Source organism: Streptomyces sp. NPDC048352, from assembly GCF_040651895.1.
Classification (GTDB): Bacteria; Actinomycetota; Actinomycetes; order Streptomycetales; family Streptomycetaceae; genus Streptomyces.
In genome coordinates this window covers 1-54,937 of the sequence record NZ_JBEZKZ010000039.1, presented here as the reverse complement: position 1 = coordinate 54,937, position 54,937 = coordinate 1, and the positions used below count along the sequence as shown (strand labels likewise).

Annotated in this window: 58 protein-coding genes and 1 tRNA gene (1 of these 59 cut by a window edge); 36 read left to right on the top strand and 23 right to left on the bottom strand. The window is 73.9% G+C overall.

The window, feature by feature from the left end; all coding sequences use genetic code 11:
• The 3 genes from AB0D45_RS20890 to AB0D45_RS20880 all read right to left on the bottom strand — a co-directional run.
• A protein-coding gene (locus tag AB0D45_RS20890) for an FG-GAP-like repeat-containing protein (RefSeq protein ID WP_362461137.1) crosses the window boundary here: on the bottom strand, positions 1-287 show its start. 1,249 nt of this gene lie to the left of the window's left edge; only the first 287 of its 1,536 coding nucleotides appear in the window; the start codon lies at positions 285-287; its stop codon lies beyond the left edge, outside the window.
• Positions 288-407: 120 nt separating this feature from the next.
• Positions 408-578: a hypothetical protein gene (locus AB0D45_RS20885; protein ID WP_362461134.1), complete on the bottom strand. Its 171-nt coding sequence runs from the start codon at positions 576-578 to the stop codon at positions 408-410.
• A gap of 744 nt (positions 579-1,322) precedes the next feature.
• Positions 1,323-1,727, bottom strand: a complete 405-nt coding sequence (locus AB0D45_RS20880; RefSeq protein ID WP_362461131.1) for a VOC family protein — start codon at positions 1,725-1,727, stop codon at positions 1,323-1,325.
• Positions 1,728-1,931: 204 nt separating this feature from the next.
• On the opposite strand from AB0D45_RS20880, the gene AB0D45_RS20875 reads away from it, so the two are divergent.
• On the top strand, positions 1,932-3,770 hold the full coding sequence (locus AB0D45_RS20875; protein WP_362461129.1) for an ABC transporter ATP-binding protein: 1,839 nt from the start codon (positions 1,932-1,934) through the stop codon (positions 3,768-3,770).
• A 287-nt stretch (positions 3,771-4,057) separates the two neighbouring features.
• Entirely contained in the window at positions 4,058-6,121 is a 2,064-nt protein-coding gene (locus AB0D45_RS20870) for a SpoIIE family protein phosphatase (protein ID WP_362461128.1), read from the top strand.
• Positions 6,122-6,145: 24 nt separating this feature from the next.
• Here the strand turns inward: AB0D45_RS20870 and AB0D45_RS20865 are convergent, their stop codons facing one another.
• The 4 genes from AB0D45_RS20865 to AB0D45_RS20850 all read right to left on the bottom strand — a co-directional run bounded on the left by AB0D45_RS20865 (position 6,146) and on the right by AB0D45_RS20850 (position 9,316).
• Positions 6,146-6,808, bottom strand: coding sequence for a DUF305 domain-containing protein (locus AB0D45_RS20865; protein WP_362461125.1), 663 nt, complete (start codon positions 6,806-6,808; stop codon positions 6,146-6,148).
• 68 nt (positions 6,809-6,876) lie between these two features.
• On the bottom strand, positions 6,877-7,302 hold the full coding sequence (locus AB0D45_RS20860; protein ID WP_362461122.1) for a DUF6153 family protein: 426 nt from the start codon (positions 7,300-7,302) through the stop codon (positions 6,877-6,879).
• A gap of 184 nt (positions 7,303-7,486) precedes the next feature.
• Complete coding sequence (locus AB0D45_RS20855; RefSeq protein ID WP_362461119.1) at positions 7,487-8,533, bottom strand: NUDIX hydrolase; 1,047 nt, start codon at positions 8,531-8,533, stop codon at positions 7,487-7,489.
• Between the two features lie 159 nt (positions 8,534-8,692).
• Positions 8,693-9,316, bottom strand: a complete 624-nt coding sequence (locus AB0D45_RS20850) for a LysE/ArgO family amino acid transporter (RefSeq protein WP_362461116.1) — start codon at positions 9,314-9,316, stop codon at positions 8,693-8,695.
• A gap of 69 nt (positions 9,317-9,385) precedes the next feature.
• Between AB0D45_RS20850 and AB0D45_RS20845 the strand changes: the two genes are divergently transcribed.
• The 5 genes from AB0D45_RS20845 (at position 9,386) to AB0D45_RS20825 (ending at position 14,758) form a co-directional block, all read left to right on the top strand.
• Positions 9,386-10,291, top strand: a complete 906-nt coding sequence (locus tag AB0D45_RS20845) for a LysR family transcriptional regulator ArgP (RefSeq protein WP_362461113.1) — start codon at positions 9,386-9,388, stop codon at positions 10,289-10,291.
• A gap of 110 nt (positions 10,292-10,401) precedes the next feature.
• Positions 10,402-12,150, top strand: coding sequence for a serine/threonine-protein kinase (locus AB0D45_RS20840; RefSeq protein WP_362461110.1), 1,749 nt, complete (start codon positions 10,402-10,404; stop codon positions 12,148-12,150).
• A gap of 32 nt (positions 12,151-12,182) precedes the next feature.
• Positions 12,183-12,578 carry a TOBE domain-containing protein gene (locus AB0D45_RS20835; protein WP_362461107.1) on the top strand — a complete coding sequence of 132 codons (396 nt, stop codon included), beginning with the start codon at positions 12,183-12,185 and terminating at the stop codon, positions 12,576-12,578.
• A gap of 97 nt (positions 12,579-12,675) precedes the next feature.
• On the top strand, positions 12,676-13,758 hold the full coding sequence (gene corA / locus AB0D45_RS20830) for a magnesium/cobalt transporter CorA (protein WP_361611290.1): 1,083 nt from the start codon (positions 12,676-12,678) through the stop codon (positions 13,756-13,758).
• A gap of 172 nt (positions 13,759-13,930) precedes the next feature.
• Complete coding sequence (locus AB0D45_RS20825; protein ID WP_362461105.1) at positions 13,931-14,758, top strand: chitosanase; 828 nt, start codon at positions 13,931-13,933, stop codon at positions 14,756-14,758.
• On the opposite strand, the gene AB0D45_RS20820 is transcribed toward AB0D45_RS20825, so the two are convergent.
• A complete protein-coding gene (locus AB0D45_RS20820; protein ID WP_362461102.1) occupies positions 14,743-16,107 on the bottom strand; it encodes a glycosyltransferase family 87 protein in 1,365 nt (454 codons plus the stop codon). The genes AB0D45_RS20825 and AB0D45_RS20820 overlap by 16 nt on opposite strands.
• Before the next feature lie 113 nt (positions 16,108-16,220).
• Here AB0D45_RS20820 and AB0D45_RS20815 point away from each other — a divergent pair, with 113 nt between their 5' ends.
• The 3 genes from AB0D45_RS20815 to AB0D45_RS20805 all read left to right on the top strand — a co-directional run bounded on the left by AB0D45_RS20815 (position 16,221) and on the right by AB0D45_RS20805 (position 18,479).
• A complete protein-coding gene (locus tag AB0D45_RS20815) occupies positions 16,221-17,459 on the top strand; it encodes a molybdopterin-dependent oxidoreductase (RefSeq protein ID WP_362461099.1) in 1,239 nt (412 codons plus the stop codon).
• The gene (locus AB0D45_RS20810) at positions 17,456-17,875 is read left to right on the top strand and encodes a hypothetical protein (RefSeq protein WP_362461096.1); all 420 of its coding nucleotides are present in this window, start codon (positions 17,456-17,458) and stop codon (positions 17,873-17,875) included. The genes AB0D45_RS20815 and AB0D45_RS20810 overlap by 4 nt, the downstream gene beginning before the upstream one ends.
• Positions 17,876-17,969: 94 nt before the next feature.
• A complete protein-coding gene (locus AB0D45_RS20805) occupies positions 17,970-18,479 on the top strand; it encodes a RidA family protein (protein ID WP_361610076.1) in 510 nt (169 codons plus the stop codon).
• Between the two features lie 98 nt (positions 18,480-18,577).
• On the opposite strand, the gene AB0D45_RS20800 is transcribed toward AB0D45_RS20805, so the two are convergent.
• From AB0D45_RS20800 to AB0D45_RS20790, 3 genes are read right to left on the bottom strand one after another with little or no spacing between them, the layout of a single operon-like run.
• A complete protein-coding gene (locus AB0D45_RS20800) occupies positions 18,578-19,228 on the bottom strand; it encodes a methyltransferase domain-containing protein (protein ID WP_362461093.1) in 651 nt (216 codons plus the stop codon).
• A complete protein-coding gene (locus tag AB0D45_RS20795) occupies positions 19,225-19,842 on the bottom strand; it encodes a DUF2064 domain-containing protein (protein WP_362461090.1) in 618 nt (205 codons plus the stop codon). The genes AB0D45_RS20800 and AB0D45_RS20795 overlap by 4 nt, the downstream gene beginning before the upstream one ends.
• Positions 19,839-20,540 (bottom strand): glycosyltransferase family 2 protein, encoded by a 702-nt coding sequence (locus AB0D45_RS20790; protein WP_362461088.1) that lies wholly within the window; start codon positions 20,538-20,540, stop codon positions 19,839-19,841. The genes AB0D45_RS20795 and AB0D45_RS20790 overlap by 4 nt, the downstream gene beginning before the upstream one ends.
• Before the next feature lie 124 nt (positions 20,541-20,664).
• Here AB0D45_RS20790 and AB0D45_RS20785 point away from each other — a divergent pair, with 124 nt between their 5' ends.
• Both AB0D45_RS20785 and AB0D45_RS20780 read left to right on the top strand, forming a co-directional pair.
• Positions 20,665-21,387, top strand: a complete 723-nt coding sequence (locus AB0D45_RS20785) for a response regulator transcription factor (protein ID WP_362461085.1) — start codon at positions 20,665-20,667, stop codon at positions 21,385-21,387.
• Positions 21,384-22,499, top strand: a complete 1,116-nt coding sequence (locus AB0D45_RS20780) for a HAMP domain-containing sensor histidine kinase (RefSeq protein ID WP_362461082.1) — start codon at positions 21,384-21,386, stop codon at positions 22,497-22,499. Before AB0D45_RS20785 ends, AB0D45_RS20780 begins: the two co-directional genes overlap by 4 nt.
• A gap of 30 nt (positions 22,500-22,529) precedes the next feature.
• Here AB0D45_RS20780 and AB0D45_RS20775 read toward each other — a convergent pair whose 3' ends face one another.
• A complete protein-coding gene (locus AB0D45_RS20775) occupies positions 22,530-23,582 on the bottom strand; it encodes an NAD-dependent epimerase/dehydratase family protein (RefSeq protein WP_362461079.1) in 1,053 nt (350 codons plus the stop codon).
• Positions 23,583-23,841: 259 nt separating this feature from the next.
• Here AB0D45_RS20775 and AB0D45_RS20770 point away from each other — a divergent pair, with 259 nt between their 5' ends.
• Positions 23,842-24,195, top strand: coding sequence for a DUF805 domain-containing protein (locus tag AB0D45_RS20770; protein WP_361610528.1), 354 nt, complete (start codon positions 23,842-23,844; stop codon positions 24,193-24,195).
• A gap of 184 nt (positions 24,196-24,379) precedes the next feature.
• Positions 24,380-26,599, top strand: coding sequence for an NADP-dependent isocitrate dehydrogenase (locus AB0D45_RS20765; RefSeq protein ID WP_362461076.1), 2,220 nt, complete (start codon positions 24,380-24,382; stop codon positions 26,597-26,599).
• 100 nt (positions 26,600-26,699) lie between these two features.
• Here the strand turns inward: AB0D45_RS20765 and AB0D45_RS20760 are convergent, their stop codons facing one another.
• Entirely contained in the window at positions 26,700-27,059 is a 360-nt protein-coding gene (locus AB0D45_RS20760; RefSeq protein WP_362461073.1) for a hypothetical protein, read from the bottom strand.
• Positions 27,060-27,209: 150 nt separating this feature from the next.
• Between AB0D45_RS20760 and AB0D45_RS20755 the strand changes: the two genes are divergently transcribed.
• Positions 27,210-28,895 (top strand): endo-1,3-alpha-glucanase family glycosylhydrolase, encoded by a 1,686-nt coding sequence (locus tag AB0D45_RS20755; RefSeq protein WP_362461070.1) that lies wholly within the window; start codon positions 27,210-27,212, stop codon positions 28,893-28,895.
• 256 nt (positions 28,896-29,151) lie between these two features.
• Positions 29,152-30,309 (top strand): aminotransferase class V-fold PLP-dependent enzyme, encoded by a 1,158-nt coding sequence (locus tag AB0D45_RS20750; RefSeq protein ID WP_362461067.1) that lies wholly within the window; start codon positions 29,152-29,154, stop codon positions 30,307-30,309.
• Here the strand turns inward: AB0D45_RS20750 and cobF are convergent.
• A complete protein-coding gene (gene cobF, locus AB0D45_RS20745; RefSeq protein ID WP_361606366.1) occupies positions 30,296-31,048 on the bottom strand; it encodes a precorrin-6A synthase (deacetylating) in 753 nt (250 codons plus the stop codon). The two genes, AB0D45_RS20750 and cobF, sit on opposite strands and share 14 nt — an antisense overlap.
• 18 nt (positions 31,049-31,066) lie before the next feature.
• Between cobF and AB0D45_RS20740 the strand changes: the two genes are divergently transcribed.
• The 4 genes from AB0D45_RS20740 to AB0D45_RS20725 are packed head-to-tail and all read left to right on the top strand — an operon-like array spanning position 31,067 to position 34,314.
• Positions 31,067-31,822, top strand: a complete 756-nt coding sequence (locus AB0D45_RS20740; protein ID WP_362461064.1) for a (Fe-S)-binding protein — start codon at positions 31,067-31,069, stop codon at positions 31,820-31,822.
• Positions 31,819-33,297, top strand: coding sequence for a lactate utilization protein B (locus tag AB0D45_RS20735; RefSeq protein WP_362461061.1), 1,479 nt, complete (start codon positions 31,819-31,821; stop codon positions 33,295-33,297). Before AB0D45_RS20740 ends, AB0D45_RS20735 begins: the two co-directional genes overlap by 4 nt.
• Complete coding sequence (locus AB0D45_RS20730) at positions 33,294-33,920, top strand: LUD domain-containing protein (RefSeq protein WP_362461058.1); 627 nt, start codon at positions 33,294-33,296, stop codon at positions 33,918-33,920. Before AB0D45_RS20735 ends, AB0D45_RS20730 begins: the two co-directional genes overlap by 4 nt.
• Before the next feature lie 4 nt (positions 33,921-33,924).
• Entirely contained in the window at positions 33,925-34,314 is a 390-nt protein-coding gene (locus AB0D45_RS20725; protein ID WP_361606354.1) for a VOC family protein, read from the top strand.
• On the opposite strand, the gene AB0D45_RS20720 is transcribed toward AB0D45_RS20725, so the two are convergent.
• Entirely contained in the window at positions 34,311-34,799 is a 489-nt protein-coding gene (locus AB0D45_RS20720) for a DUF309 domain-containing protein (RefSeq protein WP_362461055.1), read from the bottom strand. The genes AB0D45_RS20725 and AB0D45_RS20720 overlap by 4 nt on opposite strands.
• Before the next feature lie 120 nt (positions 34,800-34,919).
• Between AB0D45_RS20720 and AB0D45_RS20715 the strand changes: the two genes are divergently transcribed.
• A tRNA-Pro gene (locus AB0D45_RS20715) sits at positions 34,920-34,996 on the top strand.
• Between the two features lie 313 nt (positions 34,997-35,309).
• On the opposite strand, the gene AB0D45_RS20710 is transcribed toward AB0D45_RS20715, so the two are convergent.
• On the bottom strand, positions 35,310-36,575 hold the full coding sequence (locus tag AB0D45_RS20710; RefSeq protein WP_362461052.1) for a hypothetical protein: 1,266 nt from the start codon (positions 36,573-36,575) through the stop codon (positions 35,310-35,312).
• Positions 36,576-36,793: 218 nt separating this feature from the next.
• On the bottom strand, positions 36,794-37,702 hold the full coding sequence (locus AB0D45_RS20705) for a LysR family transcriptional regulator (protein WP_362461049.1): 909 nt from the start codon (positions 37,700-37,702) through the stop codon (positions 36,794-36,796).
• Positions 37,703-37,964: 262 nt separating this feature from the next.
• Here AB0D45_RS20705 and AB0D45_RS20700 point away from each other — a divergent pair, with 262 nt between their 5' ends.
• The 5 genes from AB0D45_RS20700 to aspA all read left to right on the top strand — a co-directional run bounded on the left by AB0D45_RS20700 (position 37,965) and on the right by aspA (position 43,526).
• Positions 37,965-38,759, top strand: coding sequence for a gamma-glutamyl-gamma-aminobutyrate hydrolase family protein (locus AB0D45_RS20700; protein WP_362461046.1), 795 nt, complete (start codon positions 37,965-37,967; stop codon positions 38,757-38,759).
• A 31-nt stretch (positions 38,760-38,790) separates the two neighbouring features.
• Entirely contained in the window at positions 38,791-39,522 is a 732-nt protein-coding gene (locus AB0D45_RS20695) for a FadR/GntR family transcriptional regulator (protein ID WP_362461043.1), read from the top strand.
• Entirely contained in the window at positions 39,519-40,958 is a 1,440-nt protein-coding gene (locus AB0D45_RS20690) for an amino acid permease (RefSeq protein WP_361606336.1), read from the top strand. The genes AB0D45_RS20695 and AB0D45_RS20690 overlap by 4 nt, the downstream gene beginning before the upstream one ends.
• Positions 40,959-41,043: 85 nt before the next feature.
• The gene (locus AB0D45_RS20685; protein ID WP_361606333.1) at positions 41,044-42,060 is read left to right on the top strand and encodes an asparaginase; all 1,017 of its coding nucleotides are present in this window, start codon (positions 41,044-41,046) and stop codon (positions 42,058-42,060) included.
• Positions 42,061-42,116: 56 nt separating this feature from the next.
• Positions 42,117-43,526 (top strand): aspartate ammonia-lyase, encoded by a 1,410-nt coding sequence (aspA, locus tag AB0D45_RS20680; protein ID WP_361606330.1) that lies wholly within the window; start codon positions 42,117-42,119, stop codon positions 43,524-43,526.
• 186 nt (positions 43,527-43,712) lie between these two features.
• Here the strand turns inward: aspA and AB0D45_RS20675 are convergent, their stop codons facing one another.
• Positions 43,713-43,874, bottom strand: coding sequence for a hypothetical protein (locus tag AB0D45_RS20675; RefSeq protein ID WP_362461039.1), 162 nt, complete (start codon positions 43,872-43,874; stop codon positions 43,713-43,715).
• A gap of 132 nt (positions 43,875-44,006) precedes the next feature.
• Between AB0D45_RS20675 and AB0D45_RS20670 the strand changes: the two genes are divergently transcribed.
• Positions 44,007-44,162, top strand: coding sequence for a hydrophobic protein (locus AB0D45_RS20670; RefSeq protein ID WP_362461036.1), 156 nt, complete (start codon positions 44,007-44,009; stop codon positions 44,160-44,162).
• A gap of 91 nt (positions 44,163-44,253) precedes the next feature.
• Here AB0D45_RS20670 and AB0D45_RS20665 read toward each other — a convergent pair whose 3' ends face one another.
• Positions 44,254-44,805, bottom strand: coding sequence for a type 1 glutamine amidotransferase domain-containing protein (locus tag AB0D45_RS20665; protein ID WP_362461033.1), 552 nt, complete (start codon positions 44,803-44,805; stop codon positions 44,254-44,256).
• A 142-nt stretch (positions 44,806-44,947) separates the two neighbouring features.
• Between AB0D45_RS20665 and AB0D45_RS20660 the strand changes: the two genes are divergently transcribed.
• Entirely contained in the window at positions 44,948-45,469 is a 522-nt protein-coding gene (locus tag AB0D45_RS20660; RefSeq protein WP_362461031.1) for a flavin reductase family protein, read from the top strand.
• A 102-nt stretch (positions 45,470-45,571) separates the two neighbouring features.
• On the top strand, positions 45,572-46,075 hold the full coding sequence (locus AB0D45_RS20655; RefSeq protein WP_361611345.1) for a hemerythrin domain-containing protein: 504 nt from the start codon (positions 45,572-45,574) through the stop codon (positions 46,073-46,075).
• Positions 46,076-46,115: 40 nt separating this feature from the next.
• Here the strand turns inward: AB0D45_RS20655 and AB0D45_RS20650 are convergent, their stop codons facing one another.
• Positions 46,116-47,114, bottom strand: coding sequence for a glutathione S-transferase C-terminal domain-containing protein (locus AB0D45_RS20650; protein WP_362461028.1), 999 nt, complete (start codon positions 47,112-47,114; stop codon positions 46,116-46,118).
• 170 nt (positions 47,115-47,284) lie between these two features.
• On the opposite strand from AB0D45_RS20650, the gene AB0D45_RS20645 reads away from it, so the two are divergent.
• Entirely contained in the window at positions 47,285-47,803 is a 519-nt protein-coding gene (locus AB0D45_RS20645) for a histidine phosphatase family protein (protein ID WP_362461025.1), read from the top strand.
• 48 nt (positions 47,804-47,851) lie between these two features.
• Here the strand turns inward: AB0D45_RS20645 and AB0D45_RS20640 are convergent, their stop codons facing one another.
• The 3 genes from AB0D45_RS20640 to AB0D45_RS20630 are packed head-to-tail and all read right to left on the bottom strand — an operon-like array spanning position 47,852 to position 49,556.
• A complete protein-coding gene (locus AB0D45_RS20640; protein WP_362461022.1) occupies positions 47,852-48,646 on the bottom strand; it encodes a metallophosphoesterase in 795 nt (264 codons plus the stop codon).
• Positions 48,643-48,894 (bottom strand): hypothetical protein, encoded by a 252-nt coding sequence (locus AB0D45_RS20635; RefSeq protein ID WP_362461019.1) that lies wholly within the window; start codon positions 48,892-48,894, stop codon positions 48,643-48,645. The genes AB0D45_RS20640 and AB0D45_RS20635 overlap by 4 nt, the downstream gene beginning before the upstream one ends.
• Positions 48,894-49,556 (bottom strand): nucleotidyltransferase family protein, encoded by a 663-nt coding sequence (locus tag AB0D45_RS20630; RefSeq protein ID WP_362461016.1) that lies wholly within the window; start codon positions 49,554-49,556, stop codon positions 48,894-48,896. Before AB0D45_RS20630 ends, AB0D45_RS20635 begins: the two co-directional genes overlap by 1 nt.
• 128 nt (positions 49,557-49,684) lie before the next feature.
• Here AB0D45_RS20630 and AB0D45_RS20625 point away from each other — a divergent pair, with 128 nt between their 5' ends.
• The 6 genes from AB0D45_RS20625 (at position 49,685) to AB0D45_RS20600 (ending at position 54,895) form a co-directional block, all read left to right on the top strand.
• Complete coding sequence (locus tag AB0D45_RS20625) at positions 49,685-50,974, top strand: cytochrome P450 (protein WP_362461013.1); 1,290 nt, start codon at positions 49,685-49,687, stop codon at positions 50,972-50,974.
• A complete protein-coding gene (locus AB0D45_RS20620) occupies positions 50,946-51,269 on the top strand; it encodes a plasmid stabilization protein (protein WP_361610051.1) in 324 nt (107 codons plus the stop codon). The genes AB0D45_RS20625 and AB0D45_RS20620 overlap by 29 nt, the downstream gene beginning before the upstream one ends.
• A 46-nt stretch (positions 51,270-51,315) precedes the next feature.
• Positions 51,316-51,990 (top strand): HAD family hydrolase, encoded by a 675-nt coding sequence (locus AB0D45_RS20615; RefSeq protein ID WP_362461010.1) that lies wholly within the window; start codon positions 51,316-51,318, stop codon positions 51,988-51,990.
• Entirely contained in the window at positions 51,987-53,021 is a 1,035-nt protein-coding gene (locus tag AB0D45_RS20610) for an NAD-dependent epimerase/dehydratase family protein (protein WP_362461007.1), read from the top strand. The genes AB0D45_RS20615 and AB0D45_RS20610 overlap by 4 nt, the downstream gene beginning before the upstream one ends.
• Before the next feature lie 154 nt (positions 53,022-53,175).
• A complete protein-coding gene (locus tag AB0D45_RS20605; protein WP_362461004.1) occupies positions 53,176-53,712 on the top strand; it encodes an isochorismatase family cysteine hydrolase in 537 nt (178 codons plus the stop codon).
• Between the two features lie 70 nt (positions 53,713-53,782).
• Positions 53,783-54,895 (top strand): glutamate--cysteine ligase, encoded by a 1,113-nt coding sequence (locus AB0D45_RS20600; RefSeq protein WP_361610055.1) that lies wholly within the window; start codon positions 53,783-53,785, stop codon positions 54,893-54,895.
• Positions 54,896-54,937: the final 42 nt, after the last annotated feature.

Genomic DNA, 54,937 nt, shown 5'->3' with positions numbered 1-54,937 from the left:
CAACCGCTGTGGCCCTCGTTGTCGGGGTCGGCGACGGCGCCGGCGGAGCTGCTGCCGACGAAGTCGGGGAGGTACCGGGACTGCGCCGCCATGAGGTTCCACAGGGGCAGCCGGTACCCGGCGCCGCCGGAGCTGTTGACGCCCGAGGTTATGGAGTCGCCGAGAGGCATGATGCGTACGAGGGGCGGGGAAGGCTGCGGGGCCGCGGAGGACGGGGTGATGCCGAGAGCGAGGAGGGCGGTGCTTGCGAGCAGGGAAAGACTGAGGTGCGCGGTGCGCTTGATCACGAATCTGGGACCTTCGGTGCGGAGGGACTGCGAGCACACGGGGCGTCTACGCATGGCAGGGCTGAGCACACGGCCGGAAAGCCAGAGGATCTGGAGGAACCGGACGGCCGTGCGAAAGGATCAGCCGGTTACGCGGAGCTCGACGACGACCCGGCCCGTGGAGGCCAACGGGTCTCCGGCCACGCGCGCGTAGCTGTTCTTGTCGACCTCGAGGGTCGTGGTGTCGCTGCCCGAGGTGAGCTTGGCGCTCACGGAGTGCTTGCCTGCGTCGAGGGCGAAGACCCGGTCCAACTCGAAGGTGATCCGTCCGGTCTGCCCGCCCGTACTGAAGCAGTAGATGGGCTTCCGCTTTACTGCGGCATCCTCGTATGTGTAGACGCGGACTTGGGAGGTGCTGCTTCCGCATTCCGCGAGGGTGATGCCGCCGTCTCCGCGGATGAGTTTGATGCCGTCCTTCGCCAGGATCGCCGCCGAATTCGGGTACGGGGACTCGCTGGTCGAGACGGGCGCCGAAGGCGATGGCGAGGCCGATGCGGAGGGCGACGCGGGCGTTGATGCTGCACTCGACGGAGACGTCAGAGGGCTCGGGGGCGCCGCCGGATCAGCCACCGGTGAAGTGCGCGGCCCGTCGTCAGCGGCCGCATATGCACCGGCGGCACAGAGTGAGGTGACCGCTATGGCGGCGATGACAGGTTGACGCACACGGGAGAACACCGAGAGGGGTCCTTTCAGGGGTGGAGGATCGACAGTCAAAATATCCGAATACAGATCTTGAGACGTTAACCCATCCGGTCGATCAGCCGCTGAAATAAGCCTCCTGATGCCCCACCAGGTCTGGGTGAAGGTGTGGAATGCCGATCCTTCCTGCAGCGAACTCCGACGGCGCCCCTGCCGGTGAGGTGGCTGCCCGCCGTGAAGGGGGACGGTGATCGGCAGGTCAGATCGCCGGACGGGCGCCTACGAGTCGCCGGGAGGGGGCCGGGTCCCAGCCGGTCGGGCGGACGGCTTGCGCAGGTCGGGCGCTGCGCGGGGGGTCTACGTCTGGCGTGCCACCGCTTCGAGGACGAACGCGTGGCCCGCCGGGTCGGCGTAGCGGCGCACGGTGGTGCGGCTGCCGGGGGCGGCGCCGTCGTCCTCGGCGGCCACCGGGCGGGCCCCGAGGGAGACCGCCTCGCGCTCGGCCGCGTCGAGGCTCTCCGGGTCGACCAGGATGCTCAGGTGGGCCTGGTGCGAGCCTTCCGGGAGCGGCCAGCTGGGGGGCGCGTGGTGCGGGTCCCGGCGGACGCCGAGCACCACGCCCGCGGAGCCGGTGACGAGGATGAGGTCCCCGTCTCCCGGCGCCGGACCTGCGGTGGCGCCGAGGAGATCGGCGTAGAAGTGTGCGAGCAGCTCGGGCTCGGCGCTGTCGAGGACGAGGACGGTCGTCTTGGGTACGGTCATGCATCCCGTGTGCCCTCTGTCGGCACCCGTACGCGGAGAGTTGCCGGTCGGTGCGAGGACGCGCAGGCGGTCAGGAGCCTCATGCGCCGGGGCCGTCCGGCTTCCGACGATCGACGGAAATGGGCGGAAAACGCTTGGACGGCGTCAGCGACCCTGCGGGACACTGCCGTTCCTGTCCTGCCGCTCCAACAGCACAGGGTTGGTATGGGATCTCCTGAAGCACACCGAAATCCGCCGGGCAAGGGTCCGGTACTCCTCGCACTGCGCCACTACGGACGGGAGCTGGTCCGGCTCCGCCGGCTGGCCGTGCCCGCCATGCTGCTCCCGGCGCTGGGCAACATCGGCATCAACTACGTCGCGCCGCTGGTCGTCGCCAAGCTCGTCGGCCGGATCGCCGACGGCGGGAGCGCCGCCACGGGCATCGGCCAAACGCTGCCCTACGTCATCGCGTTCGCCGGCGTCCTGCTGCTGTCCGAGGCGCTGTGGCGCCTCGGGCTGCACTGCCTCAACCGCCTCGACGCCCACGGCGTCGAGCAGCTGTACGTCATCGGCATGGACGAGCTGTTCGCCAAGGACGCGGCGTTCTTCCACGACAACTTCGCCGGATCACTGACCAAACGCGTCCTGAGCTTCGCCTCCCGCTTCGAGGAGTTCGTGGACACCTTGACCTTCCAGGTCATGGGCAAGCTCGTCCCCCTGGTGTTCGGCTCGGTGGTGCTGTGGCACTACGAACCGCTCCTCGTCGTCGGGCTCCTGACGATGATCGTGCTGACGGGGCTGTGCGCGGCCCCGTTGATCCGCCGCCGCCAGGCGCTCGTGGACCAGCGCGAGGAGGCCCTCGCCCGGGTCTCCGGCCACGTCGCCGACAGCCTGATGAACATGGACACGGTCCGCGCGTTCGCGGCCGAGGAACGCGAGGCCGCCGAACACCGCTCGCGGGTCGCGGAATCACGGCGGCTCATGCTGCGCTCGTGGGACTACGGCAACCTGCGCATCGACACGCTCGTCGCGCCGATGTCCGTACTGACCAACGCGCTCGGCATGTTCGTCGCCGTCGGGCTCGCCGGGGGCGGGCACAGCGTGGAGACGGTCGTCGTCGCCTTCACCTACTACAGCAACGCCACCCGGATCATGTTCGAGTTCAACCAGATCTACCGCCGCCTGGAAAGCTCGATGACGGAGGCCGCGCAGTTCACCTCCCTGCTGCTGACCCCGCCGACCGTCCTCGACCCGAAGGTCCCGGAACCGCTGCGGTCCGGGGGCGCCGACATGCGCTTCGAAGGGGTGACCTTCGCCCACGGGGGTGCCGAGCCGCTCTTCGAGGGCCTCGACCTGGCCGTGCCCGCCGGGACGAAACTCGGACTCGTCGGCCGGTCCGGCGGGGGCAAGACCACCCTCACCCGGCTGCTGCTGCGGATGACCGACGTGGACGGCGGACGGATCACGGTCGGCGGCCAGGACATCAGCCGGCTGGCCCAGTCCGACCTGCGCGGTCTGATGGCGTACGTGCCCCAGGACCCGGCGATGTTCCATCGCACGCTGCGGGAGAACATCGCCTTCGCCCGGCCCGGAGCCACCGAAGCCCAGATCCGCCGGGCGGCCGAGGCGGCGCACGTCACGGAATTCGCCGACGCGCTGCCGGACGGCTTCGACACCATGGTGGGCGAGCGCGGAGTGAAGCTGTCCGGCGGACAGCGCCAGCGCGTCGCCCTCGCCCGGGCGATCCTGCGCGACGCGCCGATCCTGCTGCTGGACGAGGCCACCAGCGCCCTCGACTCCGAGAGCGAGATCCTCGTCCAGGACGCGCTCTGGCGGCTGATGGAGGGGCGGACGGCGCTCGTGGTGGCGCACCGGCTCAGCACGGTCGCCGGCATGGACCGGCTCGTCGTCCTCGACCGCGGGCGGATCGTGGAGCAGGGCAGCCACCAGGAGCTGCTCGCCGCGGAGGGCGCCTACGCGAAGCTGTGGCAGCACCAGTCGGGCGGCTTCCTCGACGACGTCCCCACCGGGACCGGCACGCGGACGGGGGCCGACCTGCCCTAGAGGTGTCCGCACAGTCCCGCCTGCCCTGCGGGCGGGACCGTGCGGAGACCCCCGCCCCAGTGGGCGGGAAGCGGGGGAGGGGGATCCCTGGATCCAGGGCCCTCCCATGGTCACCGCCCCCGACGGTCGTGTCGAACGGGCGGCCGGGTCGTGCGGCGGTCACGGCCCGTGCTCCGGCTCCGGGAGGCGGCGGTCCGCCGGTCGGCAGACGATGGAGGCGTGCAGGTGTCCGAGGAGTGAGCCCCGTGAACGAACCGTGATGAACGAGCCGCGATGAACGAGCCTTGATGAACGAGCACATCCCGGTCGACGAGCTGATCAGCAACGCCGCACAGGCCGCCGGCGGCTGGCTGGGCGCGCTGCCCGTCGCGCTCGTGGCCACCGGCGGCGACGGGACGATCGTGCGCTGGAACCAGGTCGCGCAGGAGCTGCTCGGCTACACCCCGCCCCAGATGCTCGGCCGCAACATCGCCGACCTGCTGCACCCGGGCTCCGACCGCAGCCTCGGCCGCTCCCTGTGGGAGGCGGCCGCCTCCGGCCGGGGCGTCATGGGCACCGTCACGGCCTGGCACCGCGACGGGCATCCCATCGAGGTGGAGATCTGGGCCTCCCCCGTGTCCGACCGGCAGCACGGCTCTACGGTGCTGGTCTTCGCGGCCGACGCCCACGCGGCCCGCCGCATCCGCGGGTCGTCGGCGGTCTGGGACGGCCTCTTCGCCCGCTCGCCCGTCGGCATCGCCATCCTCGACACGCAGCTGCGGTTCTTGCAGGTCAACGCGGCTCTCGAGGCCATGAACGGGCTCCCGGAGTCGGCGCACGTGGGGCGCCGCCTGGCCGAGCTCCTCCCCGAGGTGAACGCGCTGGAGATGGAGGAGGCCATGCGGCAGGTCCTGGAGACGGGGAAACCGCTCCTCGACCGCCGCCGCGTCGGACGGACGCCCTCGGAGCCGGACCACGACCGCGTGTGGTCGTGCTCCTACGTCCGGGTGGAGGACCCCGCCCACATGCCGATCGGGGTGATCGCCTCCCTCGTCGACATCACCGATCAGCAGCGCGACCACGTCGAAGCCGAAGCCGGCCGGCGCCGGCTGGCCCTGCTCAGCGAGGCCAGCATGCGCGTCGGCTCCAGCCTGGACCTGGAGCGCACCGCGCAGGAACTCGCGGACCTCGCCGTCCCGCGCCTCGCCGACGCCGTCACCGTCGACGTCCTCGACGCGCTGGCCCGCGGCGACGAACCCGGCATGGGGCTCACCGGCGGCGTCGACCTGCGCAGGCTCGGCCGGGCGCCGCTGTCCGGATCCCGGCTGACCGACATCCTCGCGCCCCTCGGCCGCACGCTGACCTTCCCCCCGAACGCCCCCTACACCCAGGCCCTCGCCGCCCGGCAGCCCTTCCTGATCGCCCGCCTGGACGAACAGACCGTGGCCCCCGCCGCCCGGCACACCACCAAACCCGCGCAGCTGCTCACGGTGGGAGTGCACTCCTTCGTGATGGCCCCCCTCGTGGCCCGGGAATCCGTACTCGGCCTCGCCACCTTCTACCGCACCCGCCCGGTGGGGCCCTTCACCGCCGAGGACGTCACCCTCGCCGGCGAACTCGCCGCCCGCGCCGCCCTCAGCATCGACAACGCCCGGCTGTACCACCGTGAGCACGAGACCGCCGTCATCCTCCAGCGCAGCATGCTCCCGCAGCACATCACCCCGCCGCCGGGCATCGAGGTCAGCCACCGCTACCTGCCCGCGAGCGACGTCAACGAGGTCGGCGGCGACTGGTACGACGTCCTCGCCCTGTCCGGCGGCAAGGCGGCCCTGCTGATCGGCGACGTGATGGGCCACGGCATCGCCGCCGCCGCGGTCATGGGCCGGCTCTCCGCCTCCGTACGGTCCCTCTCTCGGCTGGACCTCTCGCCCGTACAGCTGCTGCACCAGCTGGAGGCCGCGCTCGCCGACCTCGCCGAACCGATGCTCGCCACCTTCCTCTACGTCGTCTGCGACCCGGCCGCGGGACGCTGCACCGTCACACGCGCCGGGCACCCGCCGCCCGCCCTCGCGCTCCCCGACGGCACCGTCCGGCTCCTGGACACCCCGCCCGGGGTCCCGCTGGGCGTCGGCGGCATCGCGTTCACCCCCGTCGAGGTCGAGGTGCCGCCGGGCAGCCTCCTCGTGCTCTACACCGACGGACTCATCGAGGCCCGGGGCAGCGACCTCGACGAGCGGCTGGCCGAGCTGATGCAGCTGCTCGCGGACCCGCAGCGCCAGCTCGACCACCTGTGCGACTCGCTGATCACCCACCTCGTCCCGGCGGCGGCGGACGACGACATCGCCCTGATGGTCGCGCGGGTCGGCGGCTGACGTCGGCCCGCGCGGCCGACCGGGTCAGTTCCTGCCGAGGAGCCCGTTCATCCGGGTGATCTCGGCGCTCTGGGAGCCGACGATGGCGGCGGCCATGTCCTTGGCGGGCTGGTACCTGCCGTCGGACTGCTCCGTCCTGGCCATGGCCACGGCACCCTCGTGGTGCTTGACCATCAGCTCGAGGAACGCGGTGTCGAAGGCCTTCCCGGAGGCCTTCGCCAGCTGCTCCATCTCCTCGCCGGTCATCATCCCGGACATCGGGTGGCCGCTGTGCCCGCCGTGCCCGGAGTCCGCGGCGGGAACCTGCTCGCCCCAGGAGGACAGCCAGCCGGACAGGGTCGTGATCTCCGGGTCCTGGGCCTTCCTGATCTCCTCGGCCAGTGCCTTGACCTCGGCCGATGCGGCGCGGGTCGCGGCGAGGGCGGCCATCTCGACCGCCTGCCGGTGGTGCGGGACCATCCCCTGGGCGAAGGCGGTGTCGGCGGCGTTGTGCGCGGCCCGGGAGGTGTCGCCGGAAGGCCCGGCCGACGCGGAGGCGGGGGCGGACGCCGTGCTGCCGGCGCCGTGGCCGTCGTGCGCCGTGTCGTCGGCGCCGTCCTTCGCGCCGCAGGCGGCGAGGACGAGGGCGGCGGTGGCGGTGGCGGCCACGGCGGTGGTGCGGCGGATCAGGGAACGCTTGACGGTCATGAGGGTGCTTCTCCTGTGCTGGGGGCGTAGGGGTGGGCTCGCCGGCGGGAGCGCCGGCCGAAGCCGCCCTATACGCGCAGGAGTTGCAGTTCGCTGAGGGAGGGAGGCGCACGCCCGCACGCCGCGGCCCCGGGAACGATGCCGTGCGGGGCCCCGTCCGCGGCGGGGACCGGGCCGGGCGCGGCCGCCGGCGCGTGCAGGACCGGGGCACCGCTGGTGCCGGATGCCGCACAGGTGGGGTCGGCGTGCTGGGCGTGCCCCCCGCCGGGCGCGTCGGGTACCGGGGCGCCGGCATGGGCGCAGTCGCAGGGGTCGGCCGCCGGGTGCCCGGCTGCGGCGGCGTGGGCCGCCGCGTGCGCGGCGGCCGGCGGGACGGCTCCCGGGCCGAGTCCGTGCATGGCCACGAGTCCCGCGAGCACGGCCAGGACGAGGAGCAGCCGTGCGGGCGGCCCGGCGGGCCTCCCCGCGCGTCCGGCCCGCGTACTCGTCCTCATGGCGGCATCGTAGGCGACCCCGGACCGGTACTCCAAAGGGGTAGGGGGTATGCGCCGGGCCGGTCCACTCGGACGGGCCCGTGGCCCACGGTCCTGAGAGCCGCCCGCGATACCCACGTGCCGCCCGGGCCGCCCCGGCGATCCCGCACGGCCCTCGACCACCCCGAGGTGCCGCGGGCGGCTCTCAGGACGGGCCGACCGGGCGGCCGGAGTGGAGTTCCAGCGGGCCGGTGCCCTCCGCCAGGGCGGTCAGGCAGGCCTTGATCTGCCGGCGCAGCTTCGGTTTGACCAGCCCGCGCAGCTCGTCCCGGCGTGCCGTACGCCACTCCAGCAGCTCGGCGGGCGGCAGCCGGATCGCGGCGAGTTCGGCCGGGCCGAGGACCCCGCCGTCGTACAGGAACCGGATCCGCGCCGGGTAGCCGGGCCGGTGGGTCCAGTCGACGGCGAGGAGGCGGCCCGGATCCCGGTCCAGGCCCGTCTCCTCGCGGACCTCGCGCGCCGCCGCGTCCCGCGGGGTCTCGCCGAGGTCGCTGTCGACGCCGCCGCCGGGGAGCAGCCAGCGGCCCGGCTCGCCGTAGCCGGGACGGACGAGCAGGACCCCGCCGCCCCCGTCGGTGAACAGCACGTTCGCGGCGGTGAGCGCCTTGGGCCGGGCCGCGCGGTGCCCGGCGGAGTCGTAGCGGCCCGCGTGTTCCAGGGCCGCGCGGTCCGCCGGGTCCAGTCCGGCCGGGGAGCCGGGCTGCGGCACGCCGCCGACCAGGTGTGCCACCGAGCCGGAGTGCAGCGCGGCCAGCCCGGCGCGCAGCCGGGGCGCCAGCCGGTCGGACAGCTGCTCCGCGGCCTCCTCGGGGGTGAGCCAGCGGGCTTCGGTGACCTCGCCGTCGGCGAAGGCGATCCCCTCGGCCCCCGCACCGGTCAGCGGGCCCACGAGGTACACGTGGACCACGATCGAGCGGCCGAGCGCGCCCGGCGGGCAAGAGTCCACGGCCAGCAGCCGGCCGACCGGAACGGACAGGTCCAGCTCCTCCTTCAGCTCCCGGGCCAGGCCTTCTTCCGGGGTCTCGGTGTCCTCCACCGTGCCGCCGGGCAGTTCGAGGCCGTCCTTGTACGAGGGGGTGAGGACGAGGACCCGGCCCCGCGCGTCCAGGACGATCCCGGTCGCGGCGACGAGCGGGGCCGCCTGGGCGGCGTAGTAGGCGCGCACGGCCTCGGGCGACGGGCGGTCGGGCACGGCGGCGGCTCCGGGAGGGGGGGGCTCGGGCGTCACGGCATCGGTGACCGGGCGGGGCCCCGGGGGCGGGGCGTACGGGAATCAGTACCACGTCCGGGCCGGCCGGACGCCCCGGCCGGGCCCTGCGGGACGGCCCGGTTGCGGCACCGGTCGCGCAGGTCAGGCCCGTACGAGGAGCAGCCCGCCCATCGTGACCATCGTCGCGGCGACCAGCCCGTCCAGCACCCGCCAGGCGGCGGGCCGCGCCAGCAGGCCGCTGAGCAGCCGGGCCCCGTAGCCGAGGGTGCTGAACCAGATCAGGCTGGCCAGTCCGGCCCCCGCCCCGAACGCCCAGCGCAGATCGCCCCGGTCGGCGGCGAGCGAGCCCACCAGCAGGACGGTGTCCAGGTAGACGTGCGGGTTGAGCCACGTCATGGCCAGGCAGGTGAGCACTGCCGCGCGGACGGACCCGGCGGTGGCGCCGCCGGCGTTGAGGGCCGCGCCGGGTGCGGGACGCAGCACGCGCCGGGCGGCGAGGATCCCGTAGCAGATCAGGAAGCCGCCGCCGGCGACCGCGACGGCCGTCAGGGCGGCCGGCCAGGCGGTGACGAAGGCGCCGACGCCGGCCACGCCGAGGCCGATGAGGACCGCGTCGGACACGGCGCAGATGGCGACCACCGCGAGGACGGCGTGCCGGCGGGCGCCCTGGCGCAGCACGAAGGCGTTCTGCGCGCCGATGGCCACGATGAGGGACAGGCCGGTGCCGAAACCCGCCAGGAGTGCTGTGGTGATGCCGTTCGTCATGGCTCCGACCGTAGGGAGCGCGCGGCGCCGCGTACAGCTAAAGATTTTTACGTATCATTAGCCGTCGTGATGGACGAGCTTCCCCTGGACCAGGTCCGGACCCTGCTCGCGGTCGTGGACGGGGGCACCTTCGACGCCGCCGCCGCGGCGCTGCACGTGACGCCGTCCGCCGTCAGCCAACGGGTCAAGGCGCTGGAACAGCGCACCGGCCGGGTGCTGCTGATGCGGACCAAGCCGGTGCGGGCGACCGAATCCGGCGAGGTGGTCATCCGCTTCGCCCGGCAGCTGTCCAGGCTGGAGCGGGACGCACGCGCCGAGCTGGGCATGGGGATGGCCGACGGGCTGGGCCCGGTCCGGCTGCCCATCGCGGTCAACGCGGACTCGCTGGCCACCTGGTTCCTGCCCGCGCTGACCCGGGTGCCGCAGGATCCGCCGATCTGCTTCGAGCTGCACCGCGAGGACGAGTCCCACACCACCGCGCTGCTGCGGGAGGGGCAGGTCATGGCCGCCGTCACCTCCTCGCCCGACCCCGTGGCCGGGTGCACGGTGCGGGCCCTGGGGCTGGCCCGCTACCTGCCGGCGGCGAGCCCGGCCTTCGCCGCCCGGTACCTGACGGGGGATCCGCGGCGGGACCTGGCGGAGGCCCCGCTGATCGTCTTCGACCGGCGCGACGTCCTCCAGGACGACTTCGTCCGCGCCCTCACCGGCGGCGCCTCGCCGGCCTCGGCCGCGCGCCACCTCGTACCGACCTCCGAGGGGTACCGCGACGCCGTGGCCGCCGGTCTCGGTTGGGGGCTCGTACCCGAACCGCAGGCCGAGCCGCTGCTGGAGACCGGCGCGCTGGTGCCGCTGGCGCCGGGGCGGTGGCTGGACGTACCGCTGTACTGGCAGCAGTGGAAGCTGGACTCGCCCGCGCTGGCGCTGGTCGCCCGCGTGGTCGCCGAAACGGCCATGGAAGCGCTGCGCCCGGCTTAGGTCGTGGGCCCGCGGGCGGCGGCCGCGCGGACCACCCGCCGGACGTGCATCTACGCTTGTGCCCCGTCAGATGGTCGAGACGAACGACCGGTCGTGGAACGGAGCATGTGGTGCCAGCGGGCCAAACGGGGGAAGCGAACGACGGGGACCTGATCGGCAAGGTGCTGGGGGGCCGCTACCGGGTGACCTCCGTGGTCGGCCGCGGCGGCATGGGCGTGGTCGCGCGGGCCGTCGACGAACTGCTCGCCCGCGAGGTCGCCGTCAAGGTCGTACGGGCGTACACCGACGCGGGCGACGCCGAACTGGCCGATCTGCGCACCCGGATGGAGCGCGAGGCACGGGCCGCCGCCCGCATCCGGCATCCCGGCGTGGTCACCGTGCACGACGTCACGCAGGAGCAGGGGCTCCCCGTCATCGTCATGGAACTCGTCGACGGGCCCTCCCTCGACGACTCGGTGACCCGGTACGGCGCCCTGGACGCGCACGAGGCCGCCGCGATCGGCGCCAAGCTGATGGACGCCCTCGACGCCGCGCACCGGGCGGGCGTCCTGCACCGCGACGTGAAGCCGGGCAACGTGCTGCTGGAGCGCGGAGGCCGGGTCGTGCTCACCGACTTCGGCATCGCCACCATGGACGCCTCCGGTGACGAGGCCATGGCGAAGCTGACCCGCAGCGGTGAACTGGTCGGCTCGCTCGACTACCTGCCGCCGGAGCGCGCGCAGGGCAAGGAACCCGGTCCGGCCTCGGACATCTGGTCGCTCGGGATGACCCTGTACGCGGCGGTGGAGGGCGTCTCGCCGTTCCGCCGCACCTCGGTGTGGTCCACGCTGGCCGCGATCATCGGTGATCCGCTGCCCGAGCCCCGGCGCGCGGGGCCGCTCGCCCCGGTGCTGCGGGCGCTGATGGCGAAGGAGCCGGAGCACCGGCCCACCGCCGACCAGGCCCGCGCGATGCTGCGGCGGGTGGCGGAGGGCGGCGGGGCGCACCCCGCTCCGGCTCCCGCCTGGGCTCCGGCACCCGCCCCGGCACCCGCCCCGGGTCCCGCTCCCGCCGCGGGACCGGGCCCGGATCCGCGGGGCCCCGTGGCGGCGGCCGCCGCCGTTCCGCCGGCCGCGGGCACGCCGTCCGGCGCGGCGACCGCCCCGGTTCCGGGCTTCGGGCCTCCGCCCCCGCTCGGTGCCGGAACGTTTCCTCCCCAGCCGTACGCCCCCGGCCCGCAGCCCGGCGGATTCCCGCCGCAGGGGCCCCCGCCCGGACAGCCGCTCCCGGCCACGCGGGCCGCGGACCCGGCGCGGCGCCGCGGCCGGGCCGCGATGGCCGTCGCGGTGGTCGCCGTACTCGCCGCCGGCGGCGTCACGTACGCCCTCACCTCGGGCGGGGACGGCACGGCGCCGACGGCAGCCCCCACACCGGCGCCCGCGGGCGGCTCACCCGTGGCCGGCGGACAGCCCGGCCCGCCCACTCCCGGCCCCTCGCCCTCGGTCTCCGGGCCCTCCGCGAAGCCCTCCGCCACCCCCTCGAAGAAGCCCGGCACCCCCTCGCCCTCCGGGACGGGGCCCACGCCCGCGCCGGGGAAGCCGAGCCCCGTACCGACGGGCTGCGCCGGCTGGACCCACAAGGATCCGAAGCCGGGCACCTACGGCTACATATCCGGCGACCACCACCTGCTGGCCGCCCCGTACCAGCAGTGCGCCCAGGGCGCGCTGGTCAAGAACGGCACGAAGCTCTGGTACCACTGCTACATCGTCAACTCCTACGGCAACCAGTGGACGTTCGTGCGCGTGGAGGGGACCAACACCACCGGGTGGCTGTACAACCGCGACCTCACCCGCCAGAAGGGCTCGTCCCCGCCGTGTTAGCCCCGCGCCGCCGGCCGCCCTACGCTGCGGGCATGGAGTCCTACAGCATCGGTCAGGCGGCCCGGCTGCTCGGCGTGAGCGCGGACACGGCCCGGCGGTGGGCCGACGCCGGCCGCTTCCCCACCCGCCGCGAGGGATCGCGGCGCACGGTCGACGGGCCGGACCTTGCGGCGTTCTGCGTAGAGGCCGCGCAGGAGGGTAGCGGAGAGGGGGAGGAAGCCCCGTACACCTCGGCCCGCAACGCCTTCCCCGGCATCGTCACCGGTGTGAGACTCGGCACCGTCGACGCCCAGGTCGAGATCCAGGCCGGCCCGCACCGCATCGTGTCCCTGCTCACGCGCGAGGCGGTCGAGGAGCTGGGCCTGGAGGTGGGCGCGCGGGCCACCGCGCGGGTGAAGTCCACCAGCGTCCTGGTCGACCGGGGCTGACCCCGGCCGGCGCCGGGAGCACGAGGGCGTGGCGGAGCCGTCGGCGGGCGGTGGCAGACTGGCCGCTGATCCGCCGAAGGGGAGTACGTCCGTGTCCATGTTCAGCAACCTGCGCCGCGCCGTGCGCCGCGGCTACCGGCGGGCCGTCGACCTCAGCCACCCTGCCCGTTCCCCGCTCGGCAGCGCCGTCGTCAACTGCGTGGTCTACGTCGACGGGGTCCGCCAGGACGGTTGCGGCGAGGTGGAGGAGGCCCTGCGCCGGGTCCGCAAGACGGGCGCGGGCTTCGTCTGGATCGGCCTGCACGAACCCTCGCAGGAGGAGATCGCCGGGCTCGCCGAGCTCTTCGGCCTGCACCCCCTCGCCGTCGACGACGCCGTCAACGCCCATCAGCGGCCCAAGGTCGAGCGGTACGACGAAACCCTCTTCGCCGTCTTCAAGACCGTCCGCTACGTCGAGCACGAGGAGCTGACCGCGACGAGCGAGGTGGTGGAGACCGGCGAGCTGATGGCCTTCATCGGCGAGGACTTCGTCATCACCATCCGGCACGGCGGCCAGGGCACTCTCGGTCCCGTCCGCGAGGCCCTGGAGTCCGAGCCCGAGCAGCTGGCCAAGGGCCCGGCGGCCGTCCTGCACGCCATGGCGGACCACGTCGTCGACGACTATGTGGCGGTCACGGACGCCGTGCAGAGCGACATGGACGCCGTGGAGACGGCCGTGTTCAGCGAGCACGGCAGCCGCGGCGACGCGGGCCGGATCTACCAGCTCAAGCGCGAACTCCTCGAACTGCGGCGGGCGGTGGCTCCGCTCGGCCGGCCGCTCCAGCACCTCGCCACGCAGCCGATACCGGTGATCCCGCCGGAGGTCCGCGCCTACTTCCGCGACGTCGCCGACCACCTGACCCGGGCCACCGAGCAGATCGGCGCCTACGACGGCCTCCTCGACTCCATCCTCCAGGCCCACCTCGCGCAGGTGACGGTCGCCCAGAACGAGGACATGCGCAAGATCACGGCCTGGGCGGCCATAGTGGCCGTGCCGACCATGGTGTGCGGGGTCTACGGCATGAACTTCGAGCACATGCCCGAACTGCACTGGACGTACGGGTACCCGCTGGTGCTCGCGGTGATGGCGGTCGCCTGCCTCGTCCTGCACCGGGGTTTCCGGCGGGCCGGCTGGCTCTGACGGCCCGCCCGGTGGAGCGTCCCGGGGCCCGAGCGCGCGGACCGGCGGCTTCCGGTCGTGTCCGGCCGGGGGGGTGTTCCCCGTCTCCGGTATCTGGTAGGAAAGTTTCCTAATGGACAGGGAAACTCAACCACCGTTCGGAGGCACTGTGTTCACCCCCCACCGAAAGACGATGACGGCCGCAGCCCTGCTCGGCGCCGCCCTCCTCGCCGTCCCGGTCGCGGCGCACGCCACCGCCGCGCCGGCGGCCGCCCCAGCCGCTCCCGCGCCGGCGGCCGCCGCGGCCGCCGCCACCGGACTCGACGACCCGGCGAAGAAGGACATCGCCATGCGGATCGTCTCCAGCGCCGAGAACTCCTCCCTCGACTGGAAGGCGCAGTACAAGTACATCGAGGACATAGGCGACGGCCGCGGCTACACCGCCGGCATCATCGGCTTCTGCTCCGGCACCGGCGACATGCTCGACCTCGTCGAGCATTACACCCGGACCGCCCCCGGCAACGTGCTCGCCCCGTACCTCCCCGCCCTGCGCAAGGTCAACGGCACCGACTCGCACGCCGGACTCGACCCGGACTTCACCCGGGACTGGGCGAAGGCGGCGCAGGACTCCGCGTTCAAGAAGGCCCAGGACCACGAGCGCGACCGCGTCTACTTCGATCCCGCCGTCCGGCAGGGCAAGGCCGACGGGACCGGCACCCTCGGCCAGTTCATTTACTACGACGCCATCGTCATGCACGGCGACGGCGGCGATCCCACCAGCTTCCGCAACATCCGCAAGCGGGCCCTGGCCAAGGCCAAGCCCCCGGCCCAGGGCGGCAACGAGACCGCCTGGCTGAACGCCTTCCTCGACGCCCGGGTCTGGGCCATGAAGCAGGAAGAGGCGCACAGCGACACGTCACGCGTCGACACCGCCCAACGGGTCTTCCTGAAGAAGGGCAACCTGAACCTGGACACCCCGCTCGACTGGAAGGTCTACGGCGACCCCTACCGCATCGGCTGAGGAACCCCCCGGGCGCGGCGGCGCACCGCCCACCCGGCGAGCACCGCCGCGCCCGCCAGCCCGTACGCGAGCTCCCCCACCGCCCCGCCCGCGAGCCCCCCGCCGACGTACACCGCGGCCCCCGCCGGCGCCACCCCCAGCCACTCGCCGCGCCCGTCCAGCGCGACCAGCGCCACCAGCAGCAGCGCGTACCAGGAATACCCCGGCGTCATCAGCAGGAAGGCCGCGCCCGTCACCAGCAGGGCGCCGCTCCACGGCCGTTCGGGATCGCCGCGCCGCCACACGTACGCCACCACCGCGAGCATCCCGAGCACCACCGCCGGCACCGCCCAGGAATCCGGCAGCACCAGCCGCAGCAGCGCGTAGCGGCCGCCCGCGCCCGGATCCCCGTACCCCTCCTCCTCGGCGTAACCCCCCAGATAGCCGAAGACCGAGGACCGCGACGCCAGTACGTACGGCAGGTACACCAGCCCCACCACCGCCGCCACCGGCACCAGCAGCGCCGCCGCGTCCCGCCCGCGCCGTACGCCGGCCAGCGCGCCCGGCAGCAGGACCGCGGGCAGCAGCTTCGCCGCGACGGCCAGCCCGAACAGCGCCCCGCCCAGCGCCCGCCGGCGCACCACCACCCCCAGCGCCGCCACCGACAGCAGCACGGCGAGCACGTCCGCGTGCGCGTTGTTCACCGCCTCCACCGCCACCGCCGGGCACCACGCCCAGTACGCCGCCGTACGCGGCAGCGCGCGCCGGCGGCGCAGCACCACCAGCAGCGCCGCGGTGACCCCGAGCGACAGCAGGGCCCCGCCGGCCTGCAGGGCCTTGTGGCGCACCCCCGCCGGCGAGAGGGCGTGCACGAGGGCGAAGTACCCCTCGGCGACGGGCGGGTAGAGGGTGTGCACGGCCGGCCGGTTGATCCGGGTGCACACCCCTGGCTCCACCGCGACACGGTCCGGGCCGGCGCAGGCCGCCGCGCCGCGCGGGAACAGCCAGTCGTCGCGCAGGTCCCGCAGCGCGGGATCCGCGGGGGCGTGGTCGTACGGCGAGACCCCGGCGGCCTGCACCCGGCCGTCCCAGGCGTAGCGGAAGGAGTCCGTACTGGTCAGCGGCGGCCCCGTCAGGCCGGCCGCGGCCACCAGCAGCGCCCCCGCCGCCACCAGCGGGACCACGTACCGGCCGGGCACCCGGCGCAGCGACCAGGCGGCCGCACCGAACAGCGCCCAGGCGGCGGCGTACCGCAGGAGCAGCCCGCCGGGGTCGGCGGCGTAGCCGTCGTAGCGGACGGCGGTGACGAGCACGGCGGCCAGGGCGGCGAGCAGCAGCAGGGTCACGGTGACCGGGATCCGGGCGTTCATGCGGGCAGCCTGGCAGCGCGGGGTGCCGCCGGGGGCGTGACCCGGCCCGGCGTCCGCGTTCCGTAAGGTGTCGGACGGCCCGCGCGACGCGGTACGGCGGTGTGATGGGGGACATGACTTCCGACCCGCCGCCGGACCCCGGGCCCCCGGCCTCCCCCCGTCCCGTGCCCCCCGCCCCGCCGCGCTCCCTGCGCTCCCGGCTCCGCGTGCCGGTCCCGGTGCTCGCGGCCGTCCGGCCGCCCGTGTTCGCCGGGCGGCTGCACGACGCCCGCACCGCCACCGCCGTCGGGCGCTGGCTGGGTGCGGCGGTCGCCGTCTGCTTCCTCACCGGGCTGATCAGCCACTACCTCCAGCACCCGCCCCCCTGGGCCGCCGACGCGCTGCCCAGCCGGCCCGTATGGGGCTACCGCCTCACCCAGGGCCTGCACGTCGCGACCGGGCTCGCCGCGATCGTGCTGCTCCTGGTCAAGCTGTGGGCGGTGTACCCCAGGCTCTTCCTGTGGCCGCCGCTGCGCGGCGTACGGCACGCGCTGGAGCGGCTGTCGGTGGCCGTGCTGGTGGCCGCCGCCGTCATGGAGGTCTTCACCGGCCTCCTGAACATCGTCCAGTGGTACCCGTGGCCGTTCGGCTTCATCCAGACCCACTTCGCCCTCGCCTGGGTCGTGGCCGGCTCGCTCCTGCTGCACGTCGCCGTCAAGGCCCCCGAGATCAGGGCGCACTGGAGCCGCAGCTCGCCCGGCACTCGGCAACTCGCCCCCGAGGACGGCCCGGACCGCCGTTCGCTGCTCCTCGGAGCCGGCGCGGCCGTCGGGGCCGTCACCGCGACCACCGTCGGACAGGCCTTCACCCCGCTGGCCGCGCTGGACCTGCTCGGGCCGCGCCACCCCGGGCACGGGCCGCAGGGCCTGCCGGTGAACCGCACGGCCGCGGCCGCGGGAGTCGGCCCCGAACGGCTGCGGGACTGGCGGCTGGAGGTCCGCGGCCCGCTCCCGTACAGCCTCACCCTCCCGCAGCTGCGCGCCCTGCCGCGGGCCGGGGCGCGGCTGCCGATCGCCTGCGTGGAGGGGTGGAGCAAGGAGGCCCGCTGGAGCGGGGTGCGCGTCCGCGACCTGCTCGCGCGGGCCGGGGCCCCGCCGGGCGCCGGCCTGCGCGTCACCTCGCTGGAGACCGGCGGCGCGTACCGGGTGACGGAGATGGGCCGCGACTACGCCGAGGACCCCCTCACCCTGCTCGCGCTGGAACTCGGCGGGCAGGAGCTGTCCCTGGACCACGGCTATCCGGCGCGGATCATCGCACCGAACCGGCCCGGGGTGCTCCAGACCAAGTGGGTCACGCTGCTGGAGGTGCTGTGACGGTCTACCGGTACGCGCTGGGGGCGCTCGGCCTGCTGCTGATCGGGATCGGCGGGCGGTTGGTGGCGGGCCTGCCCGACCCCCTCGGCGTGCTCGTCTGGCTCGGCGGCGCGCTCGTCCTGCACGACGGGGTCATCGCGCCGCTCGTGCTGGGGGCCGGGCTGCTCGTCGCGGCGGGCCCCGGCCGGGGCGTCGTACGCGGGGCACTGGTCACCGGGGGCGCGCTGGTGCTGGTCACCCTGCCGGCGCTGCTGCGTCCGGGCACGCCGGTGAACCCTTCGGCGCTGCCGCTGCCGTACGGGCGCAACCTGCTGCTGGTCCTGGCGGGGGTGGGGCTCGCCGCAGGCGCGGCCCGGCTGCTGCGCCGCCGCCCGGCCCCTCCGCCGCGCGGCGCGGACGCCCCCGCCGCCCGGTGATTCCACGGCCGCTCGATGCCCGTTCGAGGAGTCCTCGCTCGTGGAGTGACAGCGTCGGGGCTGCAGGCTCCACTGGGACGAAAGGACAAAGGGAATGACCAAGTCAGGGCGCAGGTTCGGTACCGCCGGTGTGGTGGCCGCGGTCGTGGCCGCGATGATCGCCGTCGTGGGACCGCAGGGAGCCAGCGCGCAGGAGCAGGCGCGCCGCGGCTGGGACCACTTCGGGTTCGGCGTGTCCTGGGAGGAGTCCTACGGGTACTCCCAGGCCATCAGAGCCGGAGACACGGTCTACATCTCGGGGCAGCTGTCGCACGACGCGGCCGGGAACCTGGTGGGCGTCGGCGACTTCGAGAAGCAGGTGCGCACCTCGTTCGAGAACATGGACAAGGTGCTCGCGCACTACCGGATCCCGCGCAGCCAGATCGTCAGCATGAAGATCTACACCAAGGACCTGCGCAAGAACTTCGACACCGCCGCGAAGCTGCACAAGGAGTACGTCGGCAACCACCGCACGACCGACACCATCCTCGGCGTGACGGACCTGGCGTTCCCCGACCAGCTGGTGGAGATCGAGGCCGTGGCGCTGGTGAAGCCGCGCTCCTGACCGAGCGGGCCGCGCGGCACCGCCGCGCGGCCGCTCAGTGCGTCGCCCCGCGCCCGGCCCCCTCCGGGGCGCGGCCGCGGCGGGTGGTGGGACCGGTGTCACGTCCGGCGGAGTTCCGCGAAGACCCGGTCCGACGCCGACCAGCGGCCGCTCGCGGCCCAGCCGGAGGCGCCCGCGTGGGCGGCCAGCGCGGCAGCGCCCACGCGGGCCCAGGGGAACGGTGCCCCCAGCCCCGCCCCGCCGTCGGACACGCGGACCTCGCACCGCTCGTCCAGCTCCGCGTCCACGGCCGCGCACTCCACGATCAGCCTCCCGGCGGCCGCCACCACCCCCGACATCCGCGCGAGCAGGGCCGCCGGGTCGCCGCCGATGCCGATGTTCCCGTCGATCAGCAGCGCGGTGTCCCAACGCCCCTCACCCGGAAGGGGCTCGAAGACCGACCGCCGCAGCGCCGTGCCGCCCGCGCGGGCCGTACGGGCGACCGCCTCCGGGCTGACGTCGATGCCGAGCGCCCGGTGCCCCAGGGCCGCCAGCGCCGACACCAGCCGGCCGGGGCCGCAGCCGATGTCGAGGACCGCGCCCCGGCAGCGGCGCAGCACCGTGAGGTCGGCGCCGTCGGGCGCCTCGCACCAGCGCTCCACTTCCAGCGGCAGCAGCCAGCCGTCCCCGCGCCGCAGGAACAGCGGCCCCCGGCCGCTGCGCAGGGCCAGGGTGTACGGGTCGGCCGTCCAGGCCGCCGCGGCGCTCATCCGCGTACCGCCGGAGCCAGCTGCGCCAGCCGCGCCGCGAAGGCGCTCCCGGGGGCGCGGGACGCCACCAGGCGGGCGTCCTCGGCGGTGTCCACGTCCCGCAGCCGCGGCAGCCGCCCGATCCGCAGCCCGGCCGCGCGCAGCCGCTCGTACTGCACGGCCCCCGTCTCGGGCACCGACATCGGGACCCCGCGCAACAGGGCCGGGTCCGGCTCCGCGAGGCCCAGCGCCCAGAAGCCGCCGTCGACGGCGGGCCCGAACCAGGCGTCGTACGCCTCCCAGCCGACGGTCAGCAGCTCCGGCGTCAGCTGCGGGGTGTCCATGCCGATCAGCAGTGCCGGCCCGGTGCACGCCCCGAAGGCCGCCGCGAGCCGTTCGTCCAGGCTTCCGGCCGCCTGCGGGAGCACCTCGAAGCCCGGCGGCAGCCACGGCCCGGGCCGCCCCTCCAGGACGAGGACCCGCCGCGCGGCGGGGGCCGCGGCGACCGCGGCGAGCGTGTCGGCGAGGGCGGCCTCGGCGAGCGCGGCCGCCGCGGCGGGGGTGAACGGCGGGGTGAGGCGGGTCTTGACCCGGCCCGGCACCGGCTCCTTGGCGATCACGAGCAGGGTGGTCACCGGTCACCCCCGGCGGGGGTGCGGGGCGCGGCCGCCGGCTCCGCGAGGACCCGGCGCATGTCGCGCACGGCCTGCCACGTGCCCCGCCAGGTGCCGGTCACCTTCGACTTCCCGGCCCGGGGCAGGTACGGCACGTCGACCTCCCGGACCCGCCAGCCCGCGTCGGCGGCCCGCACCACCATCTCCAGCGGGTATCCGGAGCGGCGGTCGCTCAGGCCGAGGGCCAGCAGATCGGCGCGCCGGGCCGCCCGCAGCGGGCCCAGGTCGCGCAGCGGCAGTCCGGTGCGGCGGCGCAGCATTCGGGCCAGTGCCAGGTTCCCGGCCCGGGCGTGCGCGGGCCAGGCGCCCCGGCCGCGGGGCCGGCGCCGGCCCAGGACGAGGTCGGCCTCACCGGCGGCCACCGCGGCCGCGAAGCCGGTCAGCAGCCCCGGGTCGAGCGAGGCGTCACAGTCGCAGAAGCAGACGAGCTCCGCGTCGGAGGCGAGCAGCCCGGCGTGGCAGGCGGCGCCGAAGCCGCGCCGGGACTCCCGTACCACGGTGGCGCCCAGCCCGCGGGCGATCGCGGCGGACCCGTCGGTGGACCCGTTGTCCACGACCAGGGCCCGCCAGCCGCTCGGGATGCGGGCGAGCACCCAGGGCAGGGCCTCGGCCTCGTTCAGACAGGGCAGGACGACATCGACGCTCACGGTCACGGTCACGGGTTCACGGTAGGAACCGCGGGCCGGGAAAAGGGGCCGGTACTCCTTACGAAACGCGGACGTCGCCCCGGCCGGCCCCGGTGCGCGGTCCCGGCGGCCGCCCGCGGATGGGAGGCTGGGCGGCATGAGCAGCAGCAGGGAAGCAGCGCCCGCGCGGGTCCTCGTCGTCGACGACGACCCGACCGTCTCCGAGGTCGTCGCCGGCTACCTGCGGCGCGCCGGTTTCGCCGTGGAGGAGGCGGCCGACGGGCCCGCCGCCCTCGTTGCGGCCGGGCGGGTACGGCCGGACCTGGTCGTGCTCGACCTGATGCTGCCGGGGCTGGACGGGCTGGAGGTGTGCCGGCGGCTGCGCGCGGCCGGACCCGTACCGGTGATCATGCTGACGGCGCGGGGCGACGAGGACGACCGGATCACGGGCCTGGAGGTGGGGGCGGACGACTACGTCACCAAGCCGTTCAGTCCGCGCGAGCTGGTCCTGCGGGTCACGTCCGTGCTGCGGCGCAGCCGGGCCGCGGACCGGGCCCCCGTGCCCGGGCGGCTCACCGGTGCCGGGCTCTCGCTCGATCCCGCGACCCACCGCGCCACCCGAGACGGCCGCGAACTTGCCCTGACACTGCGGGAGTTCGACCTCCTCGCGCACTTCCTGCGGCATCCGGGACGCGCCCACGGGCGGGATGAGCTGATGCGGGAGGTGTGGGGCTGGGACTTCGGGGACCTGTCGACGGTGACGGTGCACGTACGCAGGCTGCGCGCCAAGGTCGAGGAGGACCCCGGCCGGCCGAGGCTGATCCAGACGGTGTGGGGCGTGGGCTACCGCTTCGACCCGGCGGGGGAGGGGGCGGCGTGAAGGACATCGCCCTGATCGCCCTCTTCGCGCTGGGCGGCGCCGCGTGCGCGGGGCTGCTCGGGGCCCTGGTGCTGCGGCTGGTCCGGCACCGGTCGGTGGCGGTCTCCCTCACGGTGATCGCCGCCGTCACCGTCACGGCCATGCTGGCCGGGACGCTCGCCGTCGCCCAGGCGATGTTCCTGTCCCCGCACGACCTCGGGGTGGTCACCCTGGTGGTGGCGATGGCGGCGGTGGTCGCCCTGGCCACCGCGCTGCTGCTGGGCCGGTGGGTGGTGGCGCGCAGCCGCGAACTCTCCCGCGCGGCGAGGGACTTCGGCGACGGCGGCAGCTTCGCGGCGCCGCCCGGGCAGACCACCGCCGAACTGGACGCGCTGTCCCGGGAACTGGCGGCGACCAGCGCCAGACTGGCCGCCTCCCGGGAGCGGGAGCGCGCCCTGGAATCCTCCCGGCGGGAGCTGGTCGCCTGGATCTCCCACGACCTGCGGACCCCGCTCGCCGGGCTGCGGGCGATGTCGGAGGCCCTGGAGGACGGGGTGGCGGCCGACCCGGCCCGCTACCACCGGCAGATCCGGACCGAGGTGGAACGGCTCGACGCGATGGTCGGCGACCTGTTCGAGCTGTCGCGCATCCACGCCGGGGCGCTGGCGCTCAGCCCGAGCCGGATGTCGCTGTACGACCTGGTCGGGGACGCCCTGTCCGGGGTCGACCCGCTCGCGCGGGAGCACGGCGTGCGGCTGGTGGGGGAGGGGGTGGAACGGGTCCCGGTGGAGGTCGACGGCAAGGAGATGACCCGGGTCCTGGCGAACCTGCTCGTCAACGCGATCCGGCACACCCCGGCCGACGGGACCGTCGCCGTCGCGGCCGCCGCCGAGCAGCGGGCCGGGGTGGTGGTGCTGTCGGTGACGGACGGCTGCGGGGGCATTCCGGCGGAGGACCTGCCGAGGGTGTTCGACACCGGGTGGCGGGGCGCGGCCGCGCGGACGCCGCCGGCAGGGGCGGGGCTGGGGCTGGCGATCGTGCGGGGGATCGTGGAGGCGCACGCGGGCCGCACCGCCGTGCGGAACGTGCCGGGCGGCTGCCGCTTCGAGCTCACCCTCCCCCTCCCGACCTGACCCGCCCCCCCCGGCACCCGGGCCGTGGTGTCAGGACGGGCGCAGGGGGGACGTGGCGAACTCCGTCATGCCCGCCGCGAAGTCCGTACGCGGCCGCCAGCCGAGTTCCTCCCGCAGCCGCCGCGAGTCCGCCGTGATGTGGCGGACGTCGCCCAGCCGGAACTCCCCCGTGACCACCGGTTCCGGGCCGCCGTGGGCCGCGGCGAGGGCCGCGGCCATCTCCCCGATCGTGTGGGGGTCGCCGCTGCCCGTGTTGTACGGCGTGAAGGCCCCGGCCGGGCGGGCGTCCAGCGCCTCCAGGGCCACCACGTTGGCCTCCGCCACGTCCCGCACGTGGACGAAGTCCCGCCGCTGGCCCCCGTCCTCGAAGACCCGCGGTGCCTCGCCCCGCGCCAGCGCCGAGCGGAAGAAGGAGGCCACCCCCGCGTACGGGGTGTCGCGCGGCATGCCCGGCCCGTACACGTTGTGGTAGCGCAGCGACACCGCCCGGCCCTCCACGGCGCGGGCCCAGGCGGCCGCCAGGTGCTCCTGGGCCAGCTTCGTCGCGGCGTACACGTTCCGGGGGTCGGCGGGTGCCTCCTCGCCGACCAGGCCCGGGGCGAGTTCCGCCCCGCAGGAGGGGCAGCGCGGTTCGAAGCGGCCCGCCGCGAGGTCGGCCGCCGGGCGGGGCCCGGGGCGGACCACGCCGTGGCGGGGGCACTCGTACCGGCCCTCCCCGTACACCACCATCGACCCGGCCATGACGAGCCCGCGCACCCCCGCCTCGGCCATCCCGGCGAGCAGCACCGCCGTCCCCAGGTCGTTCACGCCGACGTACTGCGGCGCGTCCGCGAAGTCCTTGCCGAGTCCCACCATCGCGGCCTGGTGGCAGACGGCGTCCACCCCGTGCAGGGCCGCCCGCACGGTGTCGGCGTCCCGTACGTCCCCGCGGACCGACCCTTCCCCGGCGAGCCGGGGCGGCGCGGCCGGGTGGGCGGCGGGGAGCAGGGCGTCGAGGACGACCGGGTCGTGGCCGTGCCGGCGCAGGGCGGTGACGATGTGGGAGCCGATGAACCCGGCCCCGCCGGTGACGAGTACGCGCATGCGCCGGACGCTACGCAGTCGCGCGCCGCAGCGGGGTCGGCCGCGCGCGCCCGTAAGGCTTCCGTCATTCCCGGCGGACTCCCGCCCTCTCCCGCCCCGGCCGGCGCACCCGCCCCAGGAATGCCCAAACGGCTCTGAAACCAAGGGAGTTGGCGACATCCGAGCACCCTCCAGTGGCTTGAACGCGATGGCCGGAGGGCATAACCGGTGCCCGGCCGCTTTCAGGCCGGGCCGTCGATGCCGTCCTTAGGGGGGACTCGTGCACTACTACGTCGACGTCATCAAGCGCTACGCGGACTTCTCCGGCCGCGCGCGCCGCCGGGAGTACTGGATGTTCGTCCTGTGCAGCATCCCGATCATGGTCGCGCTGATCGCGCTCGACTTCGCGCTCGGCAGCTACCCGGTCGTCTTCTACATCTACAACCTCGCCGTCTTCCTCCCCACCTTGGGCCTCACCGTCCGCCGCCTGCACGACACCGGCAGGTCCGGCTGGTGGTACCTGATCGGCCTCATCCCCTTCGTCGGCTGGATCGGGATCGTCGTCCTCATGGCCATCGAGGGCGACGCCGGACCGAACGAGTACGGCGCCAGCCCCAAGCAGCTCACCGCCTGAAAGGCGCGCACCGCGGCGCCGCCGCCGACCCCAGCGGTCGGCGGCGGCGCCTTTCGCGTCACCGCGTGACGTGCGTCTCCCCCCTCTTGCGGCAGGGGGCTGTCCAGACCGGCCGGATCACGAGATATCTTGATGTCGAGCAATGTTGCAGACGAGAGACGCAGACTGTGGAGCGGAGCATCCGGTGACTGACTCGACCATCATCTACACGCACACTGACGAGGCCCCGGCCCTCGCGACGTATTCCTTCCTGCCTGTGATCCAGGCCTACGCGTCGACGGCCGGTGTGAATGTCGAGACCCGTGACATCTCCCTGGCCGGTCGGATCATCGCCCTCTTCCCCGAGTACCTCGAGGAGAGCCAGCGGATCGCCGACGCCCTCGCCGAGCTCGGCGAGCTGGCGAAGACCCCCGAAGCCAACATCATCAAGCTGCCCAACATCTCGGCTTCGATCCCGCAGCTGAAGGCCGCGATCGCCGAGCTCCAGGGCCAGGGCTACGCCCTTCCGGACTACCCGGACGACCCGAAGTCGGACGAGGAGCGCGAGATCCGCGCCCGCTACGACAAGGTCAAGGGCAGCGCCGTCAACCCGGTCCTGCGCGAGGGCAACTCCGACCGCCGCGCCCCCGCCTCGGTGAAGAACTACGCCAAGGCCCACCCGCACCGCATGGGCGCCTGGACCCCCGAGTCGAAGACGAACGTCGCCACCATGGGCGAGAACGACTTCCGCTCCACCGAGAAGTCCACCGTGATCGCCGAGGACGGCACGCTGCGCATCGAGCACGTCGCCGCCGACGGCACCACCACCGTCCTGCGCGAGTCCGTACCGGTCCTGGCCGGTGAGGTCGTGGACGCGTCCGTCATGCACGTCGACGCCCTGCGCACCTTCCTGAACGCCCAGATCGAGCGTGCCAAGGCCGAGGGCGTGCTGTTCTCCGTGCACCTCAAGGCCACGATGATGAAGGTCTCCGACCCGATCGTCTTCGGCCACGTGGTCCGCGCCTTCTTCCCGAAGACCTTCGCCCGCTACGGCGAGACCCTGGCCGCCGCCGGCCTGTCCCCGAACGACGGCCTCGGCACCATCCTGAACGGCCTGGGCGCGCTCGCCGAGGGCGAGGCCATCAAGGCCTCCTTCGACGCCGAGCTCGCCGAGGGCCCCGCCCTCGCGATGGTCGACTCCGACAAGGGCATCACCAACCTGCACGTGCCGTCCGACGTCATCGTCGACGCCTCGATGCCGGCCATGATCCGCACCTCCGGCCACATGTGGGGTCCGGACGGCGCCGAGGCCGACACCCTCGCCGTCCTCCCGGACAGCAGCTACGCGGGCGTCTACCAGGCCGTCCTCGACGACTGCCGCGCCCACGGCGCCTTCGACCCGTCCACCATGGGCTCGGTGCCGAACGTCGGCCTGATGGCCCAGAAGGCCGAGGAATACGGCAGCCACGACAAGACCTTCGAGATCGCCGCCGCGGGCACCGTCCGCGTCGTCGACGCCGCGGGCAACACGGTCCTGGAGCAGGAGGTCGCCGCCGGCGACATCTTCCGCGCCTGCCAGACCAAGGACCTGCCGATCCAGGACTGGGTCAAGCTCGCCGTCACCCGCGCCCGCGCCACCGGCGCCCCGGCCGTCTTCTGGCTGGACGAGACCCGCGCCCACGACGCGCAGCTGATCGCCAAGGTCAAGACGTACCTCGCGGAGCACGACACCGAGGGCCTGACCATCGAGATCCTCTCCCCGGTCGAGGCGACGAAGTTCTCCCTGGAGCGCATCCGCCGCGGCGAGGACACCATCTCGGTGACCGGCAACGTGCTGCGCGACTACCTGACCGACCTCTTCCCGATCCTGGAGCTGGGCACCAGCGCCAAGATGCTGTCGGTCGTCCCGCTGATGGCGGGCGGCGGCCTCTTCGAGACGGGCGCCGGCGGCTCCGCCCCGAAGCACGTCCAGCAGCTGGTCAAGGAGAACTACCTGCGCTGGGACTCGCTGGGCGAGTTCTTCGCGCTGGCCGCCTCCTTCGAGCACCTGGCCACCACCACGGGCAACGCCCGCGCCCAGGTCCTCGCGGACACCCTGGACCGCGCCACCGGCACCTTCCTCAACGAGGACAAGTCGCCGACCCGTCGTCTCGGCGGCATCGACAACCGCGGCAGCCACTTCTACCTGGCCCTGTACTGGGCGCAGGAGCTGTCGCGTCAGATCGCCGACCCGAAGCTGGCCGCGGCCTTCGAGCCGCTCGCCAAGACGCTGGCCGAGCAGGAGCAGACCATCGTCGGCGAGCTCGTCGCCGTCCAGGGCTCCCCGGCCGAGATCGGCGGCTACTACCAGCCCGACCCGGCCAAGGCCGCCGCGGTCATGCGCCCCTCCGAGAGCCTGAACAAGGCGCTCGCGCTGCTGGGCTGACCCCCCCCGCTGCCGCAGTACAGGCAGTACGCGTTCCGCCCCGGCCGGCCCCGTGCCCGGCCGGGGCGGAGCCGTGTCCGCGCCGGGGCCGCGGCAGCCGTCAGAGCCGGTGCACGCGGCCCTGGCCCACGGCGAGCGGGTGCCGCCCGGCCGCCAGGACGCGCAGGCCGGGAGCCGCCGCGAGCAGCGTCCGAAGCCAGGCCAGCGCCTGCGGGCCGAGCCGGTCGCTGCCGTCCAGGACCAGGAGCATGTCCCGCTCCGCCGGCCAGGAGGCCGCGTCGGCCGCCCCGTACGGCAGGAAGCGCGCGCCCGGTACGCGGCCCAGCGCGGCCACGAGGCCGCGCACCCCGCCGTCCGGGCCGACGGTGACCACCACGGCCCCGTCGCAGAAGTGGGACGAGAGCCGCCGGGCGACCTCCCGCACCAGCAGGCTCCGTGGTGCGGGGAAGCGGCCCGTCACCGTCAGCACCCGGCCCCGCCGGACGGCGGTGAGCAGCCGGGTGTGCGCACACGTGCCCCCCGGCCGCCGCGAACGGTTGTCCGCGGGGCGCTCATCCGCTCTACTGCTGAACGACCCCGGTCGCGGGGCACGCTCCCGGGAGGGGTCGAGATGACAGTGGACCGGCCGCACAGGCCCCCGTCGCACCGGCGCCCCGCCCGGTTACGCGGCCGCCCGTTCGCCCTGCTGCTCAGCGCGTTCCTCCTCGCCGGCGCCTGCGCCGCCGCCGGCCTCGCCTGGCACCCCTTCACGGCCGCCGCCGGCCAGGACCGGGCCGCACCCGCCCGCGGCCTGCCCCCCTCCGCCGCAACGGGCACCCCGCCCGGCGCCCCCTCCGCCGCGGGCCCGGCCGGAGACGACGGCCGGAGCCAGGGCGGGGTCCCGCCCTCCGCGCGCCCCCCGGGCCAGGCCGGCCCCGAGGGGGCGCGCCCCACCGGCACCCTGCCCTTCGACCTTCCCCTGCCGGCCGCGCTGCGCTCCGGCGACGCCGGCCGCAAGCTGGTGTTCGCCCACTACTTCACCCCGTACCCGCTCTCCCTCGACAACGCCCCCGCCGACGCCGACTACTACACCCGCAACTACCTCGACCCCGGCGGCGAGAACGGCAAGCACCGGCGGTACGGAGGCCTGCTCCGCGACCGCCCGCTCCCCGTCCCGCCCCGGGACGGCGACTGGGAGTACGCCAACCTCCAGCAAGAGGTGCGCACCGCCCGCGCCGCGGGCCTCGACGGCTTCACCCTCGACCTGCTCTCCCTCACCGGGAAGAACCGGGAGCGCGCCGGCCTCCTGATGCGGGCGGCCCACGCCGTCGACCCCGGCTTCAAGATCATGCTGATGCCGGACATGACCTCCCTGGACACCGACGACCCGGCCGTGATGGCCGACGCCCTGGCCGCCCTCGGCAGCCATCCGGCCGCGCACCGGCTCGACGACGGCCGGCTCGTCGTCTCCCCGTTCAAGGCCGAGCAGAAGAGCGCCGACTGGTGGCGCCGGGTCCTGGACCTCCTGCGGTCCCGGCACGGCCTGGGCACCGCCTTCGTCCCCCTCTTCCTGGACTCCGACGCGCACAGCGAGGCCTTCGCACCCATCAGCCACGGGTTCTCCGAGTGGGGCAGCCGCAGCTACGCCGGCCAGGAGGGCGCCGCCGCCGACGTCCGGCGGGCGCACGCCCGGGGCAAGATCTGGATGCAGCCCGTGTCCGTCCAGGACGCCCGCCCCAACCAGGGCGTCTACGACGAGGCCGGCAACACCGCCACCCTGCGCGCCACCTGGACCCACGCCATCGAGGACGGCGCCGACTGGGTGCAGCTGACCACCTGGAACGACTACTCCGAGGGCAGCCAGTTCGCCCCGTCCCTGCACAACGGGTACGCGTACCTCGACCTCAGCTCGTACTACCTGACCCGCTTCAAGACCGGCGGCTGGCCGCGCATCGTCCGCGACACGCTGTACCTCACCTCCCGCACCCAGTTCGCGTACGCCGGCCCGACGGGCGACCAGTCGCTGGTGATGTCCCTGCGCGGGGGAAGCGCCGCCGCCCGGGACACCGTGGAGGTGCTCAGCTTCCTGACGGAGCCCGCCGGCGTCCGCACCCGGGTGGGCTCCGCCGCGCGGGAGTACGGGGCGCCCGCCGGAGTCCACGCAGAACTGCTGCCGCTGCGGCCCGGTACCAGCTCGGCGCAGGTGGTGCGCGACGGGAAGGCGTCGGCGCGGGTGGAGCTGCCGTACCCGGTGGCCCGCGGGGTGCCCGTGCAGGACCTCCAGTACTACGCGGCCACCAGCGGCCGCCCGGCCTGACGGCACGCGGGCCTGACGGCGCGCCCGACGGCAGCACGCCGCACCGGCACCGGGCGCGGCGCGGGGCACGAACCGACCCGGCGGGGGACCGACGGCGCCGAGCGCGGCGCGGGCCACGACCCGATCCGGCGGGGCCGGGCAGGCCAATCTGGTCCAGGCGGCCCTTTCCGTCCCGGGAACGAGACCGCATGCTCACGGCGCGGGCCCACACGGGGCCCGCGCCCGCCCGACCACCACCCCCCGTCCGGAGGTAACCGTGACCGCGCCGTCCGCCCCTTCCGCCCCGCCCGCCTTCCCCGGCGGCCCCGGCCTCTTCCGGCTCGACCCCGCCGTCGCCCACCTCAACCACGGCTCGTACGGGGCCGTCCCGCTACCGGTCCTGGAAGCGCAGGAGGCGCTGCGCGCGGAGGCACACGCCGACCCCGACGCCTTCTTCCACCAGGTCCCCGCACGCCTGGCCGGAGCCCGCGCCCGGATCGCGGCCCGGCTGGGCACCGACCCGGACGGCCTCGCGTTCATCTCCAACGCCACCGAGGGCGCCAACCTCGCCTTCGCGGCCATCCCCCTGGCCGAGGGCGACGAGGTGCTGGTCACCGACCACGGCTACGGCACCGTCACCGCGGCCGCCGCCCGCCGCGCCCGCGTGACCACCGTGGCCCTGGACCCGCACCTGCCCGACGAGGACGCCGTGCGTGAGACGGTGCTGGCGGCGCTCACGCCCCGCACCAAGGTGGCCCTGCTCGACCACGTCAGCTCGCCCACCGCCCGCCTCGTCGCCGGGCCCCGGCTGCTCGCCGAACTCTCCGCCCGCGGGGTCACCACCGTCGTCGACGGCGCCCACACCCCGGGCATGCTGGCCGAGCCGGTCGCCGCCGGCGCCGACTTCTGGTTCGGGAACCTCCACAAGTGGGGGTACGCGCCCTCCGGCACCGCCCTCCTCGCCGTGTCCCCCGCCCACCGGGCCGCGGTCCGCGCCCTCTCCCCGTCCTGGCAGGACCACCACGGCTTCCCGCGCTCCGTCGAGTTCCGCGCCACCGCCGACTACACCGGCTGGCTGGCCGCCCCCGGGGGCCTCGACCTCATCGAACGGCTCGGCGCCGACGCGGTCCGGTCCCACAACGAAGCCCTCGCCGCCTACGGGGCGGAGCTGCTCGCCGAGATCCCCGGCCTGACCCCGCTCCCGTACACCCCGGGCGTCGCCATGCGCTCCCTGCTGCTGCCGCCCGGCACCGCCGAGACCCAGGAAGCCGCCGCGGCCATGCGCGAGGAACTCGCGGCGAAGCTCCGCATCCGCGTGCTGATCTGGGCCCGGCAGGGCGGCGGCGGCATCCGGGTCTGCGGGCAGATCTACAACCGGGCCGAGGAGTACGAGCGCCTCGCCGCCGCCCTGCCGGCCTACCTCAGGGACGCCTGAGCAGGTAGGTGTCCATGATCCAGCCCTTGCGGGCCCGGGCCTCGGTCCGCAGCTCCTCGATGCGGCCCGCGACGTCCGCCAGCCTGCCCTGGACCAGGATCTCGTCGGGCGTGCCGACGTAGGCACCCCAGTAGATGTAGAGGTCCCGGTCGAGGTGGGCGGTGAAGGCGTGCCGCGCGTCCAGCATCACCACCACGTCGTCCACGTCCTGCGGCCAGCCCTCGGCGAGCCGCCGGCCGGTGGTGATCTGGACCGGCCGCCCGACCCGGTTCAGATTGGTCCGGTGCCTGGCCAGCAGCGCGGACACGCTGCTGATGCCGGGCACCACCTCGTGCTCGAAGGCCACCCGCCCGCGCTCCAGCACCTCTTCGAGGATCGCGAGCGTGGAGTCGTACAGGGAGGGGTCGCCCCACACCAGGAACGCCCCCGTCTCGCCCTCCGCGAGGTCCTCGGCGATGAACCGCTCGAAGATCCCGGCCCGCGCGCTGCGCCAGCCGTCCACGGTCGGGGTGTAGTCGGCCGGGGTGCGGTCCCGGTCCGGGTCGCGGCCCTCCACCAGCCGGTGGCCGGGACGGGCGTGCGCGTCGAGCATCGCCCGGCGCAGACCGGTCAGATCCGACTTCTCCTCCCCCTTCTCCAGGATGAGGAATGCGTCCGCCGCGCCGATCGCCCTGACCGCCTGGAGGGTCAGGTGGTCAGGGTCGCCCGCGCCTATGCCGATGACTGAGAACTTCTTCACCGGGCTATTGTGCCCACCATGCGCGCCGCCCTGTTCGTCACCTGCGTCAACGACGCGCTGTACCCCCGCACGGGTATCGCCGCCGTACGGCTCCTGGAGCGGCTCGGCGTCGAGGTGGAGTTCCCCGCCGCCCAGAGCTGCTGCGGCCAGCCGCAGTACAACACCGGCTACCGCCGCGAGGCCGAACCGCTGCTGCGCCGCACCGCCGAGGCCTTCGCCGGCTTCGACCACGTGGTCACCCCCTCCGGCTCCTGCGCCGCGATGATCCGCACGCACTACCCGCGCATCGGCCGCGAAGCCGCCCGGGAAGGACGGGGCAGCCGACTGGCGGACCTCGCGGCGGACCTCGTACCGCGGGTGTACGAGCTGACCGAGTTCCTCGTGGACGTCCTCGGCGTCACCGACGTCGGCGCGTACTTCCCCCACACCGTCACCTACCACCCCTCCTGCCACGGCCTGCGCTCCCTCGGCCTGGGCGAGCGCCCCCGGCGGCTGCTCGACGCCGTCCGGGGGCTGCGCCTGGTCGAGCTGCCGGGCGCCGAGGAATGCTGCGGCTTCGGCGGCACCTTCGCCGTCAAGAACCCGGACGTGTCCACCGCGATGGGCACCGACAAGACCGCCGCCGCCCGCGCCACCGGCGCCGACGTCCTGTGCGGAGCCGACAACTCCTGCCTGGCCCACCTCGGCGGCATCCTCCACCGGGCCGGAGCCCCGATGCGCACCCTGCACCTCGCCGAGATCCTGGCCGCCACGGAGGAGGACCCCCTGCCATGACCGGGACGCACCTGGGCATGCCCGCCTTCCCGCCCTTCCCCGACGCCGCCCGCGAAGCCGTGCGGGACGGCGTCCTGCGCGCCAACCTCCGGCACGCCACCCACACCATCCGCGACAAACGGGCCCGCGCGGTCGCCGAACTCGCCGACTGGGACCGGCTGCGCGCGGCGGGCAAGGCCGTCAAGGACCACACGCTCCGCCACCTCGACCGCTACCTGCTCCAGCTGGAGGCCGCGGTCACCGCGGCCGGCGGCACCGTGCACTGGGCGGCCGACGCCGACGAGGCCAACCGGATCGTCACGGACCTGGTCCGCGCCACCGGAGAGCGGGAGGTCGTCAAGGTCAAGTCCATGGCCACCCAGGAGACCGGCCTCAACGAGGCCCTGGAAGCCGCCGGGATCGCCGCCTACGAGACCGACCTGGCGGAACTCATCGTCCAGCTCGGCCACGACCGCCCCTCGCACATCCTCGTCCCCGCCATCCACCGCAACCGGGGCGAGATCCGCGACGTCTTCCGCTCGCAGATGGGCCGCTGGGGCAGGCCGGCCCCGGACGGCCTCGGCGACGACCCGCGCGAACTCGCCGAAGCCGCCCGCCTCCACCTGCGCGAGAAGTTCCTGCGTGCCCAAGTCGCGGTCTCCGGCGCCAACTTCATGGTCGCCGAGACCGGCACGATGGTCGTCCTGGAATCCGAGGGCAACGGGCGGATGTGCCTGACCCTGCCCGACACCCTCATCTCCGTCGTCGGCATCGAGAAGGTCGTCCCCACCTTCCGCGACCTGGAGATCTTCCTCCAGACCCTGCCGCGCTCCTCCACCGCCGAACGGATGAACCCGTACACCACCATGTGGACCGGCACCCATGAGGGAGACGGCCCCTCCGCCTTCCACCTGGTCCTCCTCGACAACGGCCGCACCGACACCCTCGCCGACGAGACCGGCCGCCAGGCCCTGCGCTGCATCCGCTGCTCCGCCTGCCTGAACGTCTGCCCCGTCTACGAACGCGCCGGAGGCCACGCCTACGGCTCCGTCTACCCGGGTCCCATCGGCGCCGTCCTCAGCCCCCAACTACGCGGCACCGCCAGCGCGATCGACGCCACCCTGCCCTACGCCTCCACCCTGTGCGGGGCCTGCTACGAGGTCTGCCCCGTCGCCATCGACATCCCCGAGGTCCTCGTCCACCTGCGCGAACGCGTGGTCCAGGGCGGCCCGGTGACCCGCGAGGGGGTACGCGTACGGATCCGTCCGGCCCGCGGACACACCGCCGAACGGGCCGCCATGCGCGCCGCCCGCCTCCTCCTCGACCACCCCGGCGCACTCCGCGCCGGGGAGCGCCTGCTGGCGCGCGCCCGCCGGCTGCGCCCGCGCCGGCTGCCGGGACCGGGCCGGGCCTGGACCGACAGCCGAGAACTGCCCGACATCCCGGCGGAATCCTTCCGCGACTGGTGGGCCCGTGAACGGGGGAGCCGACGGTGAGCAGCAAGGACCGCATCCTGGCCCGCATCCGCAGGGCCGCCTCCGGCCCGGACCCCGCAGTCCCCCGGGACTACCTCCGAGTCCACGCCACCCGCACCGCGGCGGAGTCGGCCGACCTCCTCGCCGCCCACCTCACGGAGTACCGGGCGAAGGTCCACCGCACGGACGAGGACGGCATCGCGCGGCTGCTGATGCGGCTGCTGGCCCAACACGGGTCCGAGACGGTGCTCGTACCGCCGGCCCTGCCCCCGCACTGGCTGTCCGCCGCCGACGCGACCCGCGTCCACGACCGCGCGGACTCCACCCCGTACGAGCTGGACCGCGTCGACAGCGTGGTCACCGGCTGCGCCCTGGCCGTCGCCGAGACCGGCACCCTCGTCCTCGACGGCGGCCCCGACCAGGGCCGGCGCCGCATCACCCTGATCCCGGACCACCACATCTGCGTGGTCCGCGTTCCCGGCCAGGTCGTGGACTCCGTCCCGCAGGCCCTCGAACGCCTCGACCCCACCCGCCCGCTGACCAGGATCTCCGGCCCCTCGGCCACCAGCGACATCGAACTGGACCGGGTGGAAGGCGTACACGGGCCCCGCACCCTGGAGGTCGTCCTCCTCGGCGCACAATAGCGGCATGCCATCCCACATCGCCCTCACCGCCCTCCTGGTCCGCGACTACGACGAGGCCATCGACTTCTACACCCGCGCGCTCGGCTTCGACCTGGCCGAGGACACCGCCCGCCCCGACGGCTCCCGCTGGGTCGTGGTCCGCCCGCCCGGCGCCAAGGAGTCCGCCCTGCTGCTGGCCCGAGCCAAGGACGAAGCCCAGCGCGCCCGCGTCGGCGACCAGACGGGCGGCCGGGTCGGCTTCTTCCTCTACACCGCCGACTTCGCGGCCGACCACGCCCGGATGACCGCCGAGGGCGTCCGCTTCCTGGAGGAGCCGCGCCACGAGCCGTACGGCTCGGTCGCCGTCTTCGAGGACCTCTACGGCAACCGCTGGGACCTCCTCCAGCCGGCCTAAACCGGCTCCGGCGGCCCCGACAGCCGCGGAGCCTCGGCCGCCGCGTCGACCGGCTCCCCGGCCTCCACCCGGCGGGCCAGCCCCCGGGCCCACCCCGTCAGCGCGGCCAGGTCCATCCCGTACGCGTCCGCGCGCCCGGCCAGGGCGTCGGCCCCGCGCCGCAGCAGCCGCGCCCCGCCCACCGCGTTGCCCCGGGCGGCGTGCGTGAGCCCCACCGCCAGCTGCGCCAGGCCGCGCCACAGGTCGGCGTCCTGCGCGGGCCCGGACTTCCACGCGTCCTCGAACACCTCGTGCGCGTGGAAGGGCATCCCGGCGTCCAGCAGCCCCTGTGCCTGCGCGACCGTCTCGGCCGGAGTGCGCACCACCCCCTCGGGCTGCCGGGGCACGCCCTCGGCCCCGTACGGCAGCGGCCGCCCCAGCCCGTCCCGCGGACGCCCGCTGCGCGCCCGCCCCTCACCGTCCCGGTCCCGGTCCTGTTCCCTCACCCGGACATCCTCTCTCGTACGCCTTTCGCCGGTGCACACACACCCCTCGGCGTGGGGTAATGTTCTGCATGTGCCCGCCACGAGGGGGAAACCCCAGGTGGGGGGCACGAAGCAGGAAAACGGGACGTGGCGCAGCTTGGTAGCGCACTTGACTGGGGGTCAAGGGGTCGCAGGTTCAAATCCTGTCGTCCCGACCATGCTTTTAGCAGGTCGGAGGCCGTTCTCTCATCCATGGGAGGGCGGCCTTTCGTGCGTCCGGAGCCATGGTGGTCGCCATGTGGTCGCACGTCCGGGCTGCGGCCGGGAGGCCGTGACGCTCAAGGCCGGTGAGGCGGGCGACTGGAGTCGGCGGACAGCCTCGCGGAGCTGTTGGATGTGGTCGCGGGGTGGTCGCAGCCACGGTGTACGGTCCGTTTCGTGGCCGGCCTGCTCGGCTCCGGTCAAGGTGCGGTCGATGGTGTCGACGCCGTCCCGGCGGCACCAGCTCGCCCTGTCTTCGCCGCACATGCTTCAGCTTGCGGGTGTGGCCGCCGTCTGTTCGTCGGTCAGGCGGGCCCGCCAGTCGCTGACGCAGTCGTCGGGCATGGACGCCAGGCGGGCGATTTCCCCGTCGCTACGCCCATCGGACCAGGCCAGGATCCGGGTCACGGTGCGGTTCCGTGCCGCGCGGAAGTCCTTGAGCATCTTCTCGAGGCGTTCGACTTCCTCGGCCTCGCGGACGAGCTGCTGGTCGACGGCGGAGCGTTCCTCGGCGCGCAACCGGCGCAGATGGGCGTCCAGGCCCGTCAGGACCAGACCCTCCTCGTGCGCGGAGTTCTGGAACCCTTCGGCCAAGGCCGCCAGCACGCAGTCGGGGACGTCGGCGAGGGTGGCCCCGGGGGGCTTGGCCGCCTCCCAGGTGCCCCGACCCGCCTCTGTCGTCTCCAGCCAGACGCGGGCGTCTGTCGGAACACGGTCGCCGCACGCCTGCGCGCGGTAGGCGTACAGGGCGGCACGGTGGCCGTAGAAAGTGAAACCGTCCTCGATCTGCCGGTCGGCGGCGCGGCACATCCGCCCCGGTACGCCGCCGTAGCCGCTCTCGGGACTGTAGTCGGCGTAGGCATCGAGTTCCGCGTCCGTGGCCAGGCCCCAGGAGGGATCGCACAGACCGGGGTTCATGGCGAGGAACGCGCCGACCTCGACACGCCAGCCAGGGATCGGTGTCGTGCCCAGCCTGGGCCAGCGGAGATCGCCGGAAAGGTCGACGGTGTGTGTCGCGGCCTGCTCGATGTCGTCCCAGGCGGTGGCGGCCTCGGCCGACCACTCCAGTTCGTCGTCCGGTCCGATGCGGTGGATGGAGTCCACGAGCCGCTGCACGGCGGGGAGTATGCGCAGGGCGAGCGCGTGCAGCTCCTCAGCGGTGAAGAAGCGCCAGGAGCAGCCCCGCCGTTCGTCGTGGGTCAGGTGGCCGAGCAGCTGCACCATGACTCCGGGTGCCGGGATGGCCCCGTCGCCGAGCGTCCTGCGGGGGAGGCCGGGGAGCTGGCTGCCGAGGTCTTGGGACGGGGCCCGCCAGTCGATGTCGCCGAACCATACGGCGCCGTCGCGTGCGTCTACTGCCAGCCACTGGTGGTAGCCCGCACCCGGGCCGTAGCGCTGCTCCTGCTGCTCGGCGTGTTCGTCGTGCCATACGTACTCGCCCGGAGGCGGGTCCAGCTCCACGGCCAGGAAGCCGTCCTCGGGGCGGTAGCCGGTGAGGACGCGGGCCGTTCGCGGCGTACTGTCGGCGGCGGTCATGAGGGGTTTCCTCTCGCTGGAACGTCAACCGCCGCAAACGTAGGGGGCCCGTCACACAATAGTTTAACTTTCAGCCACCGCGTCCGATAGTCGGACGTCCCGAGAATCCTGGCGTCACGTGGGGTCTACGCGCGTGCGGCCGCCGCCAAGTTGGCCGTATTTCACGTGCGTTCACGATCCGTCCACCTCCGGCTGCTGACGCCGCCGCGCGGCGCACCTCACGCGAGCGCGGCCAGCGCTTGCGCGGCGAGCATCTGCTCCAGGTCCAGGACGGCGCGCGGGGCGTGCCGGGTGTCGATGCGGACGGCGTAGATGAAGCGCGTCAACTGCGGCTCGGCCAGCGGGCGTGCCACGACCCGGGTGCTGCCGCGGGGCAGCGCCAGTCGCGGCATGACGGCAACGCACAGCCCTGCGGCCACGAAGCCGAGCACGGTGTTGAAGTCGTCCCCCTCGTACTGCAGGCGGGCCTGGAAACCTGGCGTATTGGCCATTTGGGAAAGCAGTTCCAGGCGCAGTGCGGCCTCCGGAGCCGCGATCCACGTCTCGGACGCGAGGCTGGCCAGGTCGATGACCTCCCTGTCGGCCAGGCGGTGGTGTGCCGGGACCACGGCCACCACCGGATCCCGTGCGACCAGCGTCCGGCGCAGCATCCGGGGCGGCGGGACGGGGATGAAGTCGTAGTCGTAGCTGAGGGCCAGGTCCATGTCCCCCCGCTTGAGCCGGTTGTAGCAGGCCTCGGGTTCCAGTTGGCTGAGGCTGACCTGCACGTGGGGGTAGGCCGTGTGGAGTCGGGCCAGCGCTTGCGGAACGATGCTGGTGGCGGCCGAGGCGAAGGCGCCGAGGCGGATCCGTCCGGCCGTACCGGCACGCATGGCGTCGAGTTCCACCGATGCCGTCGCCAACGCGTTGCGGACGCCCTGCTCGGCGTCGAGAAGGACTTCGCCGGCCGGTGTGGCGCGCACGGGCCGGCGCTCCAGCACTCTCAGGCCCGAGCGGCGTTCGAGTTCGGCGATCTGCTGGGAGATCGCGGGCGCGCTGTAGCCGAGCTCGCGTGCGGCGGCGTTGAAGGAGCCGTGCCGCACGACGGCTTCGAGGGTGGCGAGCAGGCGGGGGTCGAGTCCGTGCACGGAGTTAAGGCTCACTTATCTGTCGCGAAGATGTGTTTTCTTGTGATTGCGGATGAACGCCAGCAGGATTCTTGCTCGCGGCAAGAAAAACGCAAGCCCGCGCTCCGGGATCGTGACCGCCCCTCCACCTTGTCGCCGGGGCGCCCTCCGCCAGTGCCCCGTCCGCCTTTTCTGCCGCAGCCCGCCGTGGCCGGGGACGTCCGGCGGGGCGGGTGTGCACCCGGTCGTCGACGACACCCCTCACGCCCTGAAAGGAAGTGGTATGCCCCAGCCACCACTCATCGGACTCACCACCTACCTGGCCGACGCCCGGTGGGGCGAGTGGGACCTGCCCGCCGCAGTGCTGCCCGCGGCCTACGCCGGCTGTCTCCAGGCCGCGGGCGGCCGGGCCGTCCTACTGCCGCCGGACGCCCCGTCGGCGGCGGCCGATGTGGTCGCACGTCTGGACGCGATCGTCCTGACGGGAGGCGAGGACCTGGATCCCGCCCTGTACGGCGCCCGGCCCCACCCGCGTACGGGGCCGCCGGTCCGCGAGCGCGATCGGTGGGAGCAGGCCGTACTGGCCGCCGGTCTCGCCCGCGACATACCCGTGCTCGGAGTGTGCCGGGGTATGCAGCTGATGAACGTACACGCCGGAGGCACCCTCATCCAGCACCTGCCCGACAGGGTGGGCCATGACGGCCACAACCCCTACCGGGGCCACTTCTGTGCCCACACCGTCACCACCGCGCCGGGGACCCGGATCGGCGCCCTCCTGCCGGGGACCCGCGAGGTCGCCACGCACCATCATCAGGCCGTGGATCGCCTTGGCTCCGGGTTCATCGTGGCAGCCCGTGCGGCGGACGGCACCGTCGAGGCGATCGAGAGCACCCGGCACCGCTTCGCCGTGGGCGTCCAGTGGCATCCGGAGATGGGTGTCGACACGCCGGTGGTGCACGCCCTGGTGGATGCCGCCGGTTCCGCCGCGGACGCCGATCGGGCGGCTTCGGCGGCAGGACGGAAAGTGCGCACGGTGCGAAACTCGCCGGGCCGGACTTTCCCGACACAGGTGTCTTGACACCCTCCGGCGCACCCATCAGGATCACACCGTGAACCTGTCAGACAGCCAGACAGGTGGCCAGGCCCCGCGGCGCGTCAGCGCGATGGAAGCGGTCTTCGGCCACCTGCGCAGCGCCATCGAGCGCGGTGAGTACGTCGTGGGCGACAAGCTCCCCTCCGAAGCCGAGTTGTGCCGGACCCTGGAGGTCAGCCGGCCCGTGCTGCGGGAGGCGCTCCGAGCCCTCCAAGCCCTCGGCCTGACCGCCTCCAAGAGCGGCAAGGGCACGTTCGTCCTGGCGAACACGGTCGAGGACCCCACCTTCGGCGACTACGTCGCCAGCGACCTGCTGGAGGTGCGACGGCACGTCGAGATCCCGGTGGCCGGGTATGCCGCGCTGCGCCGCACCCCGGAGGACCTGGACCATCTGGGCCATCTGCTCGACCGGATGGAGCAGGAGACCGACACCACCGCGTGGGTGGCTATGGACACCGTCTTCCACCTGGCGGTGGCCGAGGCATCCCGCAACCCCGTCTTCCGCCGCGTCATCGAGGAGATCCGCGACGCACTGGCGCGTCAGTCGACCTTCCTCAACGAACTGGGCGGCCGGCGCGAGCAGTCCAACTGCGAGCACCGGGCGATCCTCGAGGCGCTGGCCGACGGTTCCGAGCACGACGCGGTGGAGGCCATGTCCCACCACCTCCTGCGGGTCGAGACGACCCTCACAGAAATCGTGCGCCCCCAGCGCGCGGCCACCTCCACGGAAGGCAGACCCGAGGCGTGAGCGAGCAGTTCCTCAAAGACGAGAAGCGCCCCACGACCCGTCACGTGGACGCCGGGGACACCGGCTACAGCAAGTCCTTGACACCCCGGCACGTCAACATGATCGCCATCGGGGGTGCGATCGGCACCGGGCTCTTCCTCGGCGCGGGCGGACGCCTCGCCGACGCCGGCCCCTCACTGTTCGTCGCCTACGCCGTCTGCGGGATCTTCGCGTTCCTCGTCGTACGCGCGCTCGGCGAGCTCGTCATGTACCGGCCGTCCTCCGGCGCCTTCGTCTCGTACGCCCGGGAGTTCCTCGGGGAGAAGGGCGCGTACACCGCGGGCTGGATGTACTTCCTCAACTGGGCGACCACCGGCATCGCCGACATCACCGCCGTGGCCACCTACACCCATTACTGGCGCATGTTCTCCGACGTCCCGCAGTGGGTGATCGCGCTCATAGCCCTGGCCGTGGTCCTCACCGTGAACCTCATCTCGGTGCGGATCTTCGGCGAACTGGAGTTCTGGTTCGCCATCGTCAAGGTCGGCGCGCTGGTCGTCTTCATGGCCATCGGGATCTTCTTCCTCGTGACCCGGCACCCCATCGACGACGCCGTGCCCGGTCCGTCCCTGATCACCGACAACGGCGGGATCTTCCCCAACGGCCTGCTGCCCATGCTGCTGATCATCCAGGGCGTCGTCTTCGCCTACGCCTCCGTCGAGCTGGTCGGAGTCGCGGCCGGTGAGACCGAGAATCCCGAGGAGATCATGCCGAAGGCGATCAACTCGATCATGTGGCGCGTCGGCCTCTTCTACGTCGGCTCGGTCGTCCTGCTGTCGATGCTGATGCCGTGGAACAGCTACAGCGCCGGCCAGAGCCCGTTCGTGACCGTGCTCTCCCACATCGGCATCCCGGCGGCCGGCGACGTGATGAACCTGGTCGTTCTCACGGCGGCCATGTCCTCGCTCAACTCCGGCCTCTACTCCACCGGCCGCATCCTGCGCTCGATGGCCGTCAACGGCTCCGCCCCGAGCTTCACCGCCCGGCTTAGCCGCACCCAGGTGCCCTACGGCGGGATCCTGCTCACCAGCGGCATGTGCGTCCTCGGCGTCGGGCTCAACTTCGTCGTTCCGGCGGACGCGTTCGAGATCGTGCTCAACCTGGCCGCCATCGGCATCCTCGCCACCTGGGGCATGATCATGCTCTGCCACCTCCTCTTCTGGCGGAAGACCCGTGACGGCGAACTCACCCGCCCCTCCTACCGCCTGCCCGGCTCCCCGTGGACCGAACTCGTGACGCTGGCCTTCCTCGCTTCCGTCCTGGTCCTCATGTTCGCCGACGGAGGGGCCGCACGCACCACCGTGCTGTGCGTGCCGCTGATCGCCGCGGCGCTGGTCGCCGGCTGGTACGCCGTCCGCGGCCGCGTGGCGCACGCCGCCGCCAAGAGCGAGGGCTGAGCCGGACGCCGGTCCGGCCCGCCCCGGGCCGGACCGGCCGTCCGCCCCACCGGTCCGCAGCAACCCACCACCGAACGAGGCAGTGATGCGCAGCAGTCTCCTCGCGGACGCGCCCGTGATCCGCGAGCCCCGGCATGCACCGGTCGCCCATGTCACCCGGGGCGGCATGATCGAGGGAGTCCACTACGGCTCCGTCGTCGTCCTCGACCGTGAGGGCGGAGTCCGGTTGGGCATCGGCGACATCGAAGCCGCGTGCTACCCGCGCTCAGCCCTCAAGCCGGTCCAGGCCGTCGCCATGGTGCGGGCCGGGCTGCCGCTCGACGGCGCCCTGCTCTCCCTCTCGATGGGCAGCCACTCCGGCGAGGAGCACCACCTCGCAGGTACCCGGCTGATCCTCGAACTGGCCGGTCTCACCGAGGACGACCTGCGCAACGTCCCCGACCTGCCGTACGCCCCGGCGGTCCGGGACGTCTGGGTGCGCGAGGGCCGCGGGCCTTCCCGGATCGCCCAGAACTGCTCCGGCAAGCACGCGGCGATGCTGTACGTGTGCAAGCTGGCCGGCTGGCCCCTGGAGAGCTACCTCGACCCGGGCCACCCGCTTCAGAGGGCGATCGCCGAGGTCGTCGAGGAACTCACCGGCCGGCACATCGCGAACGTCACCGTCGACGGTTGCGGATCCCCGCTGTTCGCAGTGTCATTGCACGGCCTGGCCCGCGCCGCCGCCCACATCGCCACCGCCGCGCCGGACACCGCCGAGCGCCGGGTCGCGGACGCGCTGCGCCTCCACCCGGAGATGGCGTCCGGCACAGGGCGGGACACGGCCGAACTGATGCGCGCCGTGCCCGGGCTGCTGGCCAAGGACGGCTTCGAGGGCGTCCAGGTCGCCGCACTGCCCGACGGCCGGGCCGTCGCCGTGAAGATCGCCGACGGGGCGGACCGGGCGCGCATCCCGGTGACGGCCGCGGCCCTCGCCCGGGCTGGAGTCGAACCGCGGCTGCTCGCGGGATTCGAGGGCGAGCCGATGACCGGGGGCGGCCGGCCCGTCGGCGGCATCCAGTTGGTGGCGGCGCTGAACCCGCCCAGCGTCCCCGCCACCGCCTGACCCCGTCCCCTTTCACCACCTTGACCCACCCACCTCAGGAAGAGGGCCGCACACCCATGACCGCCGCCACCCGCAGCGAACACGACCTGCTCGGAGACCGCGACGTCCCCGCCGACGCCTACTGGGGCGTCCACACCCTGCGCGCCACCGAGAACTTCCCCATCACCGGCACGCCCATCTCCGCCTACCCGCACCTGATCGACGCCCTCGCCGCCGTCAAGGAGGCCGCAGCCCTCGCCAACGAGGAACTCGGCCTGCTGGAGCCCGCGAAGGCGGCCGTGATCGTCGCCGCCTGCCAGGAGATACGCGGCGGCAAGCTTCACGACCAGTTCGTCGTCGATGTCATCCAGGGCGGCGCGGGCACGTCGACCAACATGAACGCCAACGAGGTCATCGCCAACCGGGCTCTGGAGCTGCTGGGCCACGCCAGGGGCGACTACCGGCACCTGCACCCCAACGAGGACGTCAACCTCGGCCAGTCCACCAACGACGTCTACCCGACCGCCGTGCGGATCGCGACCGACTCGGCGGTGCGCGGCCTGCTCGACGCCATGGCCGTCCTGCAGGATGCCTTCGCCCGCAAGGCCGCCGAGTTCCACGACGTGCTGAAGATGGGCCGGACCCAGCTGCAGGACGCCGTACCGATGACCCTCGGGCAGGAGTTCTCCGCCTTCGCCGTCATGCTCGACGAGGACCGCAGCCGGCTCGCGGAGGCCCTCGGACTCATCCACGAGATCAACCTCGGCGCCACCGCCATCGGCACCGGCCTCAACGCCCCGGCCGGATACGCCGAGTCTGCCCGCCGCCACCTCGCCGACATCACCGGGCTGCCCCTGGTCACCGCGGCCGACCTGGTCGAAGCCACCCAGGACTGCGGCGCCTTCGTCCAGATGTCCGGCGTCCTCAAGCGCATCGCCGTCAAGCTGTCCAAGACCTGCAACGACCTGCGCCTGCTGTCCTCCGGGCCGCGCGCCGGACTCGGCGAGATCAACCTGCCGCCGGTGCAGGCGGGCTCCAGCATCATGCCCGGCAAGGTCAACCCGGTGATCCCGGAGGTCGTCAACCAGGTCGCCTTCGAGGTGATCGGCAACGACATCACCATCACCATGGCCGCCGAAGCCGGACAGCTCCAGCTCAACGCCTTCGAGCCGGTCATCCTGCACTCGCTGTCGAAGTCCGTCACCCACCTGCGCGCGGCCTGCCTCACCCTCGCCGAGCGCTGCGTGGCCGGCATCACCGCCAACACCGAGAAGCTGCGGGCCACCGTTGAGAACTCCATCGGCCTGGTGACCGCCCTGAACCCGCACATCGGATACACCGCCGCCACCGACATCGCCAAAGAGGCCCTCGCCACCGGCCGGGGCGTGGCCGAGCTCGTCCTGGAACGAGGTCTGCTGCCGGCTGAGCGGCTCACCGCCCTGCTGCGGCCCGAGGTGATCGCGGGAGCCAGAGCGGCCGGGGCCTGACGAGGGGCTGCGCCGCGGCTCACCGGCCGCGCACCTGGACCGTCCCGCGCCGCAGACTGCCGGCCCCCGGACTGCACCCCGCGATTTCGCGGGTCGCAGCCAGCCACAGACGCTGATCAGGGGCCGCTTCGGAGCAGTCTGAAACGGCCCCTGACCGCTTACGGGGCCGGGCGATGCCGGCGCGCCTCAGTCGGGGGGTTCGGGCAGGGGCTCTTCGGGGTTGCCGTCCGGCGGCTCGGGGGGCTGCTTCGCCGGGTCCTCCGGCTGGGGGTCGCGGGGGACCGGCTCGGGTCCCGACGGGGTCGGGCCGGGGCCGTCCGGCTTCTGGGGCGGGCTGGGATGGGTCACCGCGTGCACCTCTCTTCCGCTGGAGCCGGCCCCTCCCCGCAGCAGGCATGAGGCGGGAATGCCGGGGCAGTCGCTCCTGTGCGCCCGGCTCCCGGGCGCGGCTTTCCGGCCATCCTGCTTCGGAGGTGGGTCATGGTTCCGCTTCTTCTGGTCCTGTTGCTGATTCTGCTGCTCTTCGGCGCCGGTTTCGCCGTGAAGGTGCTCTGGTGGGTCGCGATCGCCGTCCTCGTGCTGTGGCTGGTGGGGTTCGTCGCCCGCGGCAGCGGCGGGCGCTGGTACCGGTGGTAGGACGCCGGACGGCCGTGCCGGGGGCCCGCCGGATGCGGCGGGCCCCCGGGCGTGTCCCGTGCCGTCCGGGTGAACGGGGGCGGCGCGTGCGTCACCCCGCGGACTGCGCGTGCCGGTCGAACTCCCGCAGGAGGGTGGCGCAGAAGACGTCGAGGTCGTCCGGCTTGCGGCTGGTGATCAGCGTCGCCGGCTCCGCCCGGCAGACCTGGACCTGCTCGTCGACCCAGGTGCCGCCCGCGTTGCGGATGTCGGTGGCCAGGCTGGGCCACGAGGTCAGGGTTCGGCCGCGTACGACATCGGCTTCCACCAGGGTCCACGGGGCGTGGCAGATGGCGGCGACCGGCTTGCCCGCGGTGAAGAAGCTCCGGGCGAAGCCGACGGCCCGTTCGTCCATGCGCAGGGCGTCGGGGTTGGCGACGCCGCCGGGCAGCACGAGGGCGTCGAACGCCTCGGACGTGTCCCCGGCGAGCACGTGGTCGACGGTGAAGCGGCCGGCCTTGTCCAGGTGGTCGAAGGCCTGCACCTGTCCGGGTGCGGTCGAGACCAGCTGGGGATTCCAGCCGGCTCCTTCGACGGCCTTCCACGGCTCGGTGAGTTCCACCTCTTCGACGCCTTCGGGCGCGGTCAGAAAGGCGATGCGCACCGAATACACCTCCTTGGCTGGTACAGGTTGTGCGTACCTCCCCCGCCTGCCCGGAGCCCGGCCGCTCAAGCACCCGCGTTCGCGGGCCCAGGGGGAGACGACCGCCGCGCCGCCCGGCGCGGCCCGACACGCGGGAGGCGCCATGGCGGATCTCGACCCCGACCCCGATCCCGACCTCGACCTCGGAGTCCTCACGGAGGCGGTGGACAGCGCGATGTACGTCGTCACGGCCGCCTCGGGCGGCCGCCGGGCCGGCTGCCTGGTCGGCTTCGCCTCGCAGTGCTCGATCGACCCGCCGCGCTTCGTGGTGTGGCTGTCGACGGCGAACCACACGTACGAGGTCGCCCGTACGGCGGGCCACCTCACCGTGCACGTCCTGGACCGCGGGCAGCGGGCCCTGGCGGAGCTCTTCGGCGGCGAGACCGGCGACCGCGTGGACAAGTTCGCCCGCATCGGCTGGCGCCCCGGCCGGGACGGGAGCCCCGTGCTGTCGGACGTGCGGGTGTGGTTCACCGGCCGGATCGAACAGGTCTTCGCGGGCGGTGACCACGTCGGCTTCGTGCTCTGCCCGGTCGAGCTGTCCGCCCCGGGCGGCGGGGGGCGGGCGCACGGGGCGCTGCGCTTCGGTGACGTCCGTGACGTGGAGGCCGGCCACCCGGCCTGACGCCGCCCTGTTCGCCCCGCCGAACGGTCCCCGGGGTTTCAACCGCCGACGAGTGAGCATCCGCCCGATGACGGAAACCCCCATGCCAGGAGGTAGTGGAAGATGGCCGCAGACCGGCAGGAACAGGACGTCGTCGAGGTGATCCTCGAGGACCACCGGACCATGGAAGAGCTGTTCCGGCAGATGCGCAGCGTCGAGGCCGACCGCGCGCGGGCGCTGAAGGAGTTCTCCGCCCTGCTCATCGCCCACGGCGAGGCCGAGGAGGCCGAGGTCTACGGCGCGCTCAAGCGGTACAAGAACGTGGACGACGACGAGGTCGAGCACGGGGTGGAGGAGCACGAGGAGGGCAACGAGGCGCTGCTGGCGCTCCTGGAGGTGGACGACGTCGGCTCCGAGGAGTGGGACTCCAAGCTGGAGGAACTGGTCAAGGCGGTCTCCCACCACATGGACGAGGAGGAGCGGACGATCCTCAACGGCGCCCGGGAGAGCGTCCCGGACGAGCGCCGGGCCGAGCTGGGCGCCGCGTTCCTGAAGGAGCGGGCGAGGCTGCTGGAGTCGGACTGCGGCAGCGTCGAGAACGTCCGCGCCGTCGTGAAGGGGTCCTGAAGAAGCCAAGCAACGGCCGAGGCCGGCGGGCCGGCCCTGCTCAGCCGAGCGGGTTGTGGTCCGCCGGTACGCGTTCCCCGGGGGCCGGCGGGTCCGGCGGCGTGCCGTCGCCGAAGGGCCGTCCGCCCAGGGAGGCCCGGCCGTGCGGGGCGAGCCAGCCGGCCGGGTCCGGCCCGTACGGGACGATGCCGGTCGGGTTGATGTCGGAGTGCACCAGGTAGTAGTGCCGCTTGATGTGGTCGAAGTCGACGGTGTCGCCGAAGCCGGGCGTCTGGAACAGGTCCCGCGCGTACGCCCACAGCACCGGCATCTCCGAGAGCTTGCTCCGGTTGCACTTGAAGTGGCCGTGGTACACGGCGTCGAAGCGCACCAGCGTGGTGAACAGCCGTACGTCCGCCTCGGTGAGGGTGTCCCCGACGAGGTAGCGGGACAGCGCGAGCCGGTCGGACAGCCAGTCGAGCCGGGCGAACAGCCGCTCGTACGCCGCGTCGTACTTCTCCTGGGAGCCGGCGAACCCGGCCCGGTACACGCCGTTGTTCACGTCCCGGTAGACCACCTCGTTCACCGCGTCGATGGCCGGCCGCAGCTCCGGCGGGTAGAGCGCGGGTGCGCCGGGCCGGTGGTACCGCGTCCACTCCAGCGACATGTCGAGGGTGATCTGCGGGAAGTCGTTGGTCACCACCGCGCCGGTCGGGACGTCCACGACCGCGGGCACCGTGATGCCGCGGTCGTAGCCGGGCTCCCGGGCCAGGTAGGCCTCCTTGAGGCGCTCGATGCCGAGCACCGGATCCCGGCCGCCCGGATCCAGGTCGAAGGTCCAGCTGTCGTCGTCGTGCACCGGCCCGGCGACGGCCATCGGCAGGGCCTCCTCCAGGCCGAGCAGCCGGCGCACGACCACGGCCCGGCTCGCCCACGGGCAGGCCCGGCTGACGGCGAGCCGGTACCGCCCGGGTTCCACCGGGAAGCCGTCGCGTCCGTCGGCGGTGATCCGCGTACCGATGTACCGGCTGTCGCGGGTGTACTCCGAGCCGGGGTTCACGTACCTCACCCCGTGCGCCTACCCGGGTACCGCCGCCGCGAACGTGGTGCACTGGTGGCCGGCGCCCGGGGCCGCGCGTCCGGCCGTTTGGCCGGCGGGTGCGGGGGCAGGCGCCCCGTCCGGAGCGGCCGGCGCGCGGCCGGTCCGGCATCGACGCGGAGGAGGCAGGGGTGTCCGGGAAGCAGGAGCGGCGCCTGGTCCTGGTGCGGCACGCCAAGGCCGTGCCCAAGGGCGGCATCGAGGACTTCGACCGGGCGCTGGCCGACCGGGGCCGCGCCGACGCCGAGGCGATGGGGCACCGGGTCGGGAGGTCCCCGCTCGGGGTCGGTCTCGTCCTGTGCTCCCCCGCGAAACGCACGCGCCAGACGTGGCAGCTGATGCAGCCCTCGCTGGCGGACCAGCCCGCGGCGGTGTTCGACGACGACCTCTACAACGCCTCGGCGGACACCCTGCTGTCCGCCGTGACCGCGACGGACGACGGGATCCCCGGAGTGCTGCTCGTGGGCCACAACCCCGGCATCCACGAGCTGGCCGCGGCGCTGCCCGGCGACGGCCCGGAGGACCTCGTCCGGCAGCTCCGGGACGCCTTCCCGACCTGCGCCGTCGCCGTGTTCGACTTCTCCGGAGGCTGGCGGGACGTCGCACGCGGCGCGGGCCGACTGACCGCCCTCTGGACCCCCCGCGACTGACGCCGCGCCGCCCCGGGCGTCCGTGCCGTACGGGTCACACCGCTGCCGTCACGTCCTCGCCCGGGCGGCGTGGGCCGCGGCGCCGCGGGACGCGGAGTGCCGGGACTCGTGCGCGGATCCGTCGGGGGAGAGGTGGTACACGGAGAAGGCCTGTCCGATGACGGGCATCGCCACGTTGCGGACCTGGACCCCGCCCGCCGTCATTCCGTGTTCGGTGCCCAGGTGGGCGTGGCCGTGGACGGCGAGGTCGGCCCCCTCGTCGTCCATGGCCTCGGCGAGGAGGTAGCTGCCGAGGAAGGGATAGATCTCCCGGGGCTCGCCCGCCAGGGTGTCGGGTACGGGCGCGTAGTGGGTGAGGGCGATCCGCAGCACGCTGCCGGCCTCGCGCAGTTCGCGCAGCGACCGCCCGAGCGCCTCCGCGCTGGCGCGGGTGTAGCGGATGAAGGACTTCATCTCCGGCTCGCCGAACTCGCTGCCGCTGCGTCCGGCGAAGCCCCCGCAGAAGCCCTTGGTCCCCGCGATCCCGACGGGCGTGCCGTCGATGTCGAGGAGGACGCCGTCGCCCTCCAGTACGTGGATGCCCGCCGAGCGGAGCTCGTCCGCGACGGCGTCCTGCCGGTCGCTCTGGTAGTCGTGGTTGCCCAGCACCGCGACGACGGGCACCGGCAGCCCGGCCGTCTCCGCCGCCACGACCCGGGCCTCCTCCGGGGTGCCGTGCCGGGTCAGGTCGCCGGCGAGCAGCAGCAGGTCCGCGCAATCGCCCAGGGTGTCGAAGGCGGGCCGCAGCACTCCGGCGCTGTCCGGGCCGAGGTGGATGTCCCCGACGGCGGCGATGCGGATCATGAGAGCTCCTCGGCGTGGTCGGGCGGGCACGATCGGCTCAGGGAGACGTCGGCGTACCAGTCGACTCCCGCCAGTTCCTCCCCGGCGATCCGCAGGACGGCAGCGCGGCGCTCCTCGTCGCCGACGCAGCCGCGCAGCACGGCGCGGGAGCCGTGCAGCTCGACCCGTACGCCCAGCTCGGCGAGCTCCTCGCGGGCCAGGCGGTCACGCAGGTGTTCGATGCGGTATTCGATGATGTCGGTGGACATCACGCCTCTCCTCCCGTCCCGGCCGGGCGGCCGATGACGCGGAGCCTCTCCAGCAGGTGGAAGAACGCGTCGGGCAGCGGGGCCGCCCTGTGGTCGCGCTCCAGCCGGTCCCAGTCGATCTGCTCCCGCAGCATGCGGGCCATGGGCAGCAGGTCGCCGAAGTCGCAGTAGTGCTCGCACAGCGCGGCGAGGCGGCTGTCCATGAGGTCGGTGGGAGCGAGGACCGGCATCCACACCGAGTCCACCGCCTTGACGGTCGCGCGCTCCAGCAGCTCGGTGCTGACCGGACGCCGGGCCAGTTCGAAGATCAGGTCGATCTCCTCACCGCCGGAGCGGCCCTTGACCAGCCAGTCCTCGGGGGCGCGGCGCATGGGGATGCCGCCCTCCTCCAGGGCTTTGACGGCCTGGTCCGCGTCCTCGGGGCGGACGCAGAAGTCGGTGTCGTGCTGGAAGCGGGCCGGCAGGCCGTGCGCGAAGGCGGCCACGCTGCCGGCGAGGGCGAAGGGCGGCCCGGAGCGCTTGAGCAGCGCCGCCACCCGTTTGGTGGTCTCCAGGATGGCCTGGGTGTGGTCCTTCGGCAGCGGTCCCTCGGCTGCCGGGGGCGGCCGCAGGCTCTCCGGCGGCGCGACGCCTCCGAGGGCGGAGGAGGTCCTAGCGGCCATGGGACGCCTCCCAGCTTCCACCTGCACGGTGTCACGGTCGGGCATGGACCCCGCCTAACCGGTTCGCGGCCGTCGAAACCCCCCGGGCGCCAGGAGTGCGTCCGGACCCGGCGGGTAGGCGCCCCGACATGCCCCCACTGATCGACAGCACGCTCCCCCTGCTGGCCCAGGGCTACGCATGGGCCCCCGACCTGCGGCGTCGCCGCGGCAACCCGCCCGCCGTCCGGACCCGGCTGATGGGTCGGCCCGCGCTCCTGCTGCACGGCCCCGCCGCCGTGGACTTCTTCTACGACGAGCGGCACGTCCTGCGGGACGGCGCGCTGCCGGGACCCGTCCTGGACACCCTCTTCGGGCGGGGCGCGGTCCACACCCTGGACGGCGACCGGCACCGGGTCCGCAAGGCCATGTTCGTGTCCCTGCTGGTCCAGGACAGCACGGTCGACGCCCTCGCCGCCCTGGTACGCCGGCACTGGGCGGCCGCCGTCGAAGGGTGGCGCGGCCGTCAGGCCGTCCTCTTCGACGAGGCGGCCGCGGTGCTCGCCCGCGCCGTCTGCGACTGGACCGGCCTGGCGGTCCCCGAGGACGCCGCCCGCGGGGTCGCCGAGGACTGCGTGGCCATGGTCGACGGCTTCGGGACCCCCGGACCGCGCCACTGGCGGGCCCGCAAGGCCCGCGCCCGCCAGGAGGAGTCCCTCGCGCGCACGGTGGAGGAGCTGCGCGGGGGAGTGACCCACCTCCACCAGGCGCTGCCCCCGGGGAGCGGGAACACCGCCCTGGAGACCGTCGCCCGGCACCGCGACGCGGACGGCCGCCTCCTCGATCCCCGCACGGCGGCCGTGGAGCTGCTCAACATCATCCGCCCGACCGTCGCCATCGCCTGGCTGGTGGCGTTCGCGGCGCACGCGCTGCACCGCCGTCCCCGGCTCGCCGACGGACTGCGGGCGGACGACGGCGCGTACGCCAGGGCCTTCGCCCACGAGGTGCGGCGCTTCTACCCGTTCGCCCCCTTCGTGGGCGGCCTCGCCGCCCGCGACCTGCGCTTCGGCCAGGAGGCGGTGCCCGAGGGCACCCTCGTCCTCCTCGACGTGTACGGCCACCACCACGACCCGGGCCTGTGGCCCGACCCCTACCGCTTCGACCCGCAGCGCTTCCTCGGACGCGAGCCCGGCCCCGGCGAGCTCATCCCCCAGGGCGGCGGCGACGCCCGCACCGGACACCGCTGCCCCGGAGAGGACATCACCGTCGGCCTGCTCGCGGAGTTCGCCTCCGCCCTGGCCGACCTGGACACCGACGTCCCCGAGCAGGACCTGCGGATCCCGCTCCACCGCATCCCGACACGGCCGCGCAGCGGGTTCACCGTGTCGCTCCCGTCCCGGCAGAGGAGTCACCATGCCCCGAGGGTCGAGTCCCAAGCGTGAACGCCAGTACGAGCACATCAAGGAGAGCGCGGAAGAGCGCGGCGAGAGCCCCGAGCGGGCGAAGGAGATCGCGGCGCGCACCGTGAACAAGGAACGGGCCCGCGCGGGGGAGTCGCAGACGGCGAGCAGGACCTCCCTCGAGGACATCTCCTCCTCCCGGCGCGGCGGGCTGCACTCCCACAGCGGGGCGCAGGGGCCCACGTACGACCAGCTCTACGCGGAGGCCAAGCGCCGCAACCTGCACGGCCGTTCCTCGATGGACAAGGCCGAACTCAAGCGCGAGCTGGGCTATTGAGGCCGCCGTACCCACGGAAGTCCCCGAACCGCAGGAGGAGGCGGGCATGAACCGGGCCGCGCTGTTCGACGTCGACGGCACCCTGGCCGACACCAACCACCTGCACGTCACCTGCTGGTGGGAGGCCCTGCGGCAGGCGGGCCACAGCGTCGCGATGCACGACATCCACCGCGCGATCGGCCTCCCCGGGGAGGACCTGCTCGCGCACCTGCTGGGCGAGGACCGCGACAAGGACGGGGACGAGGCGCTGTCCGCGGCGCACGAGACCCTCTACGCGACCTACTTCGACCGGCTGCCCCCGCTGGACTCGGCGGCCCGGCTGCTGCGCGAGCTGCACCGGCGGGGCTGGCGGGTGGTGCTCGTCACGTCCGCCAAGGACGCCGAGCTGGACGCGCTGCGGCGGGCCGTCGACGCCGAGGACGCGATCACCGCGACGGCCAGCTCCGACGACGTCAGCGAGGGCAAGCCCGCCCCCGACCCGGTGCGGCACGCGCTCGGCCTCGCCGACGCGCCCGCGCGCGGCTCCGTCTTCGTCGGCGACACGGTGTGGGACATGAAGGCGGCCGCCCGGGCGGGCGTCGCCTGCGTGGGCCTGCTGTGCGGGGGCATCCCGCGCGCCGACCTCGAGGAGGCCGGGGCCCGGGCCGTGTACCGGCATCCGGCCGACCTCCTGGCCCAGCTCGACCACAGTCCCTTCGCCGAACAGGAGGCGGGCCGATGACCGGTACCCGCGTGGTGGTCGTAGGGGCCACCGGAAACGTCGGCACCAGCGTGGTGCAGGCCCTCGCCGAGGACCCGGCCGTGGAGTCCGTCCTCGGCCTGGCCCGGCGGGTGCCCCACTGGCAGCCGCCGAAGACCCGCTGGGAGGCTGTGGACGTTCAGCCGGGCGGCGCCGACCTCGAACCGCTCTTCACCGGCGCGGACGCGGTCGTCCACCTCGCCTGGAAGTTCCAGCCCACCCACGACCCGGCCGAGACCTGGCGCACCAACGTCCTGGGCAGCCTGCGCGTCTTCGACGCCGTCGCGGCGGCCGGCGTGCCCGCCCTCGTGCACGCCTCGTCCGTCGGGGCCTACTCACCCGGCCCGAAGGACCGCGCCGTGGACGAGTCCTGGCCCACCCACGGCTGGCCGCAGGCCGCGTACACCCGCGAGAAGTCCTACCTGGAACGCGTCCTCGACACCTACGAACGCGCCCACCCCGGCCTGCGCGTCGTGCGGATGCGGCCCTCCTTCCTCTTCAAGCGGGAGTCGGCCTCCGAGCAGCGCCGCATCTTCGCGGGCCGGCTGCTGCCCGGGCGGCTCGTGCGGCCCGGCCTGATCCCCGTCGTCCCCGACCTGGCCGGCCTGCGCTTCCAGGCCCTGCACACCGACGACGCGGCCGCCGCGTACCGGGCCGCCGTCCTGCTCCCGGTGCGCGGGGCCTTCAACCTGGCGGCGGACCCGCCCGTGGACGCCGCCGTCCTCGGCCGCCTCCTCGGGGCGAGGACCCTGCCGGTGCCCGTGGCGCCGGTCCGCGCGGTCCTCGCCGCGGCCTGGCGGCTGCGCCTCGTACCGGCCTCACCGGACCTGTTCGACGCCGTCCTGCGCCTGCCCCTGATGGACTCCGCGCGAGCCCGCCGGGAGCTGTCCTGGGAGCCGCGGTACACAGCGGTGCAGGCCGTCGAGGCCTTCCTGGACGGGCTGCGGAGCGGTGAGGGCATGGACACCGTGCCGCTCGCGCCCGACCGGCTCAGGGCTGCGGCAGCGTCCTGACCGTCCCGTCCTCCCGGGCCGGGAACACCGTACGGACCCGGGGGGACCGCCGTAGCGCCGGTCATGAGTACGCGCCCACCGCAGGGGCAGGCGACCTCGCGGATCCGGGGCGCGCAGGGGGCCGATGACGACCGGCGAAGGAGAGGTGAGCCGCATGTCCAAGAGCGCCCTGGTCGTGGTCGACATGATCAATACCTATGACCACCCCGACGCGGAACGGCTGCTGCCGTCGGCCCGCCGGGCCGTGGCCGGCATCGGGACACTCCTCGGCCAGGCCCGCAAGGCCGAGGTGCCGGTGGTCTACGTCAACGACAACTTCGGGCTGTGGCGTTCCCACCACGGCGAGCTCCTGGACACGGCGCTCGCCGGCCGCCACGCCGACCTCGTGGAGCCGCTCCGCCCCGACGAGAACTCCCTCTTCGTCCTCAAGGCGCGCCACTCGATCTTCTACGAGACCCCGCTGGCCTACCTCCTCGGCCAGCTCGGCGTCAGCCGGCTGGTGCTGTGCGGCCAGGTCACCGAGCAGTGCGTGCTCTACTCCGCCCTGGACGCGCACATCCGCCACCTCGACGTCACCGTCGTCCGGGACGCCGTGGCCCACATCCACGAGGACCTGGCCGTCGCGGCGCTGCGGATGATGGAGACCAACATGGGCGCGGACGTACGGGACGCCGAGGACGTGTCCTTCTGACCGCCCGGCATGGCACTCCGACCGGTGGGTAGACGCCGGGGACTCTGCGGGCACGCGGCAAGGAGGACCGATGGACGTTCTGACCATGGGGGTCGAAGAGGAGTTCCACCTCGTCGACCGCGACAGCAGGGCGCCGGTGAACCGGGCTCCGCAAGTGATCCGCGAACTGACGGCGGAGCTGGGCGGTCAGGTCCAGGCCGAGTTCTACGACGCCCAGGTCGAGGTCTGCACCCTGCCCACCGCCGACCGCGAGGACCTGCGCGAGCAGCTGCTGCGGCTGCGGCGCTCGGTGGCGGACGCCGCGGACGGCGCCGGCACCCTGGCGGTGGCCTCCGGCACGCCCGTGATACCGCCGGCCGAGCCCCTGACGGTCACCGACAACGCCCGCTACCGCCTGATGGCGAGCCGGTACGCCGGGTTCGTCGGTCCCCACCACCTCGTGTGCGGCTGCCACGTGCACGTCGGCACCCTCGACCGGGGGCGGGCGCTGGCGCTGGCCAACCAGATGCGGCCCTGGCTGCCGGCGCTCCAGTCGATCACCGGCAACTCCCCGATCGTCTGCGGCCGCGACACCGGACTCGACAGCTGGCGCACGGTGGCCTACTCCTGCTGGCCGACCGTGGGCCCGTCGCCCCTGGTCGACGAGCGCCAGTACGACGAGTACGTCGACGGGCTGATCACGGCCGGGGTGCTGATGGACCGCGCCATGCTCTACTGGCACGCCCGCCCCTCCGAACACGTGCCGACGCTGGAGATCCGCATCTCCGACGTCAACGCCGACCTGGACACCGTCGTACTGACGGCCACCCTCGTACGGGGCCTCGCCTCCGTCCTGCTCGTGCAGGCGGACGCGGGAGTGCCGCCGCCCGAACCGCCCGAGCGCGTGCTGCGGGCGGCCCACCGGATGGCCGCCCGGCACGGGATCGACGGGCCGGGCCTGGACGTGGCCAGCGGCAGGCGGGTGTCCGCCCGCCTGCTCGTCGACCGGCTGATCGAGCGGGCGGCCCCCGGGCTGGAGCGGGCCGGTGACCTGGCCGCCGTGGAAGCGCTCTGGGCCGGCCTGCGCAAGCGCGGCACCGGCGCCCGCCGCCAGCGGGCGGTCCACGCGGCGACGGGCAGCCTGGCCGCGGTCGTCGACAGCCTGAACGCGGCGACGGGCAGCCTGGCCGTGGAGGCCGCCTGAGGGAACCGGACGCGGACACGCCGACGGGGGCGCACCGGCCGG

Coding starts and splice junctions, on each gene's coding strand:
- AB0D45_RS20875 (WP_362461129.1), top strand. CDS start 1,932: ATGGGATCTCCTGAAGCACACCGAAATCCGCCGGGCAAGGGTCCGGTA.
- AB0D45_RS20615 (WP_362461010.1), top strand. CDS start 51,316: ATGAACCGGGCCGCGCTGTTCGACGTCGACGGCACCCTGGCCGACACC.
- AB0D45_RS20835 (WP_362461107.1), top strand. CDS start 12,183: ATGGAGTCCTACAGCATCGGTCAGGCGGCCCGGCTGCTCGGCGTGAGC.
- AB0D45_RS20605 (WP_362461004.1), top strand. CDS start 53,176: ATGTCCAAGAGCGCCCTGGTCGTGGTCGACATGATCAATACCTATGAC.
- AB0D45_RS20800 (WP_362461093.1), bottom strand. CDS start 19,228: ATGAGCGCCGCGGCGGCCTGGACGGCCGACCCGTACACCCTGGCCCTG.
- corA (WP_361611290.1), top strand. CDS start 12,676: ATGTTCAGCAACCTGCGCCGCGCCGTGCGCCGCGGCTACCGGCGGGCC.
- AB0D45_RS20785 (WP_362461085.1), top strand. CDS start 20,665: ATGAGCAGCAGCAGGGAAGCAGCGCCCGCGCGGGTCCTCGTCGTCGAC.
- AB0D45_RS20755 (WP_362461070.1), top strand. CDS start 27,210: ATGACAGTGGACCGGCCGCACAGGCCCCCGTCGCACCGGCGCCCCGCC.
- AB0D45_RS20670 (WP_362461036.1), top strand. CDS start 44,007: ATGGTTCCGCTTCTTCTGGTCCTGTTGCTGATTCTGCTGCTCTTCGGC.
- aspA (WP_361606330.1), top strand. CDS start 42,117: ATGACCGCCGCCACCCGCAGCGAACACGACCTGCTCGGAGACCGCGAC.
- AB0D45_RS20620 (WP_361610051.1), top strand. CDS start 50,946: ATGCCCCGAGGGTCGAGTCCCAAGCGTGAACGCCAGTACGAGCACATC.
- AB0D45_RS20630 (WP_362461016.1), bottom strand. CDS start 49,556: ATGGCCGCTAGGACCTCCTCCGCCCTCGGAGGCGTCGCGCCGCCGGAG.
- AB0D45_RS20610 (WP_362461007.1), top strand. CDS start 51,987: ATGACCGGTACCCGCGTGGTGGTCGTAGGGGCCACCGGAAACGTCGGC.
- AB0D45_RS20655 (WP_361611345.1), top strand. CDS start 45,572: ATGGCCGCAGACCGGCAGGAACAGGACGTCGTCGAGGTGATCCTCGAG.
- AB0D45_RS20635 (WP_362461019.1), bottom strand. CDS start 48,894: ATGTCCACCGACATCATCGAATACCGCATCGAACACCTGCGTGACCGC.
- AB0D45_RS20825 (WP_362461105.1), top strand. CDS start 13,931: ATGACGGCCGCAGCCCTGCTCGGCGCCGCCCTCCTCGCCGTCCCGGTC.
- AB0D45_RS20625 (WP_362461013.1), top strand. CDS start 49,685: ATGCCCCCACTGATCGACAGCACGCTCCCCCTGCTGGCCCAGGGCTAC.
- AB0D45_RS20850 (WP_362461116.1), bottom strand. CDS start 9,316: ATGACGAACGGCATCACCACAGCACTCCTGGCGGGTTTCGGCACCGGC.
- AB0D45_RS20735 (WP_362461061.1), top strand. CDS start 31,819: ATGACCGGGACGCACCTGGGCATGCCCGCCTTCCCGCCCTTCCCCGAC.
- AB0D45_RS20775 (WP_362461079.1), bottom strand. CDS start 23,582: ATGCGCGTACTCGTCACCGGCGGGGCCGGGTTCATCGGCTCCCACATC.
- AB0D45_RS20685 (WP_361606333.1), top strand. CDS start 41,044: ATGCGCAGCAGTCTCCTCGCGGACGCGCCCGTGATCCGCGAGCCCCGG.
- AB0D45_RS20640 (WP_362461022.1), bottom strand. CDS start 48,646: ATGATCCGCATCGCCGCCGTCGGGGACATCCACCTCGGCCCGGACAGC.
- AB0D45_RS20710 (WP_362461052.1), bottom strand. CDS start 36,575: ATGACCGCCGCCGACAGTACGCCGCGAACGGCCCGCGTCCTCACCGGC.
- AB0D45_RS20860 (WP_362461122.1), bottom strand. CDS start 7,302: ATGAGGACGAGTACGCGGGCCGGACGCGCGGGGAGGCCCGCCGGGCCG.
- AB0D45_RS20660 (WP_362461031.1), top strand. CDS start 44,948: ATGGCGGATCTCGACCCCGACCCCGATCCCGACCTCGACCTCGGAGTC.
- AB0D45_RS20600 (WP_361610055.1), top strand. CDS start 53,783: ATGGACGTTCTGACCATGGGGGTCGAAGAGGAGTTCCACCTCGTCGAC.
- AB0D45_RS20870 (WP_362461128.1), top strand. CDS start 4,058: ATGAACGAGCACATCCCGGTCGACGAGCTGATCAGCAACGCCGCACAG.
- AB0D45_RS20845 (WP_362461113.1), top strand. CDS start 9,386: ATGGACGAGCTTCCCCTGGACCAGGTCCGGACCCTGCTCGCGGTCGTG.
- AB0D45_RS20805 (WP_361610076.1), top strand. CDS start 17,970: ATGACCAAGTCAGGGCGCAGGTTCGGTACCGCCGGTGTGGTGGCCGCG.
- AB0D45_RS20725 (WP_361606354.1), top strand. CDS start 33,925: ATGCCATCCCACATCGCCCTCACCGCCCTCCTGGTCCGCGACTACGAC.
- AB0D45_RS20740 (WP_362461064.1), top strand. CDS start 31,067: ATGCGCGCCGCCCTGTTCGTCACCTGCGTCAACGACGCGCTGTACCCC.
- AB0D45_RS20865 (WP_362461125.1), bottom strand. CDS start 6,808: ATGACCGTCAAGCGTTCCCTGATCCGCCGCACCACCGCCGTGGCCGCC.
- AB0D45_RS20820 (WP_362461102.1), bottom strand. CDS start 16,107: ATGAACGCCCGGATCCCGGTCACCGTGACCCTGCTGCTGCTCGCCGCC.
- AB0D45_RS20815 (WP_362461099.1), top strand. CDS start 16,221: ATGACTTCCGACCCGCCGCCGGACCCCGGGCCCCCGGCCTCCCCCCGT.
- AB0D45_RS20700 (WP_362461046.1), top strand. CDS start 37,965: ATGCCCCAGCCACCACTCATCGGACTCACCACCTACCTGGCCGACGCC.
- AB0D45_RS20880 (WP_362461131.1), bottom strand. CDS start 1,727: ATGACCGTACCCAAGACGACCGTCCTCGTCCTCGACAGCGCCGAGCCC.